Origin of the sequence: Nocardia sp. MH4, from assembly GCF_019266065.1 — a bacterium.
Taxonomy (GTDB): Bacteria; Actinomycetota; Actinomycetes; order Mycobacteriales; family Mycobacteriaceae; genus Nocardia; species Nocardia canadensis.
The window spans coordinates 56777-113368 of record NZ_LPNR01000112.1 but is presented as its reverse complement, the minus strand read 5'-3'; the positions used below and the strand labels follow the sequence as shown (position 1 = coordinate 113368).

General features: G+C 69.5%; 54 protein-coding genes (1 of these 54 running past the window's edge). 26 read left to right on the top strand and 28 right to left on the bottom strand.

The window, feature by feature from the left end:
• The 5 genes from ATM97_RS22680 to ATM97_RS22660 form a co-directional block, all read right to left on the bottom strand.
• Positions 1–1344: the 5' portion of an exonuclease domain-containing protein gene (locus ATM97_RS22680; protein ID WP_218720068.1), read on the bottom strand. The gene continues 438 nt to the left of window position 1, outside the view; 1344 of the gene's 1782 nt are visible here — the first part of the coding sequence; it begins with the start codon at positions 1342–1344; its stop codon lies beyond the left edge, outside the window.
• A gap of 131 nt (positions 1345–1475) precedes the next feature.
• Positions 1476–2450: a hypothetical protein gene (locus ATM97_RS22675; RefSeq protein WP_218720067.1), complete on the bottom strand. Its 975-nt coding sequence runs from the start codon at positions 2448–2450 to the stop codon at positions 1476–1478.
• 201 nt (positions 2451–2651) lie between these two features.
• Complete coding sequence (locus tag ATM97_RS22670) at positions 2652–4634, bottom strand: acetoacetate--CoA ligase (protein WP_218720066.1); 1983 nt, start codon at positions 4632–4634, stop codon at positions 2652–2654.
• A complete protein-coding gene (locus ATM97_RS22665; protein WP_218720065.1) occupies positions 4631–5377 on the bottom strand; it encodes a 3-hydroxybutyrate dehydrogenase in 747 nt (248 codons plus the stop codon). Before ATM97_RS22665 ends, ATM97_RS22670 begins: the two co-directional genes overlap by 4 nt.
• Positions 5374–6768 carry an MFS transporter gene (locus tag ATM97_RS22660; RefSeq protein WP_218720064.1) on the bottom strand — a complete coding sequence of 465 codons (1395 nt, stop codon included), beginning with the start codon at positions 6766–6768 and terminating at the stop codon, positions 5374–5376. The genes ATM97_RS22665 and ATM97_RS22660 overlap by 4 nt, the downstream gene beginning before the upstream one ends.
• Positions 6769–6864: 96 nt before the next feature.
• Here ATM97_RS22660 and ATM97_RS22655 point away from each other — a divergent pair, with 96 nt between their 5' ends.
• Positions 6865–7848, top strand: coding sequence for a LysR family transcriptional regulator (locus tag ATM97_RS22655; protein ID WP_218720063.1), 984 nt, complete (start codon positions 6865–6867; stop codon positions 7846–7848).
• Here ATM97_RS22655 and ATM97_RS22650 read toward each other — a convergent pair.
• On the bottom strand, positions 7818–9173 hold the full coding sequence (locus tag ATM97_RS22650) for a TerD family protein (protein WP_218720062.1): 1356 nt from the start codon (positions 9171–9173) through the stop codon (positions 7818–7820). The genes ATM97_RS22655 and ATM97_RS22650 overlap by 31 nt on opposite strands.
• Positions 9174–9377: 204 nt before the next feature.
• Here ATM97_RS22650 and ATM97_RS22645 point away from each other — a divergent pair, with 204 nt between their 5' ends.
• Positions 9378–10259, top strand: coding sequence for a glucosyl-3-phosphoglycerate synthase (locus ATM97_RS22645; protein WP_218720061.1), 882 nt, complete (start codon positions 9378–9380; stop codon positions 10257–10259).
• Positions 10260–10313: 54 nt separating this feature from the next.
• Here ATM97_RS22645 and ATM97_RS22640 read toward each other — a convergent pair whose 3' ends face one another.
• The 4 genes from ATM97_RS22640 to ATM97_RS22625 all read right to left on the bottom strand — a co-directional run bounded on the left by ATM97_RS22640 (position 10314) and on the right by ATM97_RS22625 (position 15939).
• Entirely contained in the window at positions 10314–12179 is a 1866-nt protein-coding gene (locus ATM97_RS22640; RefSeq protein WP_218720060.1) for an ATP-binding cassette domain-containing protein, read from the bottom strand.
• Positions 12180–12190: 11 nt separating this feature from the next.
• Positions 12191–13360 carry a 3-oxoacyl-[acyl-carrier-protein] synthase III C-terminal domain-containing protein gene (locus ATM97_RS22635; protein WP_218720059.1) on the bottom strand — a complete coding sequence of 390 codons (1170 nt, stop codon included), beginning with the start codon at positions 13358–13360 and terminating at the stop codon, positions 12191–12193.
• Positions 13361–13408: 48 nt separating this feature from the next.
• Positions 13409–14875: a fatty acid desaturase gene (locus tag ATM97_RS22630; protein WP_218720058.1), complete on the bottom strand. Its 1467-nt coding sequence runs from the start codon at positions 14873–14875 to the stop codon at positions 13409–13411.
• A gap of 251 nt (positions 14876–15126) precedes the next feature.
• Positions 15127–15939, bottom strand: a complete 813-nt coding sequence (locus ATM97_RS22625; RefSeq protein WP_255588254.1) for an LppX_LprAFG lipoprotein — start codon at positions 15937–15939, stop codon at positions 15127–15129.
• Between the two features lie 383 nt (positions 15940–16322).
• Between ATM97_RS22625 and ATM97_RS22620 the strand changes: the two genes are divergently transcribed.
• Both ATM97_RS22620 and proS read left to right on the top strand, forming a co-directional pair.
• Positions 16323–16991 (top strand): alpha/beta hydrolase, encoded by a 669-nt coding sequence (locus tag ATM97_RS22620; protein ID WP_255588253.1) that lies wholly within the window; start codon positions 16323–16325, stop codon positions 16989–16991.
• Between the two features lie 367 nt (positions 16992–17358).
• Complete coding sequence (proS, locus tag ATM97_RS22615) at positions 17359–18798, top strand: proline--tRNA ligase (protein ID WP_218720057.1); 1440 nt, start codon at positions 17359–17361, stop codon at positions 18796–18798.
• On the opposite strand, the gene ATM97_RS35075 is transcribed toward proS, so the two are convergent.
• From ATM97_RS35075 to ATM97_RS22600, 3 genes are all read right to left on the bottom strand, one after another.
• Positions 18680–19408, bottom strand: a complete 729-nt coding sequence (locus ATM97_RS35075) for an FAD-dependent monooxygenase (RefSeq protein WP_374104899.1) — start codon at positions 19406–19408, stop codon at positions 18680–18682. The genes proS and ATM97_RS35075 overlap by 119 nt on opposite strands.
• A gap of 425 nt (positions 19409–19833) precedes the next feature.
• Positions 19834–20178 (bottom strand): FAD-dependent monooxygenase, encoded by a 345-nt coding sequence (locus ATM97_RS22605; protein WP_218720055.1) that lies wholly within the window; start codon positions 20176–20178, stop codon positions 19834–19836.
• A gap of 130 nt (positions 20179–20308) precedes the next feature.
• Entirely contained in the window at positions 20309–21160 is an 852-nt protein-coding gene (locus ATM97_RS22600) for a helix-turn-helix transcriptional regulator (RefSeq protein ID WP_218720054.1), read from the bottom strand.
• Between the two features lie 146 nt (positions 21161–21306).
• Between ATM97_RS22600 and ATM97_RS22595 the strand changes: the two genes are divergently transcribed.
• Together ATM97_RS22595 and ATM97_RS22590 are read left to right on the top strand one after the other, a co-directional pair.
• Positions 21307–22248, top strand: coding sequence for an SDR family oxidoreductase (locus ATM97_RS22595; RefSeq protein ID WP_218720053.1), 942 nt, complete (start codon positions 21307–21309; stop codon positions 22246–22248).
• A 36-nt stretch (positions 22249–22284) separates the two neighbouring features.
• Positions 22285–22608 (top strand): amphi-Trp domain-containing protein, encoded by a 324-nt coding sequence (locus ATM97_RS22590; RefSeq protein ID WP_218720052.1) that lies wholly within the window; start codon positions 22285–22287, stop codon positions 22606–22608.
• Positions 22609–22611: 3 nt separating this feature from the next.
• Here the strand turns inward: ATM97_RS22590 and ATM97_RS22585 are convergent, their stop codons facing one another.
• The 4 genes from ATM97_RS22585 to ATM97_RS22570 all read right to left on the bottom strand — a co-directional run bounded on the left by ATM97_RS22585 (position 22612) and on the right by ATM97_RS22570 (position 26165).
• Positions 22612–23433, bottom strand: coding sequence for a class II glutamine amidotransferase (locus ATM97_RS22585; RefSeq protein WP_218720051.1), 822 nt, complete (start codon positions 23431–23433; stop codon positions 22612–22614).
• A gap of 38 nt (positions 23434–23471) precedes the next feature.
• Positions 23472–24302, bottom strand: a complete 831-nt coding sequence (locus ATM97_RS22580; protein WP_218720050.1) for an SAM-dependent methyltransferase — start codon at positions 24300–24302, stop codon at positions 23472–23474.
• Positions 24303–24390: 88 nt separating this feature from the next.
• Positions 24391–25131, bottom strand: coding sequence for an SDR family oxidoreductase (locus ATM97_RS22575; protein WP_255588251.1), 741 nt, complete (start codon positions 25129–25131; stop codon positions 24391–24393).
• 539 nt (positions 25132–25670) lie between these two features.
• Positions 25671–26165 (bottom strand): glutathione peroxidase, encoded by a 495-nt coding sequence (locus ATM97_RS22570; RefSeq protein ID WP_308248586.1) that lies wholly within the window; start codon positions 26163–26165, stop codon positions 25671–25673.
• A gap of 161 nt (positions 26166–26326) precedes the next feature.
• Between ATM97_RS22570 and ATM97_RS22565 the strand changes: the two genes are divergently transcribed.
• Together ATM97_RS22565 and ATM97_RS22560 are read left to right on the top strand one after the other, a co-directional pair.
• Complete coding sequence (locus ATM97_RS22565) at positions 26327–27817, top strand: FAD-dependent oxidoreductase (RefSeq protein WP_218720048.1); 1491 nt, start codon at positions 26327–26329, stop codon at positions 27815–27817.
• 154 nt (positions 27818–27971) lie between these two features.
• Positions 27972–29561, top strand: a complete 1590-nt coding sequence (locus ATM97_RS22560; protein WP_218720047.1) for a GMC family oxidoreductase — start codon at positions 27972–27974, stop codon at positions 29559–29561.
• A gap of 43 nt (positions 29562–29604) precedes the next feature.
• Here the strand turns inward: ATM97_RS22560 and ATM97_RS22555 are convergent, their stop codons facing one another.
• Positions 29605–29949: a DoxX family protein gene (locus ATM97_RS22555; RefSeq protein ID WP_218720046.1), complete on the bottom strand. Its 345-nt coding sequence runs from the start codon at positions 29947–29949 to the stop codon at positions 29605–29607.
• Positions 29950–30029: 80 nt separating this feature from the next.
• Here ATM97_RS22555 and ATM97_RS22550 point away from each other — a divergent pair, with 80 nt between their 5' ends.
• The gene (locus tag ATM97_RS22550; RefSeq protein ID WP_218720045.1) at positions 30030–30911 is read left to right on the top strand and encodes a sigma-70 family RNA polymerase sigma factor; all 882 of its coding nucleotides are present in this window, start codon (positions 30030–30032) and stop codon (positions 30909–30911) included.
• 102 nt (positions 30912–31013) lie between these two features.
• On the opposite strand, the gene ATM97_RS22545 is transcribed toward ATM97_RS22550, so the two are convergent.
• A complete protein-coding gene (locus ATM97_RS22545) occupies positions 31014–31490 on the bottom strand; it encodes an HAD-IIIC family phosphatase (RefSeq protein ID WP_218720044.1) in 477 nt (158 codons plus the stop codon).
• Between the two features lie 207 nt (positions 31491–31697).
• On the opposite strand from ATM97_RS22545, the gene ATM97_RS22540 reads away from it, so the two are divergent.
• Positions 31698–32921, top strand: a complete 1224-nt coding sequence (locus tag ATM97_RS22540; RefSeq protein WP_218720043.1) for a CdaR family transcriptional regulator — start codon at positions 31698–31700, stop codon at positions 32919–32921.
• A gap of 60 nt (positions 32922–32981) precedes the next feature.
• On the opposite strand, the gene ATM97_RS22535 is transcribed toward ATM97_RS22540, so the two are convergent.
• From ATM97_RS22535 to ATM97_RS22525, 3 genes are all read right to left on the bottom strand, one after another.
• Positions 32982–34169: a triacylglycerol lipase gene (locus ATM97_RS22535; protein ID WP_218720042.1), complete on the bottom strand. Its 1188-nt coding sequence runs from the start codon at positions 34167–34169 to the stop codon at positions 32982–32984.
• 318 nt (positions 34170–34487) lie between these two features.
• A complete protein-coding gene (locus ATM97_RS22530) occupies positions 34488–35849 on the bottom strand; it encodes a lipase family protein (protein ID WP_218720041.1) in 1362 nt (453 codons plus the stop codon).
• 236 nt (positions 35850–36085) lie between these two features.
• The gene (locus tag ATM97_RS22525) at positions 36086–37315 is read right to left on the bottom strand and encodes a lipase family protein (RefSeq protein ID WP_218720040.1); all 1230 of its coding nucleotides are present in this window, start codon (positions 37313–37315) and stop codon (positions 36086–36088) included.
• A 280-nt stretch (positions 37316–37595) separates the two neighbouring features.
• Between ATM97_RS22525 and ATM97_RS22520 the strand changes: the two genes are divergently transcribed.
• The 4 genes from ATM97_RS22520 (at position 37596) to ATM97_RS22505 (ending at position 39723) form a co-directional block, all read left to right on the top strand.
• Positions 37596–37847, top strand: a complete 252-nt coding sequence (locus tag ATM97_RS22520) for a hypothetical protein (protein WP_218720039.1) — start codon at positions 37596–37598, stop codon at positions 37845–37847.
• Between the two features lie 88 nt (positions 37848–37935).
• Positions 37936–38430, top strand: a complete 495-nt coding sequence (locus ATM97_RS22515; RefSeq protein WP_308248585.1) for a DUF2599 domain-containing protein — start codon at positions 37936–37938, stop codon at positions 38428–38430.
• A 32-nt stretch (positions 38431–38462) separates the two neighbouring features.
• Positions 38463–39119, top strand: a complete 657-nt coding sequence (locus ATM97_RS22510) for an SDR family oxidoreductase (protein ID WP_218720038.1) — start codon at positions 38463–38465, stop codon at positions 39117–39119.
• 349 nt (positions 39120–39468) lie between these two features.
• Positions 39469–39723, top strand: coding sequence for a hypothetical protein (locus ATM97_RS22505; RefSeq protein WP_218720037.1), 255 nt, complete (start codon positions 39469–39471; stop codon positions 39721–39723).
• Positions 39724–39776: 53 nt separating this feature from the next.
• On the opposite strand, the gene ATM97_RS22500 is transcribed toward ATM97_RS22505, so the two are convergent.
• Both ATM97_RS22500 and ATM97_RS22495 read right to left on the bottom strand, forming a co-directional pair.
• Positions 39777–40661, bottom strand: a complete 885-nt coding sequence (locus ATM97_RS22500; protein WP_218720036.1) for a helix-turn-helix transcriptional regulator — start codon at positions 40659–40661, stop codon at positions 39777–39779.
• Positions 40662–40679: 18 nt separating this feature from the next.
• A complete protein-coding gene (locus ATM97_RS22495; protein ID WP_218720531.1) occupies positions 40680–40904 on the bottom strand; it encodes a DUF397 domain-containing protein in 225 nt (74 codons plus the stop codon).
• 363 nt (positions 40905–41267) lie between these two features.
• Here ATM97_RS22495 and ATM97_RS22490 point away from each other — a divergent pair, with 363 nt between their 5' ends.
• The 6 genes from ATM97_RS22490 to ATM97_RS22465 all read left to right on the top strand — a co-directional run bounded on the left by ATM97_RS22490 (position 41268) and on the right by ATM97_RS22465 (position 47374).
• Positions 41268–41501 carry a hypothetical protein gene (locus ATM97_RS22490; RefSeq protein WP_218720035.1) on the top strand — a complete coding sequence of 78 codons (234 nt, stop codon included), beginning with the start codon at positions 41268–41270 and terminating at the stop codon, positions 41499–41501.
• Between the two features lie 89 nt (positions 41502–41590).
• Positions 41591–42025, top strand: coding sequence for a CBS domain-containing protein (locus ATM97_RS22485; RefSeq protein WP_218720034.1), 435 nt, complete (start codon positions 41591–41593; stop codon positions 42023–42025).
• 73 nt (positions 42026–42098) lie between these two features.
• Positions 42099–43376 carry an aminotransferase class V-fold PLP-dependent enzyme gene (locus tag ATM97_RS22480; protein WP_218720033.1) on the top strand — a complete coding sequence of 426 codons (1278 nt, stop codon included), beginning with the start codon at positions 42099–42101 and terminating at the stop codon, positions 43374–43376.
• 31 nt (positions 43377–43407) lie between these two features.
• Entirely contained in the window at positions 43408–44661 is a 1254-nt protein-coding gene (locus ATM97_RS22475) for a heavy-metal-associated domain-containing protein (protein ID WP_255588250.1), read from the top strand.
• Positions 44658–46055, top strand: a complete 1398-nt coding sequence (locus ATM97_RS22470; protein ID WP_218720032.1) for a decarboxylase — start codon at positions 44658–44660, stop codon at positions 46053–46055. The genes ATM97_RS22475 and ATM97_RS22470 overlap by 4 nt, the downstream gene beginning before the upstream one ends.
• Positions 46055–47374 carry a pyridoxal-phosphate dependent enzyme gene (locus ATM97_RS22465; RefSeq protein ID WP_218720031.1) on the top strand — a complete coding sequence of 440 codons (1320 nt, stop codon included), beginning with the start codon at positions 46055–46057 and terminating at the stop codon, positions 47372–47374. The genes ATM97_RS22470 and ATM97_RS22465 overlap by 1 nt, the downstream gene beginning before the upstream one ends.
• On the opposite strand, the gene ATM97_RS22460 is transcribed toward ATM97_RS22465, so the two are convergent.
• Entirely contained in the window at positions 47375–48862 is a 1488-nt protein-coding gene (locus ATM97_RS22460) for a condensation domain-containing protein (protein WP_308248584.1), read from the bottom strand.
• A gap of 254 nt (positions 48863–49116) precedes the next feature.
• Between ATM97_RS22460 and ATM97_RS22455 the strand changes: the two genes are divergently transcribed.
• The 3 genes from ATM97_RS22455 to ligD all read left to right on the top strand — a co-directional run bounded on the left by ATM97_RS22455 (position 49117) and on the right by ligD (position 51843).
• Positions 49117–49506, top strand: a complete 390-nt coding sequence (locus ATM97_RS22455) for a cold shock domain-containing protein (RefSeq protein WP_308248583.1) — start codon at positions 49117–49119, stop codon at positions 49504–49506.
• Positions 49507–49765: 259 nt separating this feature from the next.
• Positions 49766–50845, top strand: a complete 1080-nt coding sequence (locus tag ATM97_RS22450; protein ID WP_218720028.1) for an ATP-dependent DNA ligase — start codon at positions 49766–49768, stop codon at positions 50843–50845.
• Complete coding sequence (ligD, locus tag ATM97_RS22445; protein ID WP_218720027.1) at positions 50842–51843, top strand: non-homologous end-joining DNA ligase; 1002 nt, start codon at positions 50842–50844, stop codon at positions 51841–51843. The genes ATM97_RS22450 and ligD overlap by 4 nt, the downstream gene beginning before the upstream one ends.
• Positions 51844–51847: 4 nt before the next feature.
• Here ligD and ATM97_RS22440 read toward each other — a convergent pair whose 3' ends face one another.
• On the bottom strand, positions 51848–52549 hold the full coding sequence (locus ATM97_RS22440) for a hypothetical protein (RefSeq protein ID WP_218720026.1): 702 nt from the start codon (positions 52547–52549) through the stop codon (positions 51848–51850).
• A 258-nt stretch (positions 52550–52807) separates the two neighbouring features.
• On the opposite strand from ATM97_RS22440, the gene ATM97_RS22435 reads away from it, so the two are divergent.
• Complete coding sequence (locus tag ATM97_RS22435; protein ID WP_218720025.1) at positions 52808–53167, top strand: hypothetical protein; 360 nt, start codon at positions 52808–52810, stop codon at positions 53165–53167.
• Here ATM97_RS22435 and ATM97_RS22430 read toward each other — a convergent pair.
• Positions 53164–53715 carry a TetR/AcrR family transcriptional regulator gene (locus ATM97_RS22430; RefSeq protein WP_255588248.1) on the bottom strand — a complete coding sequence of 184 codons (552 nt, stop codon included), beginning with the start codon at positions 53713–53715 and terminating at the stop codon, positions 53164–53166. The two genes, ATM97_RS22435 and ATM97_RS22430, sit on opposite strands and share 4 nt — an antisense overlap.
• Before the next feature lie 235 nt (positions 53716–53950).
• Between ATM97_RS22430 and ATM97_RS22425 the strand changes: the two genes are divergently transcribed.
• Entirely contained in the window at positions 53951–55381 is a 1431-nt protein-coding gene (locus ATM97_RS22425) for an SDR family oxidoreductase (protein WP_218720023.1), read from the top strand.
• A gap of 74 nt (positions 55382–55455) precedes the next feature.
• A complete protein-coding gene (locus ATM97_RS22420; protein WP_218720022.1) occupies positions 55456–55836 on the top strand; it encodes a DUF2784 domain-containing protein in 381 nt (126 codons plus the stop codon).
• Here the strand turns inward: ATM97_RS22420 and ATM97_RS22415 are convergent.
• On the bottom strand, positions 55817–56569 hold the full coding sequence (locus ATM97_RS22415) for an alpha/beta fold hydrolase (RefSeq protein WP_308248582.1): 753 nt from the start codon (positions 56567–56569) through the stop codon (positions 55817–55819). The two genes, ATM97_RS22420 and ATM97_RS22415, sit on opposite strands and share 20 nt — an antisense overlap.
• Between the last annotated feature and the right edge of the window lie 23 nt (positions 56570–56592).

Genomic DNA, 56592 nt, shown 5'->3' with positions numbered 1-56592 from the left:
CTGGTTCCAGGTGGCGCGCAGGGTCCAGGAGTCCGAGTCGATCGGCAGATCGATCACCTGGCCGCGCGCCAACACGGTCGGCTCGGGGGCCGTCGGTTCCGGGACTCCCGCCGCCGGCTCGGATTCCGCCGCCGGCGACCGGGTGAGCAGTTCCAGCCCGTGCAGCGCGAGCCCGAGGTCGGTCGCCTTCCGCACCCGGCGATCCGCGTCGCCGCCGGGCAGGAGCAGCAGATCCGTCACGGTGGCCGACAAGTTGACGGCCGCGGATCCCCCGAGCTCCACGACCCGGGTCCTGGTCTGCGCGGCTTCCTCGTGCGTACCGCCGAGCACCAGAACGCGGTGACCGGACAGCGGCCCCGACGGCACGGCGACCCGACGACGCGAGACCGGCGCCGCGGTCCGGGCAGTCCTGGGCCGGCCTGGTTCGATCGTCGCGAGCAACTCGATGAAGCGCGGCTCGTCGATGACCGGAGTCCGGTGCTGGATCGCCCTGCGTGCCTTGCCGGTCCCGGAATCCGGCGCGTTGGTGACGAGCACACTCGTGCGACCGCTCACCACGCTGGTCACGTCGAGCCCGGCAGTCTCGGCGCGCGACACCAGCTCTTCGCGGTCGATCCGGGTTTCGCCGGTGAACGCGACCTTCATCCCTTGACGCAGTGGCGCCGACGGCTCCCAGCGTCCCGGGTAGGCGTACGCGCACGGCGGCTTGGGGCCGCTTCGCTCGACAGGCCACACAGAATCCGCGCGCCTGTCCGCTGTCGGCTCGCAGGAGAGCAACGGCGGCGCGATGCCCAGGCGAGCCGCGTCGGCCACCAGTGCGCGCAGCACGTTCACGAGAACACGGGTGTCGTCGAGCGCATCGTGCGCTTTCCGCTGTGGCACACCGTAATAGGTGGCCAGGGTCGCCAGCTTGTAGTCCGGGGTCGGTAGCGCGACGCGGCGAGCGAGCGCCAGCGTGCACAGCCGACGACGGACCGGAAGCACTCCACCTGCCCGTTCGAACTCACTGGCCAGAAACCCGAAGTCGAACATCGCGTTGTGCGCGACCAGGACCCGCCCGGCCAGCATCGCGGCCAGCTGCTCGTGCACATGCGCGAATCGCGGTGAGCCACGCAGCACTTCGGCGGTGAGCCCGTGCACATGCACCGGGCCCGGGTCGCATTCGGGGTCGAGCAAGGTGTGGAACTCGCGCGTCACCTGTCCGGTGCTGTCCAAGGTCAGCGCGGCGACCGACAGGACCCGGTGCCGGTGCGGTCGGAGTCCGGAGGTTTCGACATCGACCACGGTGAACTCACCGAATCCGGAGGCCTGCTGCTGCACGTCGACCCGTGTCATCCCCTGCATGAGCATCGCATCGTAGACGAGTTCGGAAATGTTGCACTCGAACTCGAGAACGATCGTGCGACAAAGGTTGTCGCCCGCTGCACGAGCGCCGGTCGACGCCTGTCAGCGGGTGGCCGCGGACAGCACTCGCATCACGTCCGCGGGCCGAAGAACTCGGCGCGGGCGGCGTCGATGCGTGCCTGTGCTTGGGCGGCGCCTTGAAAGCTCACCGCGGCCGATCCGCCGCCGGCCAGCCCCAGCGCGAGAAGTCCGCCGATCACCGAGAGCAGGTCCGGTTCGGGCAGGAGGCCGGTGTCGCTGGTCGGCCGCACATCGTGCGCGGGAGCCGCCCCGCCGCCGCCTGGGCTCTGCGCCGCGGGGGGATTTCCTACTGCCCCGGGCGCTGCCGCTCCCCCGGGCGCCGGTGCTCCGGCAGCCGCACCACCCGGCCCCGATCCCGCGGGCGGGGCACCTCCGCCGGGTGGACTCGCCGGTGCCGACCCGCCCGGTTCGGCGGCATCCGGTTCGGCGTCCCCGGGTGCGGCGGGCTCGGGGTCGGGCTGGGCTGGTGCCGACGGAGCTTCGGGAGCCGGGCCTTCGGGAGCGGCTTGCTGGGCCGGCGCTTGCGGCTCGGGAGCGTTGCCCGGATTCGGGTTGCCGCCCTGGTTGCCGCCGCCGTTGCCCTGATTCCCGTTGCCGCTGCCCGGGTTCTGATTCCCGTTGCTGCCGGAATTCCCGTTGTTGCCCTGGTTGCCTTTCCCATTTCCCTGGTTGCCGTTTCCGCTGCCCGGGTTCTGATTCCCGTTGCTGCCGGAATTCCCGTTGTTGCCCTGGTTGCCTTTCCCATTTCCCTGGTTGCCGTTTCCGCTGCCGGGGTTCTGGTTGCCGCTGTTGCCGACGCCGTTACCCTGGTTGCCATTGCCGTGATTGCCGCCCCCGTTGCCGTGGTCGCCCGGGCCGGCAACCAACCAGGGATCCGCACTCGTCGTGAAACCGTTCCCGGCGGGTGCTCCCGCGACGCCGATCGCCGCACTGGCGACCAGACCCGGCTCGGCGCCCGCGACCCCGCCGTATCCGAGCAGACCGAGGACACCGGCGGTCCCGGCCACCACGACTGTTCGTCTCATCCGACCGACCGTCACGCGCCTGCCCTCCCGTCCTCACTGGTCCAGCCCACACCATTGCGGTCGCCGCCGACGGCCGGCACGTTACGTCTCGTGCCGTCCGCCGCGCCGGACGACCGTCGCGCACGCCCGCGGACCAGCCCTGATCCGCCTCGGATCCCGCGGGCTGCCGTTCGGGCAGGTCGCGGGTTCCCAGCGATCGTGTCATGGCCGCCGCCCGGCAGGGTCGCCGGCCGGGCGCAGACGTCGACGGCGGATCTGGGCGTACCAGTCGAGCAGAGCCGGGTGATCGACGGTGGTCGGGTCGAGAACGTCCGAGGGATCCGCGCCCTGCAGGATTCGCTTGACGGGGACCTCCAGCTTCTTGCCGGTGCGGGTGCGGGGCACGCCCGGCGCGGCCAGGATGTCGTCGGGGACGTGGCGGGGCGAGACGTCGGTGCGGATGGTGGCGGCGATCCGGGTCCGCAGCGCCTCGGTGAGGGTGGCACCGGCCGGGAGGACGACGAACAGGGGCATCCAGTAGCCGCCGTCGGGCTGTTCGGCGCCGATGACCAGGGAGTCGACGATCTCGGGAAGCTGTTCGACGGCCTGGTAGATATCGGCGCTGCCCATCCGGATGCCGTGCCGGTTGAGGGTGGAGTCGGAGCGGCCGTGGACGACGACACTGTGATGCTCGGTGACGGTGATCCAGTCGCCGTGCCGCCAGACGCCCGGGTAGGTCTCGAAATAGGCGGCGCGGTACCGCGATCCGTCGGGGTCGTGCCAGAAGCGCAGCGGCATGGACGGCATCGCCGCGGTGACGACCAACTCGCCGACGGCGTCGTGCACGGGTCGGCCCGCGTCGTCCCATGCCGCCAACGCGACACCGAGATAGGGGGCGGACAACTCCCCGGGCCACACCGGGACGGTGCGCACCCCACCCGCGAAGGCCGACACGATGTCGGTGCCGCCACTGATCGAGGACACCGGGATGTGGTCGCCCACATTGTCGCGCAACCACAGCGACGACGACGCGGGCAGCGCCGAGCCGGTGACCCCGATCAGACGCAACGCGGCCAGGTCGTGGTCGCGTCGCGGCACGGCTTGCGCCTTCGCGCACGCGAGGACGTAGCCAGGGCTGGTCCCGACCACGGTCGCGCGCACCCGAGCGGCGATGTTCCACAGCGCATCCGGGGCGGGCGCGGTCGGGCTCCCCGGATAGCAGACGATGGTCGCGCCGACCAGCAGCCCGGCGACCTGGTAGTTCCACATCATCCAGCTCGGGCTGGTGTACCAGAAGTAGGTGTCGTCGCGGCCGAGATCGGACTGCAGGGCCAGCGCTTTGAGATGTTCGAGCAGGACACCGCCGTGGCCGTGCACGATGCCTTTGGGCAACCCCGTGGTGCCGGAGGAGTACAGGACCCACAGGGGATGATCGAAGCCGACCTGCGCGGTCTCCGGTGCCGTGCCCGCCGATCCGGTCGCCTCGTCCCAGCCGAGCGTGCCCTCGACCGCGTCGCCGAGCCGGGACACCAGCACGGTCGCGCGCAGCTCGGGCAGTGCGGCACGCAGTGCCGCGATCTCGGCGAGTTTGCGGTGTTCCTTGCCGCCGAAGCGGTATCCATCGCAGGTCACGAGCACCTTCGGCGCGAGCTGGCCCAGCCGGTCCAGTGCGGCCTTCGCCGTGTAGTCCTGCCCGCACGCACTCCAGATCGCGCCGATACTCGCCGTCGCCAGGAACGCGATCACCGCCTCGGCGATGTTCGGCAGGTAGCCGACTACTCGATCCCCGGGCCCGACCCCGATCCCGCGGAGAGTAGCGGCGAATCCGGCGGCGCGGCTGAGCATCTCGGCCCACGACAGTTCCGACATCGCACCGTCCTCGTCGATGGTGACGATCGCGGGCCGATCCGTGCGCGCCTGCCGGATCACCTGATCGACGTAGTTCACCCGCGTGCCCGGAAACCAGCGCGCGCCGGGCATTCCGGTGTCGGCCAGGACTTGCGCGGACCGCTCGCCCAGCTCGAAGTAGTCCCAGACCGCCCCCCAGAACCCGGCCAGGTCGTCGATCGACCACTGCCACAGTGCCCGGTAATCCGGGACCTCGACCCCGTGCCGAGCGGCCACGAACCGCGCGAAATCGGTGATCCGCGCCCGCGCGATGTCCTGCTCTCCCGGCACCCACTGCGCCGCTGTCACGCTGGTCATCGCGCGCTCCACCCACCGTCCATGACATACGAGGATCCGGTGACCATGCCCGCCTGGTCGGAGGCCAGCCATCCGACCAGCGCCGCCACCTCCTCGGGCTCGATCAGCCGCTTGATCGCACTCTCGGTGAGCAACACCTTCTCCACCACTTCCCGCGCGGGAATGCCGTGCGCGGCGGCCTGTTCGGCGATCTGCTTGTCCACCAGCGGAGTGCGCACATACCCGGGATTGACGCAATTGCTGGTGACGCCGCGCGGGCCGCCCTCGAGCGCGGTCACCTTCGACAGTCCTTCCAGCGCATGCTTGGCCGTGACGTAGGCGACCTTGTAGGGCGAGGCGCGCAGGCCGTGCACCGAGGACACGTTGACGATGCGGCCGAAACCCTGGGCGTACATATGTGGCAGCGCCGCGCGGATCAGCAGGAACGGCGCTTCCACCATGAGCGTCTGGATCAGGCGGAACCGGGCGGGCGGGAAGTCCTCGAGCGGGCTGACGGTCTGCACGCCCGCGTTGTTGACCAGGATGTCCACCGACAGGCTCAGTTCGGTGAGCGCGTCGACGTCGAGCAGGTCGACGGCCCAGGCGTGCCCGCCGATCTCGGCGGCCACGGTCTTGGCGCCCAGCTCGTTCACGTCGGCGACCGTCACCTCCGCGCCCCGCGCGGCCAGCTCGTGGGCGCAGGCCGCGCCGATGCCGCCGGCCGCGCCGGTGACCAGCGCCGTGCGTCCGATCAGGTCGCTCATGCCGCGACGACCTTCGTCGACACGACCGCCGGGGCGCTCGCCGTCTCGGCCGCGTCCGCGGCATCCAGCGATTCCAGGTCGATGCCCTTGGTCTCCTTCGCGCACAGCACCGCGATCACCGTGATCGCCGCCGCCACCGCGAGGTACACCGCGATCGGGACCGAGGAGCCGTAGGAATCGAGCAGCTTGACCGCGATGATCGGGGCGAGCGAGCCCGCCACGATCGAGGTGACCTGATACCCCAGGGACACACCGGAATACCGCATCCGGGTCGGGAACATCTCGGCCATGATGGCGGGCTGACCGGCGTACATGAGGCCGTGGAAGACCAGGCCGATGATGATCGCGGTCAGGATCAGCAGGCTGTGGCCGGAGTCCATCAGCGGGAAGGCGAAGAAGCCCCACGTCGCCGCGGCGAGCGCGCCGGCGAGATAGACGGGCCTGCGGCCGAACCGGTCACCGAGATGACCCGCCAGCGGGATCACCGCCATGTGCACGGCGTGCGCGGCCAGCAACCACCACAGGATCGTCGTGGTGTCGGCGTGCACGTGCACCTTCAGGTAGGTGATCGAGAAGGTGACGACCAGGTAGTACATGATGTTCTCGCCGAAACGCAGCCCCATGGCGGTGAAGACGCCGCGCGGGTACCGGCGCAGCACCTCGAACACGCTGAACGACGTGGCCTTCGCGTGCTCCATCTGCCGCTGCGCCTCGACGAAGATCGGGGCGTCGGTGACCTTCGTCCGCACGTAGTAGCCGACCAGCACCACCACCGCCGACAGCCAGAACGCGACGCGCCAGCCCCAGCTCAGGAACGCGGCATCGGACAGCGTCGAGGTGAGCACGAGCAGCACCACCGTGGCGAGCAGATTGCCCGCGGGCACACCGGCCTGCGGCCAGCTCGACCAGAACGCGCGACTGCGGCTGGGACTGTGTTCGGCCACCAGCAAGACGGCGCCGCCCCATTCGCCGCCGATCGCGAAGCCCTGGATGAAGCGCAAGGTCACCAGCAGCGCCGGGGCCCAGTAACCGATCTGGGCGAAGGTGGGCAGACATCCCATCAGGAAGGTCGCGCCACCGACCAGGACCAGGCTCAACTGCAGCAGCTTCTTGCGGCCGTAGCGGTCACCGAAGTAGCCGAAGACGATGCCGCCGAGCGGGCGCGCGGCGAAGCCGACGGCGTAGGTGACGAACGCGGCCAGGATCGCGTCCAGATCGCTGGTGCCCTTGGCGAAGAACACCTTGCTGAAGACGAGGGTGGCGGCGGTGCCGTAGAGGAAGAACTCGTACCATTCGACGACGGTGCCTGCCATCGAGGCGGCTACCACTCGGCGCAGACCGCTCGGGGCGCGGTCCTCGCCGGCCGCCGGGGTCGCATTGCGGACGCTCATCACTGCTCCTTGGTGATCGGGGCCACATCACGCCGACAGTGTGATGTGGCCCACTAGCAATGCGAAGAGTATTCGTGCAGATCGAATTCCGTCGCAATGGCCAAGTTCGCACCGAGGATCTGCAAAGATGCAGATATGAGCGGGACCTCGACTGATCCAGGGCGGCGGCCCAGCGCCGACGACCTGCTGGTGCTGCTGGCGGTCGGCCGATCGGGCCGCTATGTCACCGCCGCCGAGGAACTGGGCATCAACCACACGACGATCTCGCGGCGGATCGCCGCGCTCGAACGCGCGGTCGGTGGCCGGGTGCTGACCCGCGTCACCGGCGGCTGGGAACTGACCGATCTCGGACGATCGGCCCTGGCCGCCGCCGAGACCATCGAGACCGCGGTGCGCTCACTCGGCTCCGCCGGCGGGGCGCGGGAACTCGAAGGAGTGGTGCGGCTTTCGGCCACCGACGGATTCAGCGCCTACCTGGCCGCACCCGCCGCCGCGCGGGTGCAGCGCACGCATCCTCGGGTGGCGGTGGACATCATCGCCACCACCCGGCGCGCGTCCACCCAGCGCAGCGGGCTCGATATCGAAGTGGTGGTCGGACAACCCCAGGTCCATCGCGCCGAGGCGATCCGGCTCGGCGACTACAGCCTCGGCCTCTACGCCGCGCGTGACTACCTCGCCGAGCACGGCACACCGGCCGCCGTCGAGGATTTGCGCCACTATCCGCTGATCTACTTCATCGAATCCATCCTGCAGGTCGACGATCTCGACCTGGCCACCAGATTCGCGCCCGACATGCGCCGATCCGTCTCGTCCACCAATGTTTTCGTCCATGTCGAGGCCACCCGCGCCGCGGCCGGGATCGGCCTGCTGCCGTGCTTCATGGCCGACCGGCACGACGATCTCGTCCGGGTGCTCGGACCACAGGTGCGCGTACAGCTCACCTACTGGCTCGTGACCCGTCGCGAAACGCTGCGGCGGCCCGAGGTCGCCGCCGTCGTCGACGCCCTGCGTGCCACGGTCGAGGAACGGCGTGCGGAACTCCTCGGAACTCAGCGTGGGTCGGGGCAGCGTCCGGCGTAGTGGCTCAAGCCGAGGCCGTTGCTGCTCTTGCTGCGCCCGACCGGACCGTTCTTGGCCGATCGCAGCCAGGTGCCCCTGGTGTCGAGGACGGGCATCCGTTCGCTGAACGCACGGCTGTAGCGGGTGGTGCCGTCGACGGTGAGGATGCCGTCGCGGACATCGATGTGGGCGACGGTGGCCCAGAACGAGTTCTTGCCGTTGCCGATCATGACGGTGATCTGATCGGCGTCGGGACCGGGGAGCCCGTCGCGACCGGCACGGCCGTAGCGGACTCGCACGCGAGGTCTGCCGAAGGTATCGATCGCGCCCGCGCCGTTGTCGACGGATTGATACACGTTGAGCAGCAGGTCGCCGTTCTCGGTCGGGCGCACGATCACCTGCTCGGTAGCGGGCAGGTTCTTCGCCCCGGGGCCGCGACTGTCGCCCTGGTGGTGCAGGAACGGCCACTCGGCCAGGTCGCCCTGGTGCCCCTTCTCGCCGCTGATCACGACGTAGTCGCCGGTGATCTCGTTGCGGCAGAAGAAGTACACGTCCAGATCGCCCTTGCCGTACTTCGTCACGCGCCCGTCGGTGTCGTAGTGCGCGCCGCGGCCGTCCCATTCGAGGCCGACGGTCAGGACGTAGCCCGGGTCGCCCTTGCGCAGGTCGATGCTGGCGCGCCGGTCGGGCGAGTCCTTGGTGAGGACGACGTCGACCTTGCGGAGGTCGATCGCCGGAGCCGGATGTGGTCGCGGCGCGACGGGCTGCGGCAGCACGCCGACGGAATCGGCGGGATGCGACGGCGCACCGGCAGGCGCGACGATCCCGGCAGGCTCCTCCTCCTCGACCACGATCCCGTACTCGGTCGCGAAGGCCGCCAGTCCCGCGCTGTAACCCTGCCCGACAGCGTCCAGCCGCCACCCGCTGCCCCGCCGATACAGCGCGACCGCTTGCAGCACCGTCTCCGAATCCAGGCCCGGCGGAACGAAAGTCAGCACTTGCCCGGAGGCGGCCACCGCTACCCGTAGCCCGCTGACCTGCCCGAACCGGATGCCCTGCGCCTCGGTGCTTGCCGCAATCACCACCCGCTCGATCTCGGCGGGGACGGCGGCCAGGTCCACCGACACCACGGCGTCGGATTCCAGCCGCACGCCCGGGGCCGACGGATTGTTGAAGAACACGAAATCGGCGTCGGAGCGGACCCGGCCGTCCACGGTCACCAGCACGGCCGACACGTCGACCGCGCCGACCGGACCGTCCAGGTCGATGCGCACCGTGTAGCGCCCGTCGACCAGATCGGTCTTGGACCCCTTCGAAACCTCGACCACCGTTGCGTTCCCTGTCATGACGCCGCCCTCCACCGGTCGTTGCCCTCGTCGCGACCCCACGCTACCCGCGCCCCGTGCGCGCGGCCCGGCATCGCGCGAGCTCGCGCAGCGGGTACCCGGACTGTCGGTCTCGATAGCGGGTCGGGCGGACCGTTGGCGTCGTTCACAGGATTCGCCCGGATCGGTGGCGCCCGCGGCGGCCGGTGTCGTTCACTGGTCGCCATGGACGTCCGCGCACTGATCGACCGCAAGCTGGGTCGCCGGGTCTCGGTGGTGCTGCCCGCGCTCGACGACGAGGACACCGTCGCCGGGGTGATCGCCGCCGTCCGGCCCTGGCTCGGCGGGCTGGTCGACGAACTGCTCGTCATCGACGCGGGCTCGACCGATCGCACCATCGCGCGGGCACGCGCGGCAGGCGCCACGGTCTACACCCGCGAGGAGGCGCTGCCCGAGGTGGCGCCCCGGCCGGGCAAGGGCGAGGTGCTGTGGCGGTCGCTGGCGGTGAGCACCGGTGATCTGCTGGTCTTCCTCGACGCCGATCTGGTCGCACCGGATCCGGATTTCGTCCCGATCCTGGTCGCGCCGTTGCTCGACGATCCCGGGCTCGCCCTGGTGAAGGGCTACTACCGCAGGCCGATGCCGAGCGGCCCGAGCGTGGACGCCGACGGCGGCGGCCGGGTGACCCAGCTCGTCGCCCGCCCGCTGCTCACCGCGCTCGCGCCGGCACTGGCCGAGATCGTGCAACCGCTGGGTGGCGAATACGCCTCCACCCGAGCATTTCTCGGCGGGATCTCCGTCGCCAGCGGATACGGCGCGGAGATCGGGATCCTCATCGACTGCTGGCAGCGGCACGGGCTGTCGTCGATCGCCCAGGTCGATCTCGGCGTCCGGCGCCACCGCAACCGGCCCACGCACGAATTGGCCGTGATGAGCAGGCAGGTGGTGGCGACCCTGCTCGATCGCCTCGGTATCCGCGACTCCGGCATCGGGCTCGTGCAATTCCTGCCGGGCGAAACCGGCTGGCAGCGCCTGCCGTCCGAGGTCAGCCTGACCGACCGCCCACCGATGACCGAGCTGATCGCGGCCCAGCGCGAGATCGCCTGACACGACGAACGCCGGCCCGGTCCCAAGGACCGGACCGGCGTCCGACGAGCCTGCCTACGCCGCGACCAGACCGAAGTCCAGCTTCACCAACTGGTCGGCGCAGTCGAAGTAGCGGTCGTCGTGGGTGATCACGATGACCGTCTTGCCGCGCCGCTTCAGATCCGTGAGGATCTCGCGATAGAAGACCTCGCGGAAGCGCGGCTCCTGATCGGCGGCCCATTCGTCGAAGACGTAGATCTGCCGGTCCTCGAGCAGCGCGGTGAGCAATGCCAGCCGCTTGCGCTGCCCTTGCGACAGGTCGACGGTCGAGAGCCGACCGTCGCGCACCTTCACCTTGTGCGCGATCTGCAGCTCCTCGAGATACCGCTGGACCTCGGCGTCGATACCGGGACGGTCGAAGCCCAGGTAGTCCTCGAACAGATGGAAATCGGTGAACACCGCCGACGAATTCTGCCGGTACCACTCGATGTTGTCGTGGTCGATCCTCTCCCCGTTGAGCGACAACGACCCCGAGCGTGGCACGTACAGACCGGTGATGAGCTTGGCCAGCGTCGACTTCCCGCTGCCGTTGCCACCGACGATGAACGTGATCTGCCCCGGTTCGAAAACCAGGTCGATCGGACCGAGCCGGAAGCCGGCGTCCTCGGACTCGTCGAGTCCGGGCGGCGGCGCCAGCGGTCGCACATCGGTGCCACCGTGGTCGATCCAGTTCTTACCGTTGACATCCGGCTGCCCGGCACCCGGATGCGCACCGGGATGGGCGGGATGCGGCCCGCCGTGGCCCGGCCTGCCGTTGCCGTCGCGCGGTGGCATTCCCGGACGCGGCGGATGTCCCCCACGCTCGGGTGGTCCACCCGGTCCGGCCGGATGCGCTCCCGGCGGCGGTGGCACGGGCGACGGAGCCTCGGCGCGGTACACGTAGCTGACATTGGTCAGTTCCAGTTTGGCCTCCCCTGCCACTGGACGCTCGGTGTACGGCAAAAGCTCCTCGTCGTGCAGGGTCTCCATCGACAGGTTCATCGCCCGGATCTTGGCCAGCGCGACATCGCCACGCAGCAGGTCCGGGATGCGGTGCATGAAGTTCTGCATCGGCATCGCCAGGAACGTGGTGACCAGCACGTAGCCGACCATCGTGTCCCGTGGCAGCTCCAGGGCCGCCGCGACGACGAACAGGATCAGCGCCATCGTCGCCAGCTGCAGCGCCTGGCCGAAACCCTGCGCGTAGGAGAACTTCGAGCCCGCGTCGGTGTTCTGATCACGCAGCGTGCCCGCCGATCCGAGCAGATGCCGATCCATGAAGTCCCGGCGCCGGCCACGGTGCAGCTTCAGTTCCTTGATGCCGAGCGTGACGGCCTGGAACGAACGCAGCAGCGCGTCCTCGTTCTCGCGGGCCTCGCGGTAGATCCCGCGCACCTGCTTGAGTACCAGTTCGACACACGCGATGCCGACCAAGGTGCCCGCCACCGTCACCGCGAAGATCGGCCCCGACACGATGGCCAGGAACACGAAGCAGCCGATGATGGTCGCCACGTCGACGCAGATCGACGGAATGGCGGTCACGGCCTGCGACAGCGACCGCACGTCCTCGGTGAGTGTCGCCATCAGGCGGTGCATACCGAGCCGTTCCAGGTGTTCCAGTGGCGCCGAGACGATCCCGGAGCTCAGGTCACTGCGCAGCCGGAAGATCGCGTCCTGCGACAGCCGGATCAGCAGCACCTGCGACGCCACCCCGCTGACCAGGATCACCAAGCCGGTCAGCCCGAAACGCAGCAGCAGATGGTCGGGCTGTGGCTTCGGTGAGACGACCGCGTTGATCAGCGTCACCAGGTAGGTGTTGGCCACACCGCAGATCAGGCCCGCGGCCACCACGGCCGCGATCCTGGCCGGCGAGAGCGCGGCGAGAAAACGGAGAAGATGCATAGCGGGTGCTCTCAGCTGCGGATGACATCGAACACGATGCCCTCGAGGGTGACACCGGGCGCGAACGAGAACGCCACCCCGGTGGAAATCGGTGCCGCCGAACGTGCGTCGCGGATCATCCGCTCCAGCACGAAGATCAGCGAGACACTCAGCATGTTGCCGTGCTCGGCGAGCACCTCCCAGCTCGGCGCCGCCGCCTCGGCCGGGATCCCCAGCGAGTGCGCCGACTCCTCGATGATGCGGGGCCCGCCGGGGTGGATCGCCCACAGATCGATGTCGTCCTTGCCCAGGCCGTTGCGCGCGAGCACCTCGGTCACCACCGGATCCACCCCGCGGTAGATGTAGTCGGGCAGGCTGGTCGCCAGCTCGCAGGTGATGCCCGCGTCCTTCACGCCGAGCACGATGCCGTCCTCCGCGTCGTCGAACAGGTGGCTGAAGCTGTCGCGGATCACGATGCTGCCCGCCGCCAGCGGCTGGTGCACCTGGTTGGCGCCGATCACCACCGCGCCGCACCCGTCACCGAAGAGGCTGTGGGTGATGACGTCGTTGACGTCGTCGTCGAACACCGCGTTCACCGAGCTCAGCTCGATGCACAGCACCATCGCCTTCTTGTCCGGGTGCGCCCGGACATAGTCGGTGGCGGCGCGGATGCCGTTCATCGCGGCGGCACAGCCCATGAAGTTGATGACCATGCGGCCCACCGTCGGCGACAGCCCCAGCTGCTTGACCACCGCGACGTCGACGCCGGGGGCGATGAAGCCGGTGCTGGTCACGAAGATCAGCTGACCGATGTCGTCGGCGGGGTTCTCCAGGCCGGCGACGGCCCGCCTGGCCACGTCGACCGCGAGCGGCACCGCGTGCTCGAAGAACAGGTTCATCCGGTCCCGGATGGTGCCGGGGCGACGGCTGAACGCGAGGAACTCCGGATCGAGCGGGTCGATCGCCAGGTGCCGGGTGTCGATCCGGGTCTTCTGGTAGATCCGCGGAATACGCTGGCGCTGTGCGGGATCGGAGAACAGCTCGGCGACCCGGCCCGCGTTCACGGTCTGGTCGACCACGAGTTCGGGCGATCCGGTGGCGACCGCTTCGATCACGCCGACGGTGGTCGGCGGGGCGGGCGGTAGCAGGTCGTGCCCGCGCTCGACGTCGGCCGTGCGGAGCAGGTCAAAGGAAACAGACACGGGCACAAATCCTTTCGAAACAGAATTGAACGTGGCAGCGGAATCGGTTCAGACGGTTCCGATGCCGGTGAAGCCCTGCACCGTGTAGGTCACACAGGTCTTCAGCGCTGTGGGTGCGCAGTGCTCGCGCACGAATCCCCACCGGTTCTCCTCGGCCTCACGCGAGGGCGCGAGCAGGTAGGTCCGGCACAGCTTGGGGAAACGATCTCCGAAGAAGCTCTTCGCGGGCAGCCACTCCACGCCGAACTTCGCGGCCTCCTCGCGCACCACGTCCTCGGTGGCGATATTGGCGAAGCCGCTGCGCTGGAACGGAAGTACGTGATGCACCCGGTGCGAGCTCAGACCGGCGGAGAGGAAGCAGTCGACGTACTTGTTGCCGACCACGGTCAGGTCGTAGGCCTGCTCGAGCTGGTTGACCGCCCAGTCCTCGGTCTCGGTGTGCAGTTCCTCGGTCGGCACCTCGAAGTCGTGGCTGGCCACCACCATGAACGTGCTGATCCACAGAGTGATCACGAATTGCAGCGCCCAGGCCCAGAAGTCACCCGCGAGGGTGAAGACGACGACCTCGGCCACCAGCAGGAACCGCACGCCGAACGAACCGATGAAGTGCGGCAGCGCGCCGCGCCAGGTGCCGTACATGTCCTTGATGCCCACCTTGCGGGTGAGCCGGCAGACATCGAGCAGGCGAATGATCATGCCCGTCAGCAGATGTCCGAACTTGTGCACGGTGTGCACGGGCACCCGGTACAGGCGCGGCACCTGCATCATCATCGTGAAGACGTTCTTCTTGATGTCGACTTCACTCTGCGTGTGCGGGTGGTGCAGCAGGGCGTGGCCGTCGGCGGTGACGAAAGACAGTGCGACATAGTTCATGTCGAACGCGTTCACCGCGTACTTGTTGAGCCCTTTCTGCGCCCGGTGGATCGCGTAGTGGCCGAATCCGGCCAGCGAGCTGCGCAGCAGCACCATCGCGATCACGAAGACCGGCAACGGCATCCAGCTGGTGTCCCACAGGCGCAGGCCCTGCACGGCAAAATACAGGAAGATCAACACGGCGACGACGATGTCGAACGCGCGGTCCATCCGCTTCAGGCGGGCCGCCAACTCGGGTTCCTTGATCCGGGCCTTGACCTGATGCAGGAGGTCGCTCTTGTTGTCGAACTTGTACTTCGGCGTGTCGTCCCAGCTGTTGAAGCCTTCCTTGAACAGGAAGTCGGGCGCGTTGTTCTTCGGGTGGATGTCTTCGGGGGTGGCATCGCGACCGAGGCTGTAACGCTCGATCATCCGCGCGATTTTTTCCGGATCACGGTGGTAGGAACCGATGATCGAGGTGATATCGCGGTTCTTCGTCCGGCCGATGAAGAATTCACCGCCTGGATGCTTGGAGATCCAGTCACTCAGGTCGTAGGCTCTGCCGTTAAAGACCCATACGTTGTTGACGGGAGGCCGACCCCCAGGGCCGGGCGGTGGCGGGAGCTCGCGCTCCTCTTCATCAGGTCGATCATCGATCGTCATTTGTTCTTCCTCCGTGTCGATCGGCGTTCGATGCGTGTTGCCTGCCGACCAGCGTCCCGACACGTATAGTCCTTGTGGCGCCTTGCATCTCGCTGAACATTCTCTTATTGGTGCCGCGTCCGCGGCTCGAAGCGCCGGTTGCCGCAGGCGACACCCAGACGACACACCGGCCCGGGGCTGCGGACGGCACTGCGTGCCAGGCTCCGCGGTCCCCGGACCGGTGGGTGACTATCCGGTTCGGTCGGCTCGGATCAGCCGGCCGGCTTGACGATGTTGACCGGCTTGGCCCAGTTGGACAGGCCGACGGTGACCTCGCCCTGGTCCTTCTTCACTACGGCGCGAACGAGATTCGGGCCCTCACCGGTGGACGCGGCGTCCGACGGCTTGGTCGAATCCGAGGCGGGCGGCGCGGTGTCCTGGATCCACAGGGTGATCGGCATGGTGCCGGCGTTCTCGCCGACGCGAGGCACGATCGGGTCGATCACGGCGGCATCGATGGTGCCGGTGACCTTGACGGTGTTGATGCCGTCGATGACTTCGCGGCCCTCGGTCTTCGGGTTCTGGACGTTGGCGATCACGTTCGCGATGCCCTTGTCCTTGTCCAGGATGACGCCCGGATCGTAGACCTTCTCCGCCGGGCCTGCGGGCACGTAGCGGCCACCGGCCTGGGTGTAGAGGACCTTGTCCACCACGAGGAACTTCGACTCGGTGAAGTCGGCCTCCGGCTTGAGCTTGACCTTCGCCTCGCCCATCGCGGCGCCGGAACCCTGGGTCTCGTTGGTGACGTCGGCCGAGACGGTCTCCACGGGCAGGTTCGGCAGGTTCTTCACGTCGATCTTCAGGTGCACGGTGTGCAGGGTCTGCGTGGTCTTCGCCGACTCCTTCACGATCTGCGCGCCGTCGGGCAGCTGACCGGTCGGCGGCGCCGCCGTGGTGGTGGCGTCGTCCTTGGTGCAGCCGGTGACGAGCGCGGCGCAGAGAGCAGCGGCCGCGACGATCGAAGTGATGCCGGAGCGCCGCGCGAAGCGGCTCCGGGGGGTGGGGTGCGGTGTCGTGTCGATCAAGTTTCATCCCCTGGAGATGTCGTGTATGGCGTTGATGAGGCAGCCGAAGCTGCCGGTGCCTGCGACATACTAAGCAGACCATCGGACATCTCGCGCTCCCCCGACGGCGATAGTACCCGAGCTTCGCAGATTGCGACTTGCAAGCGCGCAGTGGAGTTTTCGGATGCTGGTTTCCGCCCTGCCTGGGAAGGATCGTTCCCAGGAACCCTTCTGACCTTCTTGTTCTGCCGAAACCGGCATAGCTTGGTGTCGTAGCCGATGAATAGCTAGCCGACGAGAGAGAAGAAGGTCATGGCAGACAGCATCGAAACAGTGGCCGTCAAGGGCTGGGCCTGGGACATCGCGACCGACATCTACTTCCCGCCGGGCATCGACAGTCGAAGGTGAATCCCACCATCGTCTCGGCCCACCCCACCGGCAGCCGCAAAGCGCAGACCTCCGACACCATCGGGGTGCTCACGATCTGCGGTGGCGCCGGTTACGCCGTGGCGGCCGCCAAGATCGACCGGCGGATCAAGGCACTGGGCACCGTGGTCGGCAGCAATGTCGGCCGGTTGATGCGGGAGGGTTTCTCCGAGTACAACCCGATGGGCATGCTCGAGGCGATCGCCGCGCGGCGCACCGCCGAGGCCTGTGGCCAGGCCCAGGTGATCAACGATTTGCTGCCGCCGTCGGTGGAGGCGGCCGAGCAGGCCGGGGTCACCGATATCGATGTCCTCGAGGCCACCGACTACTACAAGACCGATCGCGGTCAGGCCCCCGGCGGCAAGACGAGCTTCAACTTCGCTCGTCAGGCCGCGCTGGCCGATTGGGACGCCTACGACCGTGTCGAGGTCTTCCTGACCCAGCCGCTGTGCGTGGTGATCGGTGACAAGCCGGGCGCGTTCGCCTCGCCGCGGTTGAGCATGGAGCTCTATGGTCGTGCCGCGTCGAAGGACATGCAGCTCGTGGTGGTCGAGGGCGCCTCGCACTACGACCTCTACGACCAGCCCGGCCCGACCGGGGAAGCGCTGGAGAACCTGGTGCCGTTCTTCGGCAAGCACCTGAGCTGATCAGAATCGACAGACCCAGTGCGGGCCACCGGTACACCGGTGGCCCGCACTGGGCTCTGGGTCGCGGCGAGGTCGGATTCGGATGGCCGGGTCGAGCGGATTCGACCATGGATCGACGGTTGCCGAGCGAGTCCCTCGGCGCCCTGACCACCGGGGGGCCACCTTCGTCGCTCGGCAACCGCCGGACCGCTGGTCCGGGAGAGCCGTCATCCCGTCTCCCGCGGTATGGGTCCCGACCCCGTATGGATCACCGACCCGACCAGGTACTACCCCGGTCTCCGAGTGCCGAAACAGCAGGCCTCGGGCACCTCCTGGACCACACGTCCTGGCCCGAAAAATCGGTAGACCACGGCGATACCCTCGTGCCATGGCACGGGATGAGCGCGGAATCACCGCCCAGAGCGCCGACTTCTCCACCTGGTACAACGAGGTCGTCCTGCGGGCGGCGCTCGTCGACCGCGGACCGGCCAAGGGCACCATGGTCGTCCGACCGTACGGGTACCGGATCTGGGAACTCTTACAGGCCGAGCTCGATCGCCGCATCAAGGACACCGGTCACGAGAACGCCTACTTCCCCCTCCTGATCCCCCGGTCCCATCTCGCACGCGAAGCCGAACACGTCGAGGGGTTCGCCCCCGAAGTCGCCGTTGTCACCCACGCGGGCGGGAAAGAACTCGAAGAACCCCTCGTCGTGCGACCCACCAGCGAGACGATCGTCGGCGAGATGATGGCCGAATGGATCGACTCGCACCGTGATCTGCCCCTGTTGCTCAATCAGTGGGCCAATGTCGTGCGCTGGGAGATGCGCCCGCGCATGTTGCTGCGGACCACCGAATTCCTGTGGCAGGAGGGCCACACCGCCCACGCCGACGAGGCCGAGGCGCGCGCGGAGACCGCGCTGGCCCTCGACATCTACGCCACCGTCGCCCGGGACCTGGCGGCGATGCCTGTCGTCCCCGGCGAGAAGACTCCCGGCGAGCGGTTCGCCGGAGCGGTCGAGACGATCACCATCGAGTCCATGATGCGGGACGGCAAAGCCTTGCAAGCAGGCACGTCCCACTACCTGGGCACCAACTTCGCGCAGGCCTTCGGCATCAGCTACGCGGCCGCGGACGGTCGGGACACGCTGTGCCACACGACCTCATGGGGCATGAGCACCCGCATGCTCGGTGGCATCGTCATGACCCACGGCGACGACCGCGGCCTGGTACTCCCGCCCCGGCTGGCACCCCACCAGGTGGTGATCGTGCCGATCCTGCGCGGCGACACCGCGGCCGCCGTCCTGGCCGCGGCCGGCGAACTCGCCGGAAGGCTCCGCGCGGCCGGTGTCCGAGTCCACGTCGACGACCGTGACCACACGCCGGGCTGGAAATTCAACGAGTGGGAGATGCGGGGTGCGCCGGTCCGGCTGGAACTCGGCCCGCGCGACCTCGCCGCGGGCACCGCGGTGCTGGTCCGCCGTCTCGGCGACGACGGCAAACAGGTCGTGGAGCTGGCGAGCCTGCCCGACACGATGCCCGGCATCCTCGACGACTTCCAGGCGTACCTGCTGGCGCGCGCCACCGCGTTCCGCGACGAGAACACCAGCACCGTCGACGACTGGGCAGCCTTCGAGGTCGCGGTGTCGACCGGGTGGGCGCTCGCGCACCACTGTGGGCGACCCAGCTGCGAGAACGAGATCAAAGCGATCACCACCGCGACGCCGCGCTGCGTTCCCTTGGCCGGCGAGGCGAACAGCGGCGCCTGCGTTCGCTGTGCCGCGCCGAGCGCCTACGGCAAGCGCGTGATCTTCTCCCGCGCCTACTGACCGCGTGCGGGTCGGCCGTGCGACAAGCCGACCCACACACGACGAGCACCCTTCCCCCGCCGGCCGTCAGCGGAAGCTGTGCCACTACGTCGTGTGTTCGACCCAGCGAGCGCGACGTTCTTCGTCGCTGATCGCGGCCGGCACGTTTCGCCTCCCATCCTTGCTTCCGAAGCGGTAGGCGACGTCGCCGCATACCGCCGGTCAGCTTTTCATAGTTAAATGCGAATATTAACGTATCAATATGGAGTGGTTGGGGCTCCCCCACTTGTTCAGGCGCACGTGAAGGAGCGGCTGAAGGACTGGCCGCCGATACCCTGGCACGCATTCCGGTCAGTCTGGCCGATTCGTAGCGCGCGAGGCCCTTGTCGGCGGGCATGTCGTCGAGCGCCTCGGCCAGCGCGACCGCGTCGGTCACCGCTTCTTCGAATCCCGCCCCGGTCATCGGTGTCTGCGCGTGCGCGGCGTCGCCGAGCAGGCCGATTCGGCCGTCGACCACGCGGTGCGGCAAGTATTCGGTGATCGGTGTGGCCACCACATCCCGGGAGCGAAAGGCCTCGACGACCCCGGTGCGCCAAGGCTCGTGCCATCGGGCTTGCGCGGTGCGGATCATCTCGTCGTAGACCTCGTCGGGGATCGCGTCTCCGCGCGGTGTGTGCTTGACCTCGGTGCCGTCGATCGCGCCGATTCGCCGGAACAGCGAGGTGTGGTGCGGATCGAACCAGCCCCAGCCGTATCGGGTGACGCCGCCGTCACGGTCGATCAGTGGGTACACGGCGAGCATGTCGTCGGCACCGTTGAAGAAGTCAGGGCCGCCGGCCCGCTCAGCGAAGGACTCGGGCAGCTCCGATTGGCCCAGCCACACCACGTATCCCGCGTAGTCGGCCACGGGACGGGCCGCGTCGACGGCACGCCGCACCACACTGCGGTAACCGTCGGCGCCCAGCAACACCTCGGACGTCCACACCGTTCCGTCCTCGAGTCGGGCCCAGGCAGCATCGGCGTCCTGGCCGATCTCGACGACGTGCGCGTTCTCGATCACCGAGACGAGCGGCTCCGCGTCGACGGCGTCGCGCAGCGCCGAGTAGACGTCCCACCAGGCATGCGGGTACACGCCCTGGCGCATCGAGGCGGGACCGAGCGCCTTGCCGACGATCTCGCGTGCCTGCGGTCCGAGAGCCCGGCGCAGACTTGCACCGACACCAGAATCGCGACGCCGCGTTGGGTACGCCCCGTCGTCCGCTCGAGGACGGTGACCGCTGTGCCACGAGCGGCCAACGAGAGCGCGGCGGTCAAACCACCCAGCGAGCCACCGACGATCACCGTCTGCGTATGACGCGACACCCGCTCGGCAGAATTCGTAGAAATGACGGTCTCCTTCATCGACTCGACGGACGCTCACAGCGTTGGGCCGTGGTGCTGTCCGAGTCGATGGTGGCAGCGGAATGCGCACTGGTGCAGGGGAGAATTCGTTCCCAGGACGGGGTGCGAACCCGACGGGCGCGCCGTTGATTCACGCGGTCGGAGATGCCGGTGGGAGTGCTCCGATGACGGACAGGAGCTGGAGTTTGTCGTAGCTCTCGCTGCCGGGGACGGCGGTGTAGACCAGCAGGAGATGCGATTGGTCGGGGTCGAGAAGTGTCTGACAGGTCAGGTCCAAAGCACCGACCTCGGGGTGCACATAGCGTTTCACGCCGGTGTAGTGGACGCCGATTTCGTGCTCTTTCCAGCGGGTGCGGAATTCTTCGCTGCGGTCGAGCAGCAGCTCCAGCAGGTGCGCCGCGCGTGAATCGGGGCCGCGCAGCGTGACCATCGCGCGCAATCCCGAGGCGAACACGCGCGAGTGCAGAGCGTGGTCGTCGGGGTGGTACATCGCCCGGGTGGCAGGGTCGGTGAACCACCGATAGCCGAGGGAGCGGGCCGGGCCGGTGTAGCGGGTGGTGTCGCCGGTGAGGGCGACACCCAGTGGGGTCTGGCGCAAGGTCTCGCCGAGTTCGGTGACGATCTCGGCTGGGGTATCGGTCAGGCGATCGAAGATGCGCAGCAGGCCCGGGCTGACGTGCTCGCTGGTCGAGCCACGCGCTGGTGGGTTGTGTCCGGCCAGGCGGAACAGGTGGTCGCGTTCGTCGAGCGTCAGGTGCAGCCCCTGCGCGATCGAGGCGATCATCTGCTCGGACGGGTGCGGGCCCCGCTCGCGTTCGAGCCGGCTGTAGTAGTCGGCGGAGAGGTGACACAGCGTGGCGACCTCTTCGCGACGCAGTCCGGCCGTTCGGCGGCGTTCCCCGCGCGGGAGCCCGACGTCTTCGGGTTGCAGTGCTTCTCGGCGGCGTCGCAGGAATTCGGCGAGCCCCGCTCGGTCGATCATCGGCTGCATCCTCCCTGGGTCACGGTTCTGTCCCCAGTCTGCCCTCGGCGGCGCGGGGTTGCCTGGGATCGACAGACCGTGGATATCCGCGCGTCCGGGGCGCAGCCTGAAACCACGTCCCCCGTCCAGCGACCCAGGAGCAACGCATGGCACACACACGGCCGGACCTCATCGTGGCCGACCTCACCGGGAAACTCGCCGTCGTCACCGGCGCCAGTGACGGCGTCGGGCTGGGCCTGGCGACCCGGCTGGCCGCCGCCGGCGCGGAGGTCGTCCTGCCCGTGCGCAACCGGCGCAAGGGCGAGGCGGCGGTCGCGAAGATCAGGCACCAGCACCCTCGGGCGGTGCTGTCGGTGCGCGAGCTGGATCTGTCGTCGCTGGACTCGGTCGCCGCACTCGGTGCGGCCTTGCGCGAGGAGAACCGGCCGATCCACCTGCTCGTCAACAACGCCGGCGTGATGACCCCGCCACAGCGGCAGACCACCGCCGACGGGTTCGAGTTGCAGTTCGGCACCAACCATCTGGGGCACTTCGCGCTCGTCGCCCAGCTGCTGCCGCTGCTGCGCGCCGGGCGGGCGCGGGTGACCTCGCAGATCAGCATCGCCGCGAATCGGCACGCCATGCACTGGGACGACCTGAACTGGGAACGGTCCTACGACGGCCAACGCGCGTACAGCCAGTCGAAGATCGCTCTCGGCCTGTTCGGGCTCGAACTGGATCGGCGCAGCCGGGCGGCGGGCTGGGGCATCACCAGCAATCTCGCCCACCCCGGGGTCGCACCCACCAGTCTCCTGGCGGCGCGGCCCGAACTCGGCCGAACACGAGACACGCTCGGCAGGCGCCTCATTCACGCGCTGTCGCGGCGCGGCATCCTCGTCGGGACGGTCGAGACAGCGCTGCTGCCCGCGCTGCTGGCCGCCACCTCGCCCGACGCCCGCGGCGCCCGACTGTACGGTCCGAGTGGTCTCGGGCACCTGTCCGGCGCACCCGCCGAGCAGGCCGTCTACTCCCGGCTGCGCAGCGCGGACGACGCCGCACGCCTCTGGCAGATCTCCGAGGACCTCACCCACCTGTCGGCTACGGTGTAGTTATCCAATTCACGAGACCCGACATCTGGAGTCGACATGCCGAAGTTGGAGATCAAGAGAAAGTCCGAACTCTCTCGTAAAGAGGCGTCCGAGCGCCTGATCGCGATTGGCAAGGCTCTGGCGGGCGAATCGGAGGTGGAATTCGGTTCGGACGGCGATTCCATCGAGGTCGAAGTCGCCGACCGGGTCAGTTGGGAATTCGAAATCGAGGTCGACGGTACCGAGACCGAAATCGAAATCGAAATCAAATGGCGTGACGAGCCGGTCGAATCGGCGCCTGCCGCACCGCCACCGTCCAGAGCGGCCGCGCCGGCCAAGACGCCGCGCCGCACGCGTGCCCGGAAGCATCCCGCCGGCTGATCCTCAGCCGGGTGCGATCGGCTCGAAGGACCGGATCGAATCGGCGCCGGCACCCACCACCCCCGCCGAGGATTCCGGCACTTCGTTCCACGCCCCCGACAGGTCGCGCAGCGGCTCCGAGACCACGAATCGCGTCTCGGAGCCGAGTTCGCGCAGGATCTCGACCTCCGGGTGCAGTGCCCGCAACGCGGCCAGTTCGGTCGAGAAGAACAGCGACCGTGATTCTCGCTCGCTCGAATAGCGGAAAACCCAGAGGAATTCTCCGTCCGTGGTCGCGACGGTCATCTGCACCGGATACTCGATGCCGTGCGCGTGCCCGACGTCTTCGACGAAACCGACCGCGCGGGCGACCGCACCGAACGGATCGTCGGCGAGACCGAAGGTCAAAGCCAGGTAGAACAGGGTTTCGCTGTCCGTCGACCCCTCGATGTCGGCGAAGAGCGCTGGTTCGACGGCGGTGAGCAGATCGCGCCGGGTCTCGTGGAAGCCGCGCAGGGCGCCGTTGTGCACCCACAGCCATCGGCCGTGCCGGAACGGATGGCAGTTGCTGCGTTGCACCGGCGTCCCGGTCGAGGCCCGCACGTGCGCGAGCATCATCGGCGTGCGCACCTGACTCGCGATCTCGCGCAGATTGCGGTCGTTCCAGGCGGGCTCGATGCTCTTGTACACCGCGGGCTCGGCGCCGAGGCCGTACCAGCCGATGCCGAAGCCGTCCCCGTTGGTGGTGGTCACGCCGAGGCGCGAGTGCAGGCTCTGGTCGATCAGGGAGTGCTCAGGGCGGAACAGCAGATCCTCGGCGAGGATCGGCTCACCCGAGTACGCCATCCACCGGCACATACTTCCATTCAAGCAGAAATGTCGGCCTACCGTTTGCGGCCGATACCACCGACGATGCAATGGCGGACCGCGTTGAGCGGGGTGAGGTGGGGACCGTCGGGCCACCAGTCGTCGCACCGGACGAGGCCGGGCTCGACCATCTCCAGGTCGCCGAACATGGCATGGATCTCGTCCCTGGTCCGGAAGCGGCCACTGCCCATCGGGCTGTGGATGAACTTCTCTTCCATCTTGCGGGCCAGCTCGCTGTATTCCGGTGTCTGCGGGTCGTGGAAGTGGGCGATCGCGACGAACGATCCCGAGGGCAGGGCGTCGATATAGGTCTGCATCAGCGCGGGCCCGTCCTCACCGAGGTAGTGGTGCAGGGTGCCGATGTGGAACAGCGCCAGCGGCCGGGTGAAGTCGAGCGTGCCGCGAACCGTCTCGTTGCCGAGCACCTCGAGCGGACGGAAGATGTCGGCCTCGGCGATGCGGGTGCGGCTGTTGCTGGCCAGCAGCGCCTGGGCGTGCACGAGGACCGACGGGTCGTTGTCGACATAGACCACCCGCGACTGCGGGTCGACGCGCTGGACCACCTGGTGGGTGTTCTCCGCGGTAGGCAGGCCGGAGCCGAGATCGAGGAACTGATCGATCCCGGCCTTGGCCAGGAATCGGCACGCGCGGATCAGGAAATCGCGGTTGGCCCACGCCAAATCGTTGACCTGCGGCGCGACGGTGCGGACCTGCTCGAGCACCGCCCGGTCCACCTCGTAGTTGTCCTTGCCGTTGAGCGCGGCATCGTAGACCCGCGCGATGCTCGCGCGGGTCGTGTCCACCCCGACCGGAACGGCGCTGGGGTAGGCGGCAGGAGAGTGCGACATCGGGCGCCTCCGTGGGCATCGGACCGACTGTACGAATTCAGCCTAGAGCATCGGTTCCGTTGGCACGGAAGCTATCCCGAGGCCGGTGTCACCGCCGGTCGAGCCACTCCGCGAACGTCGGGCCCGCGATGATCGCCGTGGGTCCGGGCAACAGGGCCCCCTCGGCCTGCAACCGGCGGTCCGGGTCGGCGGTGTTCCGCACTTCGACAACCTGCGCCGGTGCGCCGCGGCGGGCCGCGACCCGGGCGACGGCGTCGGCCAGGCGCCATTCCTCGGGCCCGGCGATCTCGACCATCATCGGGCCATCGGCACGGACGAGGTCGGCCAGATGCTCGGCGACCGTGCGCGCGGCGACCAGACGCGCCCGGTACTCGGGCACCTCGGCGCGATCACCGACGGTGGTCCAGTCGAGCATCATCTCGGTGAACTCGTGGAACTGGGCGGCGCGCAGGATGCGCACCGGGACCGGGCCCGCCTGGTAGGCGCGCTCCTGGGCCAGTTTTCCCGCGTAGTGTCCGGCGGTGAAGTCGTCGATGCCGATGATCGAGACCACCGCGATCCGCCGCACCCCCGCTGCCGCCGCGGCCCTGCCGACGGTGCGCGCGACCGTGTCGAAGAAGGCGGTAACCGCGGCGGTGTCGGTGGTCTCGGCGTTGATCGCGTCGACGACCAGATCGGCTCCGGCCAGCGCCTCGGCCAGCCCGTGCCCGGTCACCACGTCGATCCCGGCCGAGCGGGTGATCTCGACGACCTCCTCCCCCTGGTTGTTCAGCACGTCGACGACCTCACGGCCGATCCGTCCGCTCGCGCCGATCACTGCGATCCGCATGGGTGTTTCTCCTTCGCCGGTGAACCTGTCGACGAGATGACGACATGCGGTCGCGCAGTGTGACATCAGCCGGGCAGCGGCGATACCCGGGTCGACGGACGGCTGGCCGCGTGCGACGGGGAGCCGCTGCTCTCACCGCGTGTGCAGGCGACGCCAGGCCTGTTGTTCACCGCCGCCACGCTGCTGCCGATCATGGCGAGTTCTGGTGGCCGGTTGTTCGCGATCGCGATTCATCTGCGGGTGACAGTGCAGTGCATGCCGGCACGCACTGCCTGCCGAGGGGCATCACGTTCGCGGCCGCCGGACTGCACTGAGCGGATCCCGCAGCGATGGCATGCGGGCATCGACCCCGCTCGGCCTCGGGGCGGCGGCGCCGGGTTGGCCGGCCCCGCTGTCGCGCGAGGACGCAGACATCGGTGCGGCCGTCCAGGACGCGTGCGGGCTGGTGCGCGCGACGCTGACCCGCGGCACTACTGGTGCACCGACAGCCTGCCCGCTGTCTGCGCAGCGGCTCGACAGCGATGCTGCCGAGCCCGCGATCAGAGCTGCGCTTCGATCGCGGCGACGACCTCGCCGGCGTCCGGGGTGACGGTCGGGCGGAAGCGACCCGCCACCGTGCCGTCGCGACCGATCAGGAACTTCTCGAAGTTCCACTGGATATCGCCCGCGCTGCCGTCGGCGGCGGGGGTCTCGACCAGGGCGGTGTAGAGCGGGTGCCGGTCCTCGCCGTTGACGTCGGCCTTGGCCAGCAGCGGGAAGTCGACGCCGTAGGTGACCGAGCAGAACTCCTGGATCTCCTCGGCGGTGCCGGGCTCCTGCCCCATGAACTGGTTGCAGGGGAAGCCGATCACCGTGAAGCCCCGCTCACCATAGGTCTTCTGCAACTCGACCAGGCCGGTGTACTGCGGGGTCAGGCCGCACTTGGAGGCCACGTTGACCAGCAACACCGCCCGGTCCCCCGCCAGCTCGCCCAGCGTCGTGTCGGTCCCGGTCAGGGTCTGCACCGCAATGTCTCGAATGTTCGCGCTCACCACAACACCACCAGATCTCGTCTACGTCGGTTCGATCGCCACCGTACCGGAGCCCGACCGGGGCGCAAGCGTCCCGCTGGGCGGGAGGTTTTGTAACACGTTCTTGTTTTGTCGCGCGGTTGGCGGCACCATTTCGGTACGTACCCGAGCAGCGGAGGAAGCCCGTGACCGAACAGCCCCATCGGATCGACACCGTCCGCCCGCTGCGCGCGAACGCCGTGGAGCACTGGGATTTCGAGGCCGACGTGGTGGTGGCCGGATACGGCATCGCCGGTGTGTGCGCCGCGATCGAGGCCGCCAGAGCGGGCGCGAAGGTGCTCATCCTGGAACGGACCGGCGGCTGGGGCGGCGCGGCGGCGCTGGCGGGCGGGTTCGTCTACCTCGGCGGCGGCACCCCGCTGCAGCGGGCGCTCGGCTTCGACGACACCCCGGAGAACATGGCCGCGTTCCTCAAGGCGGCGCTCGGTCCCGGCGTCGACGAGGCCAAGATCGACGACTACTGCGCGGGCAGCGTCGAGCACTACAACTGGCTCGTCGACTGCGGTGTGCCGTTCAAGGAGTCGTTCTGGGGCGAGCCCGGCTGGGAGCCGCCGCACGACGAGGGCCTGATGTACTCCGGCGGCGAGAACTCCGCGCCCTTCCTCGACATCGCCGAGCCCGCGCCGCGCGGTCACGTTCCCGAGCTGGCGGGCAAGAAGATCGGTGAGCGCAGCGGCGGCTACATGCTGATGAAGCCGCTGGCCGACACCGTCGCCACGCTCGACATCGACGTCGAGTACGACACCCGCATCCGCCGGCTGATCGTCGACGACGACGATCGCGTGGTCGGCGTCCTGGCGACCACCTACGGCAAGCCGGTCACCGTGCGGGCCGCGCGCGGCGTCGTCCTGGCGACGGGCAGCTTCGCCTACGACACCGAGATGATCGACCGCTACACCCCGCGCTTGAGCGGCAGGCCCGGCGCGGCGATCGAGGAGCACGACGGCATCGGCATCCGGCTCGCCCAGGCGCTGGGCGCCGAGCTCGCGCACATGGACGCCAGCGAGGTCGCCATCTTCGGCGATCCGCAGATGATGGCGCGTGGCATCCTCGTCAACGGGCGCGGCCAGCGCTACGTCACCGAGGACACCTACCCGGGCCGCATCGGACAGGCGACCCTGCTGCAGAACGACAACCAGGCCTTCCTCGTCATCGACGAGGCCTCACTCGAGGAAGCGCTGACGACCGAGTCGGCCACCCCGTTCTTCCGGTTCCCACCCAAGTGGGTCGCCGAGACGGTGGCCGAGCTCGAAGCGGACATGGGGCTGCCGGAGCAGACGCTGCAGACCACGATCGCCACCTACAACCGTCACGCCGAAAACGGCAACGATCCACTGCTGGGCAAGAAGCCCGAGTGGGTGCGCCCGATCTCGACCCCGCTGGCCGGTTTCGATCTGCGCGGTTTCACCGCCGGATTCACCCTGGGCGGCCTGCGCACCGACCTCGACTCACGGGTGCTGCACGTCAGCGGCGAGCCGATCGCCGGGCTCTACGCCGCGGGTCGTTGCACGTCAGGGCTGTGCGCGTACGGTTATGTCAGCGGTGCGTCACTCGGTGACGGCAGCTTCTACGGCCGTCGCGCGGGCAAGGCCGCGGCAGCGGCCGGCTCGGACTGAGTCAGGCGGCACCCACCGGACCGCCACTGTCAGTACGCTGCTTGCAGCGCCGCCGCCGGACGACGAGTCCGGCTGCGCTCGCGGGCTTTTCGGGCCCGCGAGCGGGCGCGTCCAGTTGGCTACGACAGATGCAGTGCAGGATCGGAGTTGGACAGTGCAAGCAGGTGGGACGTCCGCGGATTACGTGATCGTCGGCTCGGGGTCGGCGGGGGCGGTGCTCGCGAATCGGCTCAGCGCCGACCCGGGCACCACGGTCGTGCTGTTGGAGGCCGGTCCGGCCGACGACAACAAGTTCGCCCATATTCCGGCGGCGTTCTCGAAGCTGTTCCGCACCGAGCGTGACTGGGACTACCTGACCGAGCCGCAGCCCGGCCTCGGCGACCGGCAGATCTACTGGCCGCGCGGCAAGACCTTCGGCGGCTCGTCGTCGATGAACGCGATGATGTGGGTGCGTGGTTTCCGCGCCGACTACGAGGAGTGGGGGCTCCTCGCCGGCAAGGAGTGGAACTTCGCGGCGGCGGTCGAGCAGTTCCGCAAGATCGAGAATGTCCAGGACGCGCAGTACCCGGACGAGGGCTCGCGCGGCCCGTTGCACGTGCAGCGCCAGCGCAGCCCGCGCGCTTCGACGCATGCCTTCCTCGAGGCCGTGCGTCAGGCGGGCCACGAACTCGAGTCGCCGAACCGGCCCGCGCCGCAGGGCTTCTCGCAGACGATGGTGACCCAGCGCGACGGCAGGCGCTGGAGCACCGCCGACGCGTACCTGCGCCCGGCGATGAAGCGCGCCAACCTGACCGTGCGCGCCGAAGCGCTGGCCACCCGGGTGCTCTTCGACGGCACCAAGGCCACCGGCGTGGAGTACCTGCACGCCGGGCAGACCCACACCGTGACCGCGAATCGCGAGGTCATCCTGTGCGGTGGCGCGGTGAACAGCCCGCAGCTGCTGCAGCTCTCGGGCATCGGCGACCAGGACGAGCTGAAGCAGCACGGCATCGAGGTGGTCGCGCACTCCCCCGAGGTCGGTGCGAACCTGCAGGACCATCTGATCGCGGCCCTGGGCTACAGCGTCGAGGGCGACTCGCTGTTCGCGGCGGAGAAGCCGCTGGAGCTGATCAACTACCTGGTCCGCCATCGCGGCATGCTCACCTCCAATGTCGGTGAGGCGTACGGGTTCGTGCGCAGCGAGCCCGATCTCGAGCACCCCGATCTGGAACTGATCTACGCGCCGGCGCCGTTCTATCACGAGGGCCTGGTCGAGGCGACCGAGCACGGCGTCGTCCTCGGCGCGATCCTGCTGCGCCCGCGCAGCCGGGGCCGGATCGGTCTCGCGTCGGCCGATCCGACCGCCAAGCCGGTCATCGACCCGCGGTACCTGTCCGATCCCGACGGCGCCGACCGCGCGGCGCTGATCGCCGGACTGCGGGTGTGCGCGAGCCTGGTCCAGCAGCCCGCGCTCAAGAGCGCGCTGGGCGAGCTGATCTACCCGCCGGAGGCGCCCGACGATCTCGAGGCGACCATGGCGCTGACGCTCGAGAAGTTCTCGCACACCCTGTACCACCCGGTCGGCACCTGCCGAATGGGTACCGACGCGGCCAGCGTGGTCACCCCGGACCTGAAGGTGCGCGGTGTCGAGGGCCTGCGCGTCGCCGACACCTCGGTGATGCCGCTGATCATCCGCGGGCACACCAACGCCCCGGCCATCTTCATCGGTGAACAGGCGGCGGACTTCATCCTGGCCGAGTCCTGACCCGGGCGTGGTGGCGCGTCCGACCGGGCGCGCCACCACCGCCTCACACCGCGGCCAGCGTCAGCGAGGCGCCCGCGAGCAGCAGATACGGCAACGGGTAGCCGAGGTCGGCGTAGGCGCGGGCACGCAGGACGGTCAGCTCCGCGCACAGGAAATACACCACGAGCCCGGCCGCGGCGGCGATCGCCAGCGGCCGCCAGGCCAGCCCGGCCAGCAGCGCGAGACCGCCCACCGCCTTGATCACCGCCAGCGGCGTGAGCGTCCACGGTGCGACCCCGTAGCGGCGCATGTTCGCGCGGATCCAGTCGGCGCGGACGACGTCGATCGCCGCGGCGATCAGCGCGGCCGAGGCGGCGAGCACGGTGACGACGACGAAGCTCGTGTGCATGAGTGGGTTCCTCCGGTCTACGGTGAGCGACGGCGACCGCCGTCGATCCGATGACGAACGGGCCGGCCGAAAGGTGACCGATGCAGACGGATGCGCTCGCGCTCGCCTTCGAACAGCGCCGTGACCGGCTGCGCGGAATCGCCTACCGGATGCTGGGCACCGCCGCCGAGGCCGACGACGTCGTGCAGGAGGCCTGGCTGCGTCTGGATCGCGTCGCCGTGGCCGAGATCGGCAATCTCGACGGCTGGCTGACCACGGTCGTCTCCCGGATCTGCCTGGATCTGCTGCGCGCCCGCGCCCAGCGCGCCGAGACCACGGCGCCGGACCTCGCCGACACGCGGGCCACCGGTCCGGGCGCCGACCCCGAGGACGACGCGCTGCTCGCCGACGCGGTCGGCCGCGCGCTGCTGGTCGTGCTCGATGTGCTCGGCCCGCAGGAGCGGGTCGCGTTCGTGCTGCACGACCTGTTCGCCGTGCCGTTCGCCGAGATCGCCCCGATGCTCGGGCGGACACCGGCCACCACCAAGAAGCTGGCCAGCCGGGCCAGGCAGCGCGTCCACGCGCCGGCCCGGATCGAGCCCGCGGAACTGACCGCGCAGCGGACCGCGGTGGCGGCGTTCCTGAAGGCCGCGCGCGAGGGCGACCTGGACGAATTGCTGGCGGTGCTCGCCCCCGATGTCGTGCGCTCGGCCGATCCGGCGGCGCTCCCGCCCGGCATGGCCGCCCTGGTCCGGGGCGCGGCCGCCGTCGCCGAAGGCGCGGTCGTGCTGCGGCAGCGCTCGCGGGAGGCGGTCCTGGTCCTCGTCGACGGTCGGCCGGGGCTCGTCGTTGTCCGGGCGGGCAGGCCGCTGTTCGTGCTCACCTTCACCATCCGGGCAACGCGGATCGCGGCCTACGACGTGGTCGCCGACCCGGTCAGGCTGGCCGGTCTCACCTTGTCGCTGCTGCCGGATCAGTCCTGAGACGCTGCCACCCGGTCGATTTCGGCACGCTGTGCAAGATCGCACGCAATGCGGTGCCGCATCGCGTGCGAGAAGGCAGCGCGCGCAGCCGAATCCGGGCCGTCACAGGGCCGGGACGCGCGCGAACCCCAGTGGCGGCGTCGGGACCGGGCCCGAACGCAGGTCGTGCCGGAAGTCCGGCAACAGCGGCAGCATGTCCACGTTGCGGGCGGCATAGCAGCGCACCATCGGCAGCGCACGCGAGACCTCGGCGCGCTCGACCGGCTCGGCGTCGAGGAACGCCATCCCGTCCAGCCCGAGGCCCAGGGTGTCGGCGATCCGCACGATCGAGGCCGACTTGCGGCCCCAGCCCACCTCGACCGCCGAGAACATCTCGTAGAGGCCGTGCCGATAGAGCGTGCGCAGGGTGCGCGAACGATCACCACGTGCCGCGACGGCATGCAGCACTCCCCGTTCGCTCAGCTTGGTGAGCGTACGCAGTGCCTGCGGGCGCAGCGTGGTGCTGGTCGAGTCGTGGACCACGCCGTCCCACAGGGTTTCGTCCAGTTCCCAGACCAGACAACGGACGGCAGGTCGCATGGTGCCCCTATCGGTTCGTTCCGGCGCGGAGAACTCTACAACCACTCATAGCGATGGACCAGACTTGTGACCGCTCACCAAGCAGGCAAGCAAGCATGGGTCCACGACCCATAACCTGACGTTCCATTCCGGCATCGCCGCGGGTTGGCTAGGGTGAACACGCTGGACAGCGGGGGCAGAGCCGCAAGATGGGCGAAGGGAACACAGATGTCCGTTGAGAATCCACCCCGGCAATCGCTGACCATCTCCGGTCAGCCGATGTCGTCGCCGTTGAAGGACGTGCGCGCCCTGTCTCGGCAGATGGTCGGCCACTTCGTCGCCAATGTCGTCCCCTGCGGCACGCTGCCGGGCGACGCGATCACCGGCGACGTCACCACCATCACCCGGATCTGCCTCGAATTCGCCGTCAGCATGCTCGACGGCCGCGACATCCCGAACAAGCTGCAGCGCCTGCAGGACGCGGCCAGCGGCTGGGCCCGCGAGGGCGTGCCGATCGACACCATCCACCACTCGATCGCCGAAGGGTTCAAGATCGGCCTCGACCTGGTGGTCGCGAACGCGTCGGTGAAGGACTACGACAATCTCGTCGACGGCGTCAAGATGGTGATGGAGATGCTCGACACCATCACCGCCCAGGTGTCGCTGGCCTACGTGCGGGAGTTGCGCGGCGTGGTCAGCGAGCACCACACCGCCGTGCACACCCTCACCTCGGCGCTGCTCGGCGGCCACAGCACCTCGACGATGGCCCGCGAGTGCGGCATCGCCATCGCCGAGACCTATGCCGTTCTGGCCCTGGCGATCCCGCCGCACCGCGAGGAGGCCAACCCGGCCCTCGACGCCCAGGTGGTCGCGCGCCGCAAGCTGCGCCGGGTGCAGGCCGAGCTGGCCAAGCGCTGCGGCGATTCGGCGCTGTCGCTGCTCAGTGTCGACGGCGGCACGGTGCTCATCCCCGCGGGCACCTTCGATCGCGACGGCCTCGCCGCCCTCGTGGCCCAGCTCTCGCAGGCGGCCCAGGTCGGTATCACCGCGGCGCTGGTGGAGACCAGCACGACCGGCGTGCCCGATGCCGCCGACCAGGCCCACGAGTTGCTCGACATGGTGCAGCGGCTCGAGGTCACCTCCGGGCTGTACCGCTTCGACGAGTTGGCTCTCGAGTACCAGCTGACCCGCCCCGGCCCCGGCCGGGAGTTCCTCGGTTCGCTGCTCGATCCGCTGGACCAGTACCCCGAACTGCTCGAGACCCTGCAGCGCCACATCGCGAACAATCTCAACCGCCAGCGCACCGCCCGGGTGCTGCACGTGCACACCAACACCGTCGACTACCGGCTCAAGCGGATCGGCCAGCTCACCGGTTTCGACCCGACCCAGCCCTCGGGTCTGTGGTATCTGCGCTCGGCGCTGGTCGCCCGCAGCTACCGTTCCGCGGCCTGATCCCACCCCCGCGACGCCGAAGGCGCTGTCCGCGATCGCGAACAGCGCCTTCGCCTCGTCTCACAGGGAGCCACCACCCCCGACCAGCCAGGGGTTGGACTCGCAGACCAGGTTCGGGCTGCTCGCCGGATCGAGGGCCCGCAGCGCGATCGACAGCGCGCGCGGGGAGTACATCATCGTCAGGTGGTCGGAAACGTCCTGTTCGCAGCCCTCCTGCAGGGTGATGTTGTCGACCGTGGCGCCGGGACCGGGCTTCAGGAAGGTCAGGTCGTAGGGGTTGGTGACCTCGTCGTAGCGGGTGCCGACGACGGTGTAGTCGACGCCGGGGACGGTGTCACCGTTGGCGTTGAGCTGGTTGACGAAGTCCGAACCGATCGTCTGCTGGATGCCGGCATGCCCGACGAAGATCTCGATCAGACCCAGGATGTCGATACCGGCGTTGTTGATCATCCGGCCCAGGGCACCGATGCCGTCGAGGCTGGTGCCGTGGTGGGTGGCACCGTAGGTGACGAGGTTCTTCACCTTGGCCGCGCCGCCGTCGTACTTGGTGTACCAGTTGGCCAGCGCGCCGCCCTGGGAGTGGGCGATGATGTCGACCTCGTCGGTGCCGGTGGCCGCCAGCACACGGTCGACGAAGGTGGCGACCTGCTTGGACGAGTCCTGGATGTAGCCGGTGCCCATGACGCCGGGCAGCAGCGAGCCGAGGCCGCCGCCTTCGACCAGGCCCGAGCGGCCGTAGTTGAAGGTGAAGGTGCAGTAGCCCGCGTCCTTGATCGGCTGACCCATGAAGGCGTAGCCGTTGTAGGCGTTCATCCAGGTGCCGTGCAACAGCACCACCGGACGCGGATGTTCGGCGGTCGGCTTGCAGTTCCAGTCGTTGGCGCCGGGCGGGGCGGCGTCGCCGTTGCCGAGGCCGTAGGCGAACGCGGCCAGGAAAGCGGTCTGCGCGGGACCGTAACCGATGGTGTCGGTGGACTTTCCACCGGAGGAACCCGAACTGGAGCCCGAACCGCCGTAGCAGTTGCCCGAGCCGTTCCCCGACCCGGCGCCGCTGCCGGAGGTGCAGGCCGAACCGCTACCCGGCCCGGCCACTTCGCGGCCGGAGGTGATGATGTCGGCGAGGGCCTGCTCGGAGGGCGCGGGGTCGGGGGACGCGGCGGCCCCCGGACCGGTGAGCGCGACGGCGAGCGCGCCGACGCCGGTGAGCACCGCCGTGTGTAGCGTCCGTCTGCGACTGGGAGATTTCATCGTTGGCGTATCTTCCTGTGCGATTCGAGAAATACGAATGGCTTTGTCGAAACCGCACCGAACATAAGTCCCGAAAATCCCCGCAATTCGGCCGTTTCCGGGTTTCTGGACAGGTCACCACGGCTCGTCGAAAACCCCCATGAGGGGGCACAGGAATTCTTCGGCAATCCGGACCGCACCGCGGACCGGATCCCCTTCATCGCCGTCTCACCAGCACTGACCGGCCGTCATCGCCCACACCACCCGGGAATTCCGCGGCCCGCTGACCTTTCACAGCAGCCGCCCGCGAAGATCGAAGAGAATTCCCACTTCCGCCGGTCAGCATTCACTGCGTGCCGCGACACCCTGCAATCGCTCGTCGAGCCAGAGCATCGCCTCCGGATATCCGGTGACCGCACCGATCACGTGCTCACCGAACACGCTGCGGTACACCGCGTTCGCGCCGAGCGAGCATTGCTCGTTGTACAGATTCCGCGCGCCGGCGGCGGGGATCCAGAACTCCTGCTCGCCGTTGTAGATGTAGAGCGGTGTGGCCGAGCGCATTCCGGCCATCCGGGTGATCTCGTAGATCCGGGTGGCCAGGTCCGAGCGCAGCGGGTCGGGGATGTTCGCGCCGACATCGATCGGCAGGTGCAGGACGCCGGGGACGGCGAACACGCTCACGCACTGGTCCTTCATCACCGAGGTGGCGACCCAGCGCGCGAGGTTGTTCATCGCGGCCAGGATCTCGGGACGTTCCCGGCCGATCGCGAAGGTGGCCGCCATGAAGATCCCGGAGGCGAGATTGGCGTTCATACTGCGCGAGAGGATCTCGAAATCGGCGGGCACACCGCCCAGCGCCGCCCCGACGATCACGTCGGCGAGTTCCGGCGCGTAGGAGTCGATCAGCTTGGCCGCGCCGTGGGTGGCGATGGCACCGCCGGAGTAGCCGGTCATCGCGAACCGGCTCGCGCCGAAAACCGCCGGGTCGAGGCCGCGCACGGCCCGGATTCCGTCGAGCACCGCGTGCCCGGCGACATACGGCTCCGCGTAGGCCATCCACGGGCCCTCGTGATCGGGCACCAGCACGGCGTATCCACGCAGTGCCGCCAATTGCGTGGTCGGCGGGATGAATTCGGTCGAGCTCGAGTGCAGCGTGAGGCCGTGCGCGAGGGTGTATCCCGGCGTGCAGTCGCGCCCCAGCGCGTCGATCGGCAGGTTGTTGACCAGGACCGGCCGATCGCCGGGTCCGGTCCAGTCGGTGGCGGGCACGAGCAGCGTCGCCGTGGCGAAGGACGGGCGACCTTGCGAATCATCGGTGCGGTATTTGAGCAGGGTGGCCGAGCGCAGCGGCACCAGGGTCAGCGGACCCGCGGTGGCGAGGATGTCGCGGGTGGCGATGATCTGTCCCGGCGTGTAATCGGCCAGCCCGTCGGGCCAATGGTCGAACATCGCGTCGCCCACGGCCGACGGCAGGACCGCGGCCCGCAGCGCGGCGAGCTCGGCATCGGGATCGGCACCGGCCGCCGGTTGGATCGGTGACGGCAGTACCTGATCGATCCAGCGTTGCAAGTCGGGCAGGAACCCCGGCGTACCCGGTTGCGGCACCGGGAATTCCGGGGTGGGTTCGGCGGCCGCACTGCCGACGGACAACGAACACAGCAGCAGGATCGAGCAGACCAACACACGCACAGATCGCATGGCACACACGCCTTCGGGTGGCAACGTCGGATTCGTCGCTGACGTGCGGCGATGCGGTGCTTCGTCTCCCGTCGAACTTCCCCCAGCGCACCCTCGTCAGTCCACTGAAGGTACGCCGGAACCACCCCGCCGGATCGGCGTCGTGCCCGAGTCGTGACGCAATGCGGCACGATCGCAACAACAATCAGCCCGAATCCGGCTCGGGGCGTGCGGATCCGGGCCGATCGAAACCGGGCTCAGCAGGTGCTGGGCGCCGGTTCCCCCTGCAGCCGCGCGTCGAGCCATCTCAGCGCGGAAGGCAGTCCGAGCACAGCTGCGGTCAGGTGGTCCGGGGTCGGGGTCGATTCGGTGACCAGCGGGGTGCCCGCCGCGCACCAGCGGTGTGTGGTGGCGGTGATCGCCTCGACCGGGATCAGGCCGTCGATGGGCGAATGCCATTCGAAGACAGGCATCGTCGGCGTTCCTGGGTAGAGCTCGAGGCTGTTCTCCTCCACGACGGCGCGGGCGTGCGGGTCGTCGACCATCGAAGTCGTCGCGGCGAAGTCGAGGATGCCGCGGCCCGCGCCCGCGCCGAGGATGTCGTTGGTGCACGCGTCGGCGATCGCGGCGCGGGCGGCCAGGCCGCGCGCGTTCATCTGCTCGCTGATCGGAAACCGTTGCGGATACTCCCGTTCCAGCCCGATCCCCGCCGCCAGCGCCAGGCCGAACACCGGGTGCGAGCCGAAGCCGAGACCCTCGAGCATCGACACCAGGTTCATCGGCACCCCGCCCAGCGCCGCGCCGGCGACCGCGACGTCGGGCGCGTAGCTGGGTTGCAGCGCCGCTGCCCAGGCCGTCGCCATGCCACCGCCGGAGTAGCCCGCCATCGCGACCCGGCTCCCCCCGACCTGCAGGTCGGCGACCTTCCGGATCGCCCGGATGCCGTCCAGGGTCACCTGCCCGCCCAATTTGGCGGCGCCGTAGGCGAAGTTGGGCCCGAGATGGTCGGGCAGCGCCATCGTCCAGCCGCGCCGCAGGGCGAGATTCCAGAACACCGCCTCGCGGACCATCAGGTTCGGGTCGTCGGTGTAGAGCACCTTGGAGACCGAACAGCGCACGCCGAGTCCGTTGATGATGTGCTGGTAGGACAGCACCGGCGCGTCCCGGCGGTGGCCCGCCGGTTGCAGCACGGTCGTGGTCGCCGCGATCGGTTCGCCCGCCGAGTTGGTCGAGCGGAACTTGACCAGGGTGATCCTGGTGTCGGGGAACATCGCCAGGGGCGGCATCGGCCGCACGTCCAGTACGTCGCCCGGCCGCGACGCCGACAGGTCGGCGGGCTGGGCGTAGAAGGGGTCGGGATCGGCGCTCGGATAGAGCGGTGAACTGTGTGTGGGGGCGGCGCAGACCACGGCCAGCACGAGCGCCGCCGCCACGGCCAGCAGGGCGCGGCGGGGCCGAGCCCGTTGTGCCGCGGCAACCCAGATCATCCGGCCGTCCTCCCGTGTCGCTGCCGTCGAGACCGATACTTGCCGGTAGCGTGGCTCGTCGGTACCCCTTCGGACCGAGATCGGCGGAGCTCACAACCGGCAGGAATGCGGGTTGTGACCGGATGCAAGTCGACGGCGATTCTCGTCTGCCACCGTCACGCCGCGGCGCCGGAGGGCTGTGAGATCTCCAGTGAATTCCAGAACATGTTCCACTCGACGGCCCGGGCCCTACCGTCGAGTAGGAAGGCGCCCACCAGCGCCGGGGCATAAGGAGCACGCCATGATTCCCATCGACGAGAACATCGCCGCCACCTCCCACCGCGCCGACCGCACCGAGATACCGACCCGGCGGATCACGGTCTACTTCGACGGCGCGACACCGCAGGACGCGCTGATTCTCGAGTACGCGGCGACCCCTGCCGAGGCGTGGGAGTTCACCACCGCGGCGGTGCACGCCGGATTGCTGGTCACCGTCGATGGGCAGGTGGGTCCCGACCTGCGCCGACTCCCCTGCCGCTCGCTCTGGCACTGAGCCCACCGGCACCGCCGGGCCGACCGCACTAGGCTGGCCGGGCGGCCGCGTCCCGGCCGCGCGCCTGGACGACAAGGAGGGGCGACGCGTGATTCGGTGGCAGTTGTCGGCCGCACTCGCCGCCGTCGCGATGCTCGGCCTCACCGGCTGCGGCTCGACCGCCGCCGAGGAGCCGGCGACGGCGGCTCCGTCGACGACCACCACGCCGCCCCGCTCGACCAGCAAGCCTCCGGTCACCCTCGCCGCGCCGACACCGACGGTCGATCCGTATGCCGGACTGCCGCTGATCGACCACCTCACCTGGACCGACACCGCCGACGGCCCTCGCCTGCTCGTCGTGCCGACCGTCGCGGGCCGACGCACCGACGCGCCGGGCACCGACGAACTCGCCTGGCAGGAGATCCTCGCCCTGGACGCCGACGCCGACGCGCCGGGGATGCGGGACCAGTTCCTCTGCCACTGGGTGTGGGCGAGGATGGTGGCGCCCGACAAACCGAGCTGGAACCTCGAACCGTGGCGACCGGCCGTCGGCTATTCGGCCACGGTGTCGGCGAACTGCAATCCCGGCGGCCCGGAACGCTGACTGTCCGCTCTCCGCTCGAAAGGAGCACTCGCATGCGTATCGTCGTCGCCGGTGGGCACGGCAAGATCGCCCTGCTGCTGGCCTCGCTGCTCACCCGCCGCGGTGACCAGGTCCACGCGCTCATCCGCCGCCCCGACCAGGCCGCCGATATCGTCGCGACCGGCGGCGTTCCGGTCATCTTCGATATGGAACGCGATACCCCCGACGATTTGGCCGCCGCGGTCGCCGGCTCGGACGCGGTGGTCTTCGCCGCCGGCGCGGGCCCGGGCAGCGGTGCCGCGCGCAAATACACCGTCGATCTCAACGGCTCGGTGCAGCTCGCCGACGCCGCCGAGCGGACCGGCGTCCGGCGCTTCGTGCAGATCTCGACGATGGGCGCCGGCGCGCCGCCCGCACCGGGCACCGACGAGGTCTGGGCCGCCTACATCGACGCCAAGACCCGCGCGGAGGACGATCTGCGGTCGCGCGCCCTGGACTGGACCATCCTGCGCCCCGGCATGCTCACCGACACGGCAGGCAACGGTCTGGTCACGCTCGGACCACCGCCGATTGCGCGGGGTCCGATCCCCCGCGCCGACGTCGCCGCGACGCTCGCGTCGATCTTGGACGCGGACAACACTTTTGGGCGCACGCTGGAAGTGGTCTCCGGAACGGCGCCGATCGCGGCGGCCGTGTCGGCAATTCGGTAGCCGAAAATTAACTATCGCAACAATATTCGGCCGTAGGGTCGATTCTCGCCGACCGGCGGCAGTCCCCGCATCACGCCGCGGGAGGGACCAGCCGCCGGTCACGCCGTTATCCACCCGCCGTGTGTCGTGAACACGGTGGCGCACCCGCGGATTCGCCGCTCAGAAGCCGAGAAATGCGCTGCATCGAGACGGAATCGATCGTGCAGATGTGCTTGCATTCGAAACTTGCCCCGTCCTAAACTCAGGGCCGCAACACAATTCAGGGGATAGTCAGGGGAGGCCGCGAGCGGCACACCTGGGGCTATGTTTGCCTTGGGTTTGCCACTGCCTAAACACAGGGGCGTTCACCATGAACAACACTAACGGCCGATTCGGCCTCGCTGATCGCGCAGCGACGACCCACCCCGTCACCGCAGGGTGCTCCAGGGAAACAGCGGTCGCCTATGTCATCGATGCCGTGGAATCCACCGGCGCGGCGACACGCAATGATTTCGATATCGACCGGATCGTGACCACCGCGCACGAATTGGCCGACGACTGGGATCTGCAGACGCTGACCCCCGACACCTTCTGGCGGATCGCCGCGGGCTGCATCCGCTACTGAATCACCGACCCGGACCGGGCGCCGTCAGCGGCGCCCGGTAGCGGTGTCCGGCCTCAGGCGCGATCGGCGTAGTCGAGCAGGATCTGGCGCGAGCGATCGGGCCGGGCGGCCTGCACGCTGAGCTGGTCCATCACCGACAGATACAGCGCCAGGTCCTGCCGCCGCTCGAGGTACAGCGCACTGGTGAGCTGCTCGAGGTAGACGATGTCGGGCAGCTCGGGCTCGGCGAACCGCAGAATACTGAAGGAACTGCCCGCCGCGGCGTGCCCGCCCGCAGAGTACGGCAGCACCTGCACGGTCACGTTCGGCAGCGCGGATAGCTCGGCCAGGTAGCGCAGCTGCGCGCGATGCACCTCGTGCCCGCCGATCGGGCGGTGCAGGACGGCCTCGTCGATGACCGCCCACACCACCGGTGGGTCGACCCGGCGCAGCACGTCCTGGCGGAGCTGACGGACCTGCACCCGTCGCTCGGTATCGGCGTCGTCGAACCCGAGAGTCACGATGGCGCGCGTGTACTCCGGCGTCTGCAGCAGGCCGGGCACCAGCTGGGCCTCGTAGGTGCGGATCTGACTGGCCGCCTGCTCGAGCCCGAGGTAGGTACTGAACCAGGAAGGCAGCAGATCGCTGTAGCGATGCCACCAGCCGGGTTCACTTGCCTGCCTGGCCAGTTCGAAGAAGGACTCACGCTCGCGGGTGTCGTGGACACCGTAGAGCGTGAGCAGGTCCCTGATGTCGCGTTCTTTGAATCCGGTGCGTCCCAGTTCGAGCCGGCTGATCTTGGCGTGTGAGCCACGGATCGCGTCACCAGCCGCCTCGCGGGTGATGCCTTTGCTCTCGCGCAGTTTGCGCAACTGGCCACCGAGGGCGATGCGCAGCACGGTGGGGCCGCGATCGACAACGGGTTGCACGCGACCGATCTCGTCGGGTTCAGCCGTCATGGCTGCCGATATTACCGATCACCGGGTCAAGTAGTCGAACTCTCCGGCCTTCGCGCCGCGGATGAAAGCGTCGATTTCCGGCCGAGTGTAGAAGATCACCGAGCCGTGCGGGTCGCGCGAGTTGCGCACGGCGACCGAACCGTCCGTCGCCTCGGCCACCTCGACACAGTTGCCGCTGGGGTTGCTGAACGTGCTCTTGCGCCAGTCGCCGACGCCCGGGCGTTCCCGCTGATCATGGTGCATACCGGACACGTCACACTCCTCGTTCTCGATTGATGCCATCAGTGCGAAAGTTGCAGATGCACGTGCAAACGTTCTTGCATCTGCACATTGCGATCGGGACACTAACACGGTTCACATGCGGCCGCACCGGTCGGTACTTACCCGACGACACGACCTGGGCGCACGCTCGATCGGTGACGTCCAGTCCCCTGAATTCGCAAGCGCGACAACCCGATCAGCTGCCCGACACGTCCGAATCGACAGTGCAGATGTTCTTGCATCTGCAAACAACACCCCCGTAGACTCAGGCCTCAAGATCACCGGAAGGGACGTCGGCAGCACCAGCCGGATGGGCCCTCCGCTGCCGGATGCGAGGGGACTCGGATGAGTACGCCGTTTCGAACACCCCGCCGGGTCTCGGCCGGAAGCACCGGCCTCGAGATCCCGCGATACCTCGGCACGGCGGGCGCGTCCTCCGGATCGTGTAGCGACGAGCCGCTCGGGCTCACCTACCGCCAGGCCCGCGAGATGCTGCGCCAGCACGACGTGCACGGTCCGCAGTGCAGGCAATGGCTGGCCGCCGCGGCCTATCTCTCCGCCGGCTTGGACGACGAATAGCCGGTTGTAACGTCTTCGTGCTGGTCACAGCCGTGTCACCCGAGGCATCCTGAAGGGGAACGATCGGGCTCGACACGGGTGAGCGGCATATGCGGATAGCGGAGATTCTGCGCAACAAGGGCACGGCGGTGACCACGGTGGGGCCGCAGACCACGGTGCGCGCCCTGCTCACCGTGCTGGCCGAGCACAATATCGGCGCGGTGGTGGTCTCCCCCGACGGCGCGACCATCAGCGGAATCGTCTCCGAGCGCGACGTGGTCCGCCACCTGGACCGCCACGGCGCCGCCCTGCTCGACCGGCCGGTCGCCGAGATCATGACCGACCGGGTGCGCACCTGCGGACCAGACGACCACGTCTCCTCGTTGCGCGAGGTCATGACCGAGCATCGCGTCCGGCACATGCCTGTCGTCGAGGCGGACCGGCTGATCGGCATCGTCAGCATCGGCGACGTGGTGAAGAGCGAGATCACCGAACTGGCCGCCGAACGCGGACACCTGGTCGACTACCTGCAGGGCAAGTACTGAGCCCGCGCCCGAAAAGCGTTGCCCGCGAGAATTCTTCGTCAGCCGTACCAGAAAAGTGCGTATCGTTGATCTCGTGCACCCCCTCCGGCCCGAGCTCACCGCCGTTCCGGTGCTGCGGCACGCGCCGACCCCGGTGCCCGCCACGATCCGCGGCCGCTTTCCCGCACTGGCCGATCCGGCCGTCGTGTATCTCGACAGCGCCGCCACGACCCAGAAGCCGGACACCGTGATCGCCGCCGTCACCGGTTATCACGCCGAGCACACGGCCAACGCCGGGCGCGGCACCTACGGCTGGGCGACCTCGCTGTCCGCGCGGGTCGCGGCCGTCCGTTCCCGGGCCGCGGCGTTCGTCGGCGCCGAGCACCCCGACGAGATCGTGTTCACCGCTGGGGCGACCGCCGCACTGGGCGCCGTCGCCTACAGCTGGGGGCTGGCCGTCCTCGACGACGGGGACGAGATCCTCTACAACCCCGCCGATCACGCGTCCAATGTGCTGCCCTGGCACCACCTGCGCGACACCTTGGCCCGGTTCGGGCGCCGGATCGTCCTGCGGCCCTACCGCAGCACCGCGGCGGGCGAGGCCGACATCGACGACATCGCGGCCCAGGTGGGCCCGCGTACCCGCCTGATCACCACCAGCCACCTGCACCACGTCTACGGCGGGCTGACCACGCTCGAGGAACTGCGCGGCCGGATCGATCCGGAGATCCTGCTGTGCTTCGACTGCTCGCAGAGCGGCGGGCACCTGCCGGTCGACGTGCTCGACCTCGGCGCCGACTTCGCGGTGTTCGCCGGGCACAAGATGTTCGGCGCGCCCGGGATCGGGCTGCTGTACTGCCGACGGCGGGTCCACGAGCGGCTGCGGCCGTTCCTGCCCGGCGGCCACACCGGGGTGACGATCGGCGAATCCGGGCTGACCGGCTCCGGGATGCCGGAGCTGCTGGAGGGCGGAACCTACAATATTCCCGGAATCCTCTCCCTCGCACCGGCGTTCGATCTGCTCGACGAGCTGGACCCGATCGCGATCGCCGCGCACAACCGGCAACTCACGCTGCGGCTGATCGCGGGGTTGCGGCCGGTGCCCGGCCTGGAGTTCCTGCCGGGGCCCGCGTACGCGGGCTGCGCGGTGGGGTACGGGATCGTCTCGTTCACCCTCGACGGGATCAGCGCGACCGATCTCGGTTTCGTGCTGGCCGAGGCCGGTTTCCTGGTCCGCACCGGTGCGCACTGCGTGCCGGGCACCGAGCCCGGCGCGGGTTCGGTGCGGGTGAGCACCCACCTCTACAACACCCTGGACGAGATCGATCGCTTCGTCGCCTGCGTGGCCGGCCTCGCCGGGCACGGGCGCTGACCCTTTCCTGTCCCGAGCCGAGGAGGAACCCATGGGCACGCACCCCGCGCAGCACTACGATCGACGGTCCGCGTCCCGGGTACTGGCCGAGCTGGCCGCGCCCGGTCTGTTCGCGGCCGCCGAGCCACCGTCGCCGACCCGGATCACCTTCCGCGCCACCGAGTTACGCCCCGAGCCCGGCAGCGCGCTGACGCAGTCGCAGCGGATGTACCTGGAGCGGTTCATGCGGCCGTGCCGCCCCGACCAGGTCACCAGCGCGACCCACCGCATCACCTGGACCGACAGCGCGGGTGTGCCCAATACCGGCTACTTCCACACCGGGGGCGCCGGTCCCGACCTGGCCGTGGTGGCCAGGGAGACCGTGCTGACGCTGTGGCGCGAGCTGGCCGGGTCCGGTCTGGTGGCGCGCTCGGCGGCGCTGAGCGAGCCCGATCTCGCGGTGCTCACGGGCACCACCACCGATCACGACCCGCACGAGATCTTCCGCGTCGGGGTGGAGGCCACCGGGCGCGCACTCGTCCAGCACGGGCTCATCGCGGCCGATACCCCCTATCGGGATATCGTCGGCTTCGCCAGGGGCATGCGCGATTCCGGGATCTTCGCCGCCGTCGCGACCCGCTGGTTCTGGGAGCTGCAGGCCTCGACGTTCCGGCGCGGGATGATCCCGGTGCGCCTGGCCGTCCAGCCCGACGGGAGCGTGCGCTACACCGCCGATTCCCTCGCGCTGCTGCGCGCCATGAAGGACGCCACCATCGCCGACGCGCACGCGGTGATGCGGCGCGCGGTCACCGAGGAGGGGCTCGACACCGAGGCCGCGGTCGCCAGATATCACGACGAGCTGGACCTGATCTCCCGCCAGTACGCCCTGCTGCCCGCCGGTGCCAGGCCCGCCTGCCTGGCGGCGGCACCGCAGGCGGTCGACGGCGCGGCGGTGCACGTGCTGGCCACCGTGGTCGACCGGTTCGTCGAGACCTTCGCCGCGCTGGCGGACAGCGTCGTCGTCGTGCGAGACACCGCCGAGCAGGTGTTCGACGGTGCGCCGCCCGGCGACGACGGCGTCTTCTACGTCCCCGATATGAGCTGCAAGCATTGCGTCCGCACCATCACCGCGCTGCTCGAATCGATGGAGATCCCGGTGGCCGAGGTCGACCTGGAGTCCAAGCGGGTCATCGCCCGGATCCGCAGCCCGCGCCACCGGTTCCGGGTGTTCGAGGCGCTGCGTGACGGCGGCTACAACCCGGTCGACGACGTGCCCGCCCCGGCGCCCGGCGCGGCGGTGGGATGACCCCGCCCGCCGTTCCCGCCGCGCTCCCCCCGCTGGTCGCTGACTTCCTCGCCGACGGGGCGGCCGTGCGCGCGGCGCTGGACCATTACGGCTCGCCGCTGCACCTGCTGTTCCCGCAGGTGTACGCGGCGAACCTGGCCACCGTGCGCGCGGTCCTCGACGCGGGAGCCGGCCCGTACCGGATCTGCTACGCGCACAAGGTGAACCGCTCGGCGGCCTTCGCCAGGACCGCCGCGGCGGCGGGGATCTCCGTCGACGTGGCCTCGGCGGGGGAATTGTCGGCCGCGCTGGCCGCGGGATTTCCGGGCGACCGGATCGAGGCGACCGGCCCCAAAGGGGTGTCTCTGCTGCGCGCGGCGCTCGCGGCGGGGGTGACGGTCAATGTCGACAATCTGTGGGAACTGTCCACGCTGGCCGAGCTGGCGGACGCGCCGGTGCCGGTCCTGCTGCGCATCTCGGGATTTCCCGGCAGCGCCCCGAGCCGCTTCGGCATCGACCTCGCGGCCGCCGATGCCGCGTTCGACGTGCTCACCCGGCACCGGGATCGGCTGCGGTTGCTGGGTTTCGCCTTCCACCTCGACACCGCCGCCACCGCCGAACGCGTCCGCGCGGTCGCGGCGTGCCTGGAGCTCGTCGAGCGCGCCTACGGACACGATCTGACGCCGACCGTGCTCGACATCGGCGGCGGGTTGCGCCAGGTCTTCACCGCCGACGCCGCGCGCTACGACGCCTACGACCATGCGCTGCGCGCGGGTCTGCTCGGGCGGGGCGAGGCCCTGCACTGGAGCAGTAGCACCTTCGGCTATCACGTCGCCGGCGGCGCGGTCCACGGTGGACCGGTGTTCCACAAGTACGCCAACACCGAACCGGCCGCCGCCATCCTCGCCGATCTGCTCGCCACCCCGCTGCCCGGGCACAGCGGCCGCGCGCTGGGGCAGGTGCTGGCCGACAATCTGCTCGAACTGTGGCTCGAGCCCGGCAAGGCGCTCGTCGATCAGGCCGGGGTCACCCTCGCCAGTGTGGAATTCGCCAAAACCGCGGGCAACGGCGCGACCCTGGTGCATCTGGACCTGAGTCGCGATACGGTCACCGCCGCCGACCAGGAGGTGCTCATCGACCCCGTGGTGCTCGCCGAACCCGCCGTCGCCGAACCCGTCGGGGTCTTCTTCGCGGGACATCTGTGTCTGGAGCGGGATCTGGTGACCCAGCGGCAGGTGCGGGTGGCCGGGGTGCCCGCGCCGGGCGATCCGGTGCTGTTCGCCAATACCGGCGCCTATCACATGGATCTGTCCGCCGCGCAGGCCAGCATGCACCCGGTGGTGCCGAAAGTCGCTGTGCGACAAAGTGACAGCGGATTCACGCTCTGCCCCGACGCGGATTACCGGGTGCCGTGATGGTCTACAACCACATCACCGAGCTCATCGGCAACACTCCCCTGCTTCGCCTCGATCCCGCGGTGCACGGGCTGGCCGGAGTCGAGCTGTACGCGAAACTGGAGTCGCACAATCCGTTCGGCTCGGTCAAGGACCGGGTCGCCTGGGCGATGATCCGCGCCGAGGTGGACCGCGTCGCCGCGGGCGGGCAGTCGTTCATCGAGGCCTCCAGCGGCAACACCGCCAAGGCGCTGCGGGTGCTCGGCGCGCTGCACGGCATCCCGCTGCGGGCGGTGACCAACCGGATCAGGGTGGGCGAGGTACGGCAGCTGCTACAACTGCTCGGCACCGAGATCGTGGAACTGCCAGGCCTGTCCGAATGCCCGGATCCGCAGGCGGCCGACGATGTCTCGGCGGTGATCGCCCAGACCACCGGTCAGGCGCCCGAACGGTGGTTCCATCCCTCGCAGTACACCAACGAGCGCAATATCGACGCCCATCACGACGGCACCGGCACCGAGATCGCCACCGACCTCGCCGAGGCGGGCATCGATCATCTCGACTATCTGATCGGCGGACTCGGCACCACCGGTTCCACGCGCGGCACCGCGACCGCGCTGCTGGCCCGGCATCCGGCGCTGCGCACCATCGGCGTGGTCTCGGACCGGTTCGACTTCATCCCCGGCATCCGCTCCGAACGCGAGATGTGGGATGTCGGACTGTTCCGGCCCGACTTCTACGACGACATCGTCACCGTCGACTCGGCCGCCGCCATCGACGCCACCCTGGCCCTGATCCACGGCTACGGAGTGCTCGCCGGACCCACCAGCGGCGCGGGCTACGCGGCGGCCCTGCGTGCCCTGGCCACGGCGCCGCGCCCCGAGGATCGGCCGCTGGTCGCGGTGCTCATCGTGTGCGACCGGCTCGAGCCGTACCTGTCCTATATCGCCAAGCGCAGGCCCGAGCTGTTCGGCAAGGCCGCGGGCGCGGGCGCGCCCGGCCCCGAGGACACCGCCGCCGCACCGACGCTCACGCCCGCCACGCTGGCCGAGTTGGACCGCACCGGCAGACCGACCGTCGTCGACACCCGGGGCGCGATGGCCTACCGGGTGGGGCACGTGCCCGGCGCGCTCAACATCCGTGACGATCAGCTCGACGAGATGCTCGCCCAGGGCATGCCGTTCCCACGCTCGCGCCCGGTCGTGTTCGTATGCCCCGTCGGCGAGACCTCGCTGCGCTTCGCCGCCCTCGCCCACCGCGCGGGCTATGACGCCTACAGCCTGGCCGGGGGCATCGTCGCCTGGCGCGACGCCGGTCATCCGCTCGAACGCGGCGGGTGATCAGACCAGCACCCGCGCCGCCCGGCGGACCCCCGCGAGGGAGCGGCGGCTGCCCGTGGCCGCCAGCAGGGCGCCCAGTGGGCCACGGTAGCCGTCGGCCAGCAGTCCGACGACCGCCCGGAACCGGGCGACGAACCGCTCGGCGGTCTCCTCGTCGAACCGGGCGAGCGGATACAGGAACGAGCCGTCGATGCCGACGGGCGCGCCGAACGGATCGTAGTGATCGGTCAGCCCGAACTCGAGATCGTGTTTGGCCCGCACCACCCCGGTCGGCACCTCGGTGATCGAGAAACCCGGAGCCGCACCGAGTTCGGTGGCGCTGCGGCGCGCGTCGGCTCGCTGCAGGATCAGTGTGGCCTGGAACAGCGGCAGCGCCGCATCCTGGAGCAGGCAGCGCTTGAGCCGGGGATTGGGGGTGTCGGGATGGGCGTAGGCGGCCAGCGCGACCCGGCGCACCTGGTCGATGAGCTCGTCGACGTCGGCGGCGCGGTCCAGGCGCACGCGCAGGAGGACGTCGTCGGAGAAGTTGCCGACCAGGTCGTCGAGGAGGCGGTGGTCGCGCCCCGAGACCGCGGTCGCCACAGTGACGTCGGCGCTGCGGGCGAACGCGCCGACGGCCACCGCAAACGCGGCCTGCAGGACCATGAACAGGCTCGCCCGTCCGTCCTGTGCCAGCCGCAGCAGCCCGGCGTGGGTCCGCGCGTCGAACGAGATCGGTAGCAGCGCACCGGCAGCCGGGTCGACCGGCGGTGACAGGGGTTCACGGGCGGGCAGATCCAGCAGGGCGGGCCGACCGGCCAGCGCGTTGGCCCAGTAGCGCAGTTGGTGGGTCGCGCGGCTCCATTCGTCGGTGAATTCGCCGAGCTGGGCGTGCTTCCACAGGGTGTAGTCGGTGTAACTCACCGGCAGCGGCGCCCACTCGGGGGCGCTCCCGGCGCGGCAGGCGAGATAGGCGGTGACCAGATCCCGGATCAGCGGGCCCAGCGAGCGCCCGTCGACCGAGATGTGGTGCACGACCAGGGCGAGCACCACGTCGCCGGGTCCGACGACGAACAGTCGGGCCCGCACCGGCAGCTCTCGCGTGAGATCGAAGGCCCGCGCCGACAGCGCGGCGACCGCGACCGCGAGTTCACTCTCGGTGACGGCACATTCGGCGATATCGAGAGCGGTCTCCGCCGCGTCGACGACGTGCTGGGCGGGACCGTGCTCGGTCGCCGGGTAGATCGTGCGCAGCGGTTCGTGCCGGGCGACAACGCATTCCAGCGCCGACCGCAGCGCGGCCGGGTCCACCTCGGCGCCGCGCAGCCGCAGCGCCCGCGCGACATTCCAGTCCGCCGAGCGGCCGAGCCGAGCGGCATGCCACATGCGCTCCTGCGCGGGCGCCAACGGCACATGCGCCGGGCGCGGGCGTGGCCCGAGCAGGACGACCGGCGGCGCCGGCGGCCGGAAACACACCGTCTCCGATCCCGCCCGAGGTGCTGTCAGCACCCCGCGACCGGCGTCATATCCCCCCGACCTCATCCCCCGACCGGGGTCGAACACTCGTCACAACCTCCACACCCGTACCAACAGATTCGGAACGCTAACGAGAGGATGTGAACGAACAGTTACCGGATTGTGACCACGTCCGGTCGGCCCGGCGGTGCGGCGTCTCCGCGATGTCGCTGTCTGTCCACTTTCCCGGAAAAACGCCCAAAAGCCGCGTTACAGTGGCGTCGGGAAGCGGAGCGAGGAGCTGGTCGGTGTCCATCGGGAAATTGGTGTCGTTCGACGGGTCACGGGGTTTCGGGTTCATCCGGCCCGACGACGGCGGGCCCGATGTCTTCGTCCACGTCAACGACATCGGCCTCGACGAGGACGAGTTGCGCCAGGGCAGGCTGTTCGAATTCGATGTCACCGAAGGTGATCGCGGCCCCAAGGCGATCAACCTGACCGCCGCGGGTCACACCGCGCCCGCGCCGAAGTCGCGCAAGGAGCGCACCGGCGGTGACCGGCTCGGTCCCGACGAGCTGCGCCGCCAGATCACCGAGCTGCTGCTGGACGCCTCCCCCGCGCTGACCGCGGCCGAGATCCTCACCATTCGTGAGCGGTTCACCACGTTCGCCGACGATCACGGCTGGCTCGACAGCTGACCTCGCGCCCGCGCGGTCGCGGCGCCCGGACGCCCGGCTGATCCGGTCGCTGCGGTGCCGCGACGACCGCTACTCCCCCTCGACTACCAGCGTGTATCGCGGCCACCGCCGCGCGGGCCGCGTCGACAGCTGAGCGCGACACCGGGCCGGGCGATGTCCGCGCCGGTGTCGGTGGACGGCCCTACGATCGAAGCCGCACCGATGAATCGGGCACGCTCGCGCCGTCGACACGGGTGAACCCACCCGCGAGGAGGATCGGATGGATCTACCGGTGATGCCGCCAGTGCGCCCCATGCTGGCCAAGTCGACCCCGTCGTTGCCCCGGGAGCCCGGGCTCAGCTACGAACCCAAATGGGACGGGTTCCGGTGCATCGTGTTCCGCGACGGCGACGAGATCGAGCTCGGCTCCCGCAACGACCGCCCGCTCACCCGGTACTTCCCCGAACTGGCCGAGCTGCTCGCGGCCGCACTGCCGGACCGCTGTGTCGTCGACGGAGAGATCGTCGTCGTCACCGATCAGGGCCTGGACTTCGACACGCTCCAGCAGCGGCTGCATCCGGCGGCCTCGCGGGTGAACAAGCTGGCCGCCGAGACCCCGGCCAGTTTCGTCGCCTTCGATCTGCTCGCCCTGGGTGATCGTGATCTGACCGCCGAACCGTTCACCGAGCGCAGGCGCGCGCTGGAATCGCTGCTCGAGGCCGCACCGGGCCGGATCCATCTGACCCCGATCACCCAGGACCCCGACGTCGCCCTGGACTGGTTCACCCGGTTCGAGGGCGCGGGCTTCGACGGGGTGATGGCCAAAGCCGACGATCTGCCCTATCTGCAGGACAAACGCGTGATGCTCAAGATCAAGCACGAACGCACCGCCGACTGCGTGGTGGCCGGCTACCGGATGCACAAGGACGGCGTAGGTGTCGGCTCGCTGCTGCTCGGCCTGTTCGACGACGACGGCAACCTGCATCACGTCGGTGTCGCGTCGAGTTTCACCGCGGCCCGGCGCCGCGAACTGCTCGGTGAGCTGGCGCCGTTGCGCGAGAACGCGCTCGACAACCATCCGTGGCGCAACTGGGCCGACGCGGTCGCCCAAGCCGACGCCGACGGCAAGATGCCCGGCGGGGTGAGCCGGTGGACCGGCGGCAAGGACCTGTCCTGGGAACCACTGCGCCCGGAACTGGTCGCCGAGGTCCGCTACGAGCACGTGCAGTCGGGGAGGTTCCGCCACGGCGGGCGGCTGGTGCGCTTCCGGGCCGACCGCACCCCGGAGTCGTGCACCTACGCCCAGCTCGACGAGGTCGCCCCGGCCGAGCTCGACGCGATCTTCGGCGGTGCGCGATGAGCGCGGCCGTGGAGATCGAGGTCGACGGGCGCGTCCTGGCGATCAGCAACCCGGACAAGATCTACTTCAGCAAGCGCGGCGACACCAAACTCGACCTGGTCCGCTATTACCAGGCCGTCGCCGAACCGCTGCTGGGCGTCATCGGTGACCGGCCGGTGTTGCTGGAGCGCTATCCCGACGGCGCGTCGGGCAAGTCGTGGTTCCAGAAGCGGGTGCCCAAGTCGGCGCCGGACTGGTTGCGGACCGTCGAGGTGTCGACACCGAACGGTACGACCAGCGACGCGCTCGTCGCCCACGACCTCGCCCACCTGCTGTGGGCAGTGAACCAGGGGTGCCTCGGCTTCCACGTCTGGCCCAATCATGTGCCCGACCTGCGGATCGCCGACGAGCTGCGAATCGACCTCGACCCCTCGCCCGGGATCGGCTTCGACGATCTGCGCCGGGCGGCGGTGCGCACCAGGGAACTGCTGACCGAGCTCGGCATCGAGAGCTGGATCAAGACCTCCGGCTCGCGGGGGCTGCATATCTACGCCCTGCTGGAACCGCGCTGGGACGGCTACCAGGTGCGCGCCGCCGCCGTGGCGCTGGCCAGGGAACTGGAGCGCCGCCACCCCGAGGAGATCACCGCGCACTGGTGGAAGGAGGAGCGCGGGTCGCGGGTCTTCGTCGATTTCAACCAGAACGCACCGCACAAGACGGTGTTCGGCGCGTGGTCGGTGCGGCCGAAGGTCGGCGGTCAGGTGTCCACGCCGATCGCGTGGGCCGACCTCGACACCGTCGTGCCCGACGACCTCACCCTCGCCACCGTCCCCGCCCGGCTGGCCGAACTCGGTGACCCGTGGGCCGACCGCGCGCCGCAGTCCATCGCACCGCTGCTGGAGATGTCGGAACGCGATATGGCAGCGGGTCTGATGGACGCGCCGTGGCCGCCGCAGTACCCGAAGATGCCGAACGAACCGCCGCGGGTGCAGCCGAGCCGGGCCAAGAAAGCCGACTGAGGACCTATTCGGTCCAGGGCACCCAGCTGCCCGCCCCCGCCTTGCCCTCGCACACCAGGGCGTGGTTGTCGGAGGTGCGCCCCGACTTGTCCACCGTGGGGTCGCAGCGCGTGCCCTCGGTGTAATACGACCCGGACACCCGGAACGGGCCCGACCAGGTGTAGGCGCCATCGGCGCGCAGGCACAGCAGGGTCGCACCGTCCGCCGCGACGCCCAGCAGCCCGGCCCGATCCGCCGAACAGGGTGTGCCCTTCTCGACGACGGTGCCCGCCGGGCTCAGCACGGGCACGGTCCCGGTCGGGGTGGCGCTCGGCGCGCCGTGCGAGGGCACCGTCGTCGACACCGAGGTCACCGTCGTCTCCTGGGCGAGCGTGGGCACGTCGAGATCCAGCCCACCGAACAGCACCAGTCCCACCGTCGCCAGGGCCGCGACCTCGGTGCTGCCTAGCAGCAGCGCGAACACCGCCATTCCGCGCCCCCGTGGATGCCCGAACGACAGCAGCCCGAACACGATCGCGATCGGGAACAGCAGGACCAGCGCGGCGGCGAGCGCGATCATCGCGTACGGATTCACCCGTGGCTGGTCGGCGCGGCCCGCGCCCGCCCCACCGTCCTCCGGTGTCGCATGCGGCCAGCGCTGGCCGTTCCAGCGCCGATCGTTCACGTCCTCCTCGGGGTCGTCGTCCCATTCGTCGTACCGTGCCATCAACCCCGGGTCCCTCTCGATCCCCCCCGGCGCGGAATCGAACCACTTGCGGCGCCGGGTTACGCGACGAGAATAGGGACTCCGACGCGGTCGGTCAGCGTAAACGACAAATGCGCGTACCTGCGGTTCGCCCCCGAATCCAGGGGCATCGACACGGGTAACGAACCGGCAAACACCTTTGCCTCCCCACCATCGACGGGTCCATGCTGGTCATCAGGTGAACGACGGCGCGCAGCCCCGGTCCGCGAGGAGGACCCCATGCCAGGCAGCACCACTCCGGCAGACGAGCAACGCTGGCACGCCCAGGCCGGCGATCTGCTCGCCGACGATTACAACGTGCCCGGCATCATCGCGTGCGCGATCGGCGTCGTCGGCTTGGCCTGCACGCTGGTGGCCGCGGGGTCGGAGTACTACGGGTGGGCAGCGGTCGCCGGGGTCGTCACCGCGATCTTCCTTCTCGGCGGCGCGGGCGCGCTGCTGTTCGAGCATCACCGCGAAGAACGGATCGAACACGTCTACGGGCGCAGCGGACACGCGCCCGGCCATGTCGGCCCGCAGCGCTACAGCGCCCGCGACATTCCGCTGCCGAATCCCACCCGGCGCGGGCTGAGGTCCTAGCCGAGCACGCCCGGCTGGGGTTCCACGCTCGGGATGGTCTCGGTGATCACCGTGATCAGGGTGTCGGCGAGCAGCCGGTGCACCTGCTCGCGGGTGAGCGTGCCGCGGGTGATCCACTCCCGGCCCGCCACCTTCACCAGACCCGCGTAGGCCAGGACCAGCGCGCGCAATGTTGCATTGTCTGCCAGATCGGACCGGCCGATCATCACCAGCATGCGTTCGGCGGCGGCGTCGTCGGCCTGGTCGAGGATCTGCTGCACCTCGGGGTCGTCGCCGACGCCCTCGTGGCTGGTCACCTTCACCCAGGTGGTGCCGTGCTCGGCGATGGTGTCGAGCAGCCAGGTGACGATCGCGTCGACCCGCTCGACCGGGGTACCGTCGGGAATCGACACCTTGTCCGGCCGCGGCAGCGTCACCATCCGGCGCACGACGGCCAGATACAGGTCGCGCTTGTTGCCGAAATAGTGGTTGATCAGCCCACGGGCGACACCGGCGCGCTGCGCGAGTTCCGCGGTGGACACCGCCGCGTAGGGCCGCTCACCGAACATGTCGATGGCACAGGCCAGGATCTGCGCGCGTCGCTCGTCGGGTTCGAGCCTGCGCCTGCGCGGCGCGTCTGCGGTATCGGTGTCGAGCGGGGAAATCGGGCTGCTCCGTCGGGTTCGAGGGTCGCCACGCTGTTGCGGCGACGGTGCACCACGATACCCAGCGGGTCCGTCGAGCGGCCAATGCGACAATGAGTGTCGTCCCCCGCTCCCGCACGAAGGAATGCCGCACTCCCCGATGACCGCGAACATGATCGATCCGGACGAGTTGGCGACCTGTCTGCGGGTGCTCGAACAGGCCGGGCAACTGGAGAAGGAACACCCCGATTCGATCGCGGTCCAGCGCGCGGTGGGGCACATGTTCAAAAAGCTCAAGCAGCGCAGGCGCATCGAGGCCAGGGAGCAGGTCGCCTCGGCCGACCGCGCGGTCATCGCGGCGACGGCCACCGGCTCGCCGCAGCGCATCGACGACGAGACCGCGGGCATTCCGATCAGCTCGGCCACGACCGGCGCGAGCGCGGGCACCCTGCTGCGGCCGCGGCCCTGCTACATCTGCAAGCAGCGCTACACCCAGGTCGACGCGTTCTACCACCAGCTCTGCCCCGAGTGCGCCGCCGCCAGCCACGCCAAGCGCGACGCCCGCACCGACCTGACCGGCAAGCGCGCCCTGCTGACCGGTGGCCGCGCCAAGATCGGCATGTACATCGCGCTGCGGCTGCTGCGCGATGGCGCGCACACCACCATCACCACTCGCTTCCCCAACGACGCGATCCGCCGCTTCGCCGCGATGGAGGACAGCGCCGACTGGCTGCACCGCCTGCGCATCGTCGGCATCGACCTGCGTGACCCGGCCCAGGTGGTGGCCCTGGCCGACGACGTCGCCGCCCAGGGTCCACTCGACATCCTGATCAACAACGCCGCCCAGACCGTGCGCCGTTCGGCGGGCGCCTACAGTGCCCTGGTCGACGCCGAGACCGCGCCGCTGCCCGCGGGTGTGCTGCCCGAGATGGTCACCTTCGGCAAGACCATGCAGGCGCATCCGACCGCGCTCACCGCCTCGCTGACGCCGTCGCTGTCGGCCACCGATGTCGCCGAGCTGGCGCTGGTCGCGGGATCGGCGACCCCGGAGCGGATCGCGGCGGGCGTGGCGATCGACGCCGGCGGGCTGGTGCCCGATCTCGCGCACACCAACAGCTGGGTGCAAACGGTCGCCGAGGTGGACGCCACCGAGCTGCTCGAGGTGCAGCTGTGCAACTCCGTCGCGCCGTTCATCCTGGTCTCGCGCCTGCGCCCGGCGATGGCCGCGTCGGCGGGGCGGCGCAAGTACGTCGTCAACGTCTCGGCGATGGAGGGCCAGTTCAGCCGCGGCTACAAGGGTCCGGGCCATCCGCACACGAACATGGCCAAGGCCGCGCTGAACATGCTGACCCGCACCAGCGCGCTGGAGATGTTCGAGGCCGACTCGATCCTGATGACCGCGGTCGACACCGGCTGGATCACCGACGAGCGTCCGCACTACACGAAGGTGCGCCTGGCCGAGGAAGGCTTCCACGCGCCGCTCGACCTGGTCGACGGCGCCGCCCGCGTCTACGACCCGATCGTGCAGGGCGAGAACGGCGTCGACCTCTACGGCTGCTTCCTCAAGGACTACCAGCCCTCGCCCTGGTGACGGCATCCAAGCGATGCCGAACCGGAATGTTGATCATGATTCCGTATCGGCCGGTCGCCGCCTAATCTGAATACGTGCCGTTCCGGGTGTTGGCCGATCTGATCGCCGTCACCCACGTCGCGTTCATCGCGTACGTGGTCGCCGGTGGTTTCCTCGCGTGGCGATGGCCCCGCACCATCGGGCTGCACCTGCTGGCGGCCTCGTGGGGATTCGGCACCATCCTGATCGGCTTCGACTGCCCGCTGACCTACGCCGAGAACTGGGCGCGCAGGCACGCCGGGGTGGCCGAACTGCCGCAGGCCGGGTTCATCGACCACTACCTGACCGGCGTGATCTACCCCGACAGCGCGCTCGGGTCGGTGCGGCTGGTGGCCGCGGTGGCGGTGCTGGTGTCGTGGGCCGGGTACGTGCGCCTGCAGCTGCGCCACCGCGGACTCAGCTCAGGTGCCGCGTGATCTCCCGCGCCACCGCGGCCGGGTCCTCGTCGAGGTAGAAGTGCCCGCCGGGGAAGGTCCGCAACGCGAACACCCCATCGGTGACGGTGCGCCACTGCTCGGCCTGCTCCACCGTGGTGGTCGGGTCCTCGGTGCTGACCAAGGCCACGACCGGGCAGCTCAGCGCGGGTCCCGGCTCGTGACGGTAGGTCTCGACGGCCTGGTAGTCGGCCCGGACAGCGGGCAGGACCAGCTCGGCCAGGCCGGGTTCGGTGCGCAGCAGCCGCACCGGGACGGGGTCGGCGGCGAGGCGCTCCAGATCGTCGATCAGGGCCGCGTCGGAGCCGAGATGCAGGCGACCGGTCTCGACGAAAGCCGGTGCGGGACGGCCGGACACGATCAACGCCGCCGGTGGTTCGCCCGCGGCGGCCAGCCTGCGCGCGGTCTCGTAGGCCACTGTCGCGCCCATGCTGTGCCCGAACAGCACGCGCGGCGGTCCGGGGCGGCGCAGGACGTCCTCGGCGATGCGGTCGGCGAGCGCACGCATCTCGGTGATCACGGCGTCCGCGAGGCGATCCTGGCGGCCGGGATACTGCACGGCCGTCACTTCCGTGCCGGGACCGAGGTGCTCGGCGAGTTCACGGTAGGCGGAGGCCGATCCCCCGCCGGGCGGGAAACACACCAGTCGCCGCCGGGCCGCCGGGTCCGCCCGCAGCACCCGAATCCATTCCGTCGCCGCTGTATTCACGGCCACATCACGCTCCTCACCTGTCCTCG

Bases quoted from the DNA above. Each gene is read 5' to 3' on its own strand.
- ATM97_RS22535 (WP_218720042.1), bottom strand. From the start codon at position 34,169: ATGAAATCTCCCAGTCGCAGACGGACGCTACACACGGCGGTGCTCACC.
- ATM97_RS22470 (WP_218720032.1), top strand. From the start codon at position 44,658: ATGACCCCGCCCGCCGTTCCCGCCGCGCTCCCCCCGCTGGTCGCTGAC.
- ATM97_RS22650 (WP_218720062.1), bottom strand. From the start codon at position 9,173: ATGACAGGGAACGCAACGGTGGTCGAGGTTTCGAAGGGGTCCAAGACC.
- ATM97_RS22510 (WP_218720038.1), top strand. From the start codon at position 38,463: ATGCGTATCGTCGTCGCCGGTGGGCACGGCAAGATCGCCCTGCTGCTG.
- ATM97_RS22475 (WP_255588250.1), top strand. From the start codon at position 43,408: ATGGGCACGCACCCCGCGCAGCACTACGATCGACGGTCCGCGTCCCGG.
- ATM97_RS22525 (WP_218720040.1), bottom strand. From the start codon at position 37,315: ATGATCTGGGTTGCCGCGGCACAACGGGCTCGGCCCCGCCGCGCCCTG.
- ATM97_RS22545 (WP_218720044.1), bottom strand. From the start codon at position 31,490: ATGCGACCTGCCGTCCGTTGTCTGGTCTGGGAACTGGACGAAACCCTG.
- ATM97_RS22605 (WP_218720055.1), bottom strand. From the start codon at position 20,178: ATGAAGGAGACCGTCATTTCTACGAATTCTGCCGAGCGGGTGTCGCGT.
- ATM97_RS22580 (WP_218720050.1), bottom strand. From the start codon at position 24,302: ATGTCGCACTCTCCTGCCGCCTACCCCAGCGCCGTTCCGGTCGGGGTG.
- ATM97_RS22670 (WP_218720066.1), bottom strand. From the start codon at position 4,634: ATGACCAGCGTGACAGCGGCGCAGTGGGTGCCGGGAGAGCAGGACATC.
- ligD (WP_218720027.1), top strand. From the start codon at position 50,842: ATGAGCGCGGCCGTGGAGATCGAGGTCGACGGGCGCGTCCTGGCGATC.
- ATM97_RS22505 (WP_218720037.1), top strand. From the start codon at position 39,469: ATGAACAACACTAACGGCCGATTCGGCCTCGCTGATCGCGCAGCGACG.
- ATM97_RS22550 (WP_218720045.1), top strand. From the start codon at position 30,030: ATGCAGACGGATGCGCTCGCGCTCGCCTTCGAACAGCGCCGTGACCGG.
- ATM97_RS22655 (WP_218720063.1), top strand. From the start codon at position 6,865: ATGGCCAAGTTCGCACCGAGGATCTGCAAAGATGCAGATATGAGCGGG.
- ATM97_RS22645 (WP_218720061.1), top strand. From the start codon at position 9,378: ATGGACGTCCGCGCACTGATCGACCGCAAGCTGGGTCGCCGGGTCTCG.
- ATM97_RS22675 (WP_218720067.1), bottom strand. From the start codon at position 2,450: ATGAGACGAACAGTCGTGGTGGCCGGGACCGCCGGTGTCCTCGGTCTG.
- ATM97_RS22500 (WP_218720036.1), bottom strand. From the start codon at position 40,661: ATGACGGCTGAACCCGACGAGATCGGTCGCGTGCAACCCGTTGTCGAT.
- ATM97_RS22520 (WP_218720039.1), top strand. From the start codon at position 37,596: ATGATTCCCATCGACGAGAACATCGCCGCCACCTCCCACCGCGCCGAC.
- ATM97_RS22490 (WP_218720035.1), top strand. From the start codon at position 41,268: ATGAGTACGCCGTTTCGAACACCCCGCCGGGTCTCGGCCGGAAGCACC.
- ATM97_RS22530 (WP_218720041.1), bottom strand. From the start codon at position 35,849: ATGCGATCTGTGCGTGTGTTGGTCTGCTCGATCCTGCTGCTGTGTTCG.
- ATM97_RS22600 (WP_218720054.1), bottom strand. From the start codon at position 21,160: ATGATCGACCGAGCGGGGCTCGCCGAATTCCTGCGACGCCGCCGAGAA.
- ATM97_RS22495 (WP_218720531.1), bottom strand. From the start codon at position 40,904: ATGCACCATGATCAGCGGGAACGCCCGGGCGTCGGCGACTGGCGCAAG.
- ATM97_RS22465 (WP_218720031.1), top strand. From the start codon at position 46,055: ATGGTCTACAACCACATCACCGAGCTCATCGGCAACACTCCCCTGCTT.
- ATM97_RS22485 (WP_218720034.1), top strand. From the start codon at position 41,591: ATGCGGATAGCGGAGATTCTGCGCAACAAGGGCACGGCGGTGACCACG.
- ATM97_RS22450 (WP_218720028.1), top strand. From the start codon at position 49,766: ATGGATCTACCGGTGATGCCGCCAGTGCGCCCCATGCTGGCCAAGTCG.
- ATM97_RS22430 (WP_255588248.1), bottom strand. From the start codon at position 53,715: ATGTTCGGTGAGCGGCCCTACGCGGCGGTGTCCACCGCGGAACTCGCG.
- ATM97_RS22540 (WP_218720043.1), top strand. From the start codon at position 31,698: ATGTCCGTTGAGAATCCACCCCGGCAATCGCTGACCATCTCCGGTCAG.
- ATM97_RS22665 (WP_218720065.1), bottom strand. From the start codon at position 5,377: ATGAGCGACCTGATCGGACGCACGGCGCTGGTCACCGGCGCGGCCGGC.
- ATM97_RS22660 (WP_218720064.1), bottom strand. From the start codon at position 6,768: ATGAGCGTCCGCAATGCGACCCCGGCGGCCGGCGAGGACCGCGCCCCG.
- ATM97_RS22425 (WP_218720023.1), top strand. From the start codon at position 53,951: ATGACCGCGAACATGATCGATCCGGACGAGTTGGCGACCTGTCTGCGG.
- ATM97_RS22630 (WP_218720058.1), bottom strand. From the start codon at position 14,875: ATGACGATCGATGATCGACCTGATGAAGAGGAGCGCGAGCTCCCGCCA.
- ATM97_RS35075 (WP_374104899.1), bottom strand. From the start codon at position 19,408: ATGATCCGCACCGCGCAAGCCCGATGGCACGAGCCTTGGCGCACCGGG.
- proS (WP_218720057.1), top strand. From the start codon at position 17,359: ATGGCACGGGATGAGCGCGGAATCACCGCCCAGAGCGCCGACTTCTCC.
- ATM97_RS22575 (WP_255588251.1), bottom strand. From the start codon at position 25,131: ATGCGGATCGCAGTGATCGGCGCGAGCGGACGGATCGGCCGTGAGGTC.
- ATM97_RS22640 (WP_218720060.1), bottom strand. From the start codon at position 12,179: ATGCATCTTCTCCGTTTTCTCGCCGCGCTCTCGCCGGCCAGGATCGCG.
- ATM97_RS22585 (WP_218720051.1), bottom strand. From the start codon at position 23,433: ATGGCGTACTCGGGTGAGCCGATCCTCGCCGAGGATCTGCTGTTCCGC.
- ATM97_RS22590 (WP_218720052.1), top strand. From the start codon at position 22,285: ATGCCGAAGTTGGAGATCAAGAGAAAGTCCGAACTCTCTCGTAAAGAG.
- ATM97_RS22595 (WP_218720053.1), top strand. From the start codon at position 21,307: ATGGCACACACACGGCCGGACCTCATCGTGGCCGACCTCACCGGGAAA.
- ATM97_RS22440 (WP_218720026.1), bottom strand. From the start codon at position 52,549: ATGGCACGGTACGACGAATGGGACGACGACCCCGAGGAGGACGTGAAC.
- ATM97_RS22555 (WP_218720046.1), bottom strand. From the start codon at position 29,949: ATGCACACGAGCTTCGTCGTCGTCACCGTGCTCGCCGCCTCGGCCGCG.
- ATM97_RS22435 (WP_218720025.1), top strand. From the start codon at position 52,808: ATGCCAGGCAGCACCACTCCGGCAGACGAGCAACGCTGGCACGCCCAG.